The organism is Pantoea sp. SM3640 (assembly GCF_015654165.1).
Classification (GTDB): domain Bacteria; phylum Pseudomonadota; class Gammaproteobacteria; order Enterobacterales; family Enterobacteriaceae; genus Pantoea; species Pantoea vagans.
In genome coordinates this window covers 516923-573580 of record NZ_CP064872.1, presented here as the reverse complement: position 1 = coordinate 573580, position 56658 = coordinate 516923, and the positions used below count along the sequence as shown (strand labels likewise).

Annotated in this window: 56 protein-coding genes (2 of these 56 only partly in view); 23 read left to right on the top strand and 33 right to left on the bottom strand. The window is 55.7% G+C overall.

Annotation, left to right across the window (positions count from 1 at the left end):
* Positions 1-23, top strand: partial view of a 5-formyltetrahydrofolate cyclo-ligase gene (locus IV493_RS02770; RefSeq protein ID WP_095707692.1) — the 3' portion only. It extends 571 nt beyond the left edge of the window; 23 of the gene's 594 nt are visible here — the last part of the coding sequence; the start codon falls outside the window, past its left edge; the stop codon is at positions 21-23.
* 351 nt (positions 24-374) lie between these two features.
* Here IV493_RS02770 and serA read toward each other — a convergent pair whose 3' ends face one another.
* Both serA and rpiA read right to left on the bottom strand, forming a co-directional pair.
* Positions 375-1613, bottom strand: coding sequence for a phosphoglycerate dehydrogenase (gene serA / locus IV493_RS02765; protein WP_095706718.1), 1239 nt, complete (start codon positions 1611-1613; stop codon positions 375-377).
* A 279-nt stretch (positions 1614-1892) separates the two neighbouring features.
* A complete protein-coding gene (rpiA, locus tag IV493_RS02760) occupies positions 1893-2552 on the bottom strand; it encodes a ribose-5-phosphate isomerase RpiA (RefSeq protein ID WP_013358954.1) in 660 nt (219 codons plus the stop codon).
* A gap of 182 nt (positions 2553-2734) precedes the next feature.
* Between rpiA and IV493_RS02755 the strand changes: the two genes are divergently transcribed.
* Positions 2735-3640 (top strand): LysR family transcriptional regulator ArgP, encoded by a 906-nt coding sequence (locus tag IV493_RS02755; protein WP_195857691.1) that lies wholly within the window; start codon positions 2735-2737, stop codon positions 3638-3640.
* Between the two features lie 344 nt (positions 3641-3984).
* Here the strand turns inward: IV493_RS02755 and IV493_RS02750 are convergent, their stop codons facing one another.
* The 7 genes from IV493_RS02750 to tkt form a co-directional block, all read right to left on the bottom strand.
* Positions 3985-4707 (bottom strand): oxidative stress defense protein, encoded by a 723-nt coding sequence (locus tag IV493_RS02750; protein ID WP_033784009.1) that lies wholly within the window; start codon positions 4705-4707, stop codon positions 3985-3987.
* A gap of 144 nt (positions 4708-4851) precedes the next feature.
* Positions 4852-5475 carry an arginine exporter ArgO gene (gene argO, locus IV493_RS02745; RefSeq protein WP_095706716.1) on the bottom strand — a complete coding sequence of 208 codons (624 nt, stop codon included), beginning with the start codon at positions 5473-5475 and terminating at the stop codon, positions 4852-4854.
* A gap of 124 nt (positions 5476-5599) precedes the next feature.
* Complete coding sequence (mscS, locus tag IV493_RS02740) at positions 5600-6481, bottom strand: small-conductance mechanosensitive channel MscS (protein ID WP_095706715.1); 882 nt, start codon at positions 6479-6481, stop codon at positions 5600-5602.
* A gap of 190 nt (positions 6482-6671) precedes the next feature.
* The gene (fbaA, locus tag IV493_RS02735) at positions 6672-7751 is read right to left on the bottom strand and encodes a class II fructose-bisphosphate aldolase (protein ID WP_013358958.1); all 1080 of its coding nucleotides are present in this window, start codon (positions 7749-7751) and stop codon (positions 6672-6674) included.
* 105 nt (positions 7752-7856) lie between these two features.
* Entirely contained in the window at positions 7857-9020 is a 1164-nt protein-coding gene (pgk, locus tag IV493_RS02730; RefSeq protein ID WP_013358959.1) for a phosphoglycerate kinase, read from the bottom strand.
* Between the two features lie 51 nt (positions 9021-9071).
* Positions 9072-10091, bottom strand: a complete 1020-nt coding sequence (gene epd / locus IV493_RS02725; protein ID WP_033733686.1) for an erythrose-4-phosphate dehydrogenase — start codon at positions 10089-10091, stop codon at positions 9072-9074.
* 313 nt (positions 10092-10404) lie between these two features.
* Positions 10405-12399, bottom strand: coding sequence for a transketolase (tkt, locus tag IV493_RS02720; RefSeq protein ID WP_195857690.1), 1995 nt, complete (start codon positions 12397-12399; stop codon positions 10405-10407).
* A gap of 271 nt (positions 12400-12670) precedes the next feature.
* On the opposite strand from tkt, the gene IV493_RS02715 reads away from it, so the two are divergent.
* Entirely contained in the window at positions 12671-13426 is a 756-nt protein-coding gene (locus IV493_RS02715; RefSeq protein ID WP_013358963.1) for a M48 family metallopeptidase, read from the top strand.
* 64 nt (positions 13427-13490) lie between these two features.
* Here IV493_RS02715 and IV493_RS02710 read toward each other — a convergent pair whose 3' ends face one another.
* From IV493_RS02710 to speA, 3 genes are all read right to left on the bottom strand, one after another.
* Entirely contained in the window at positions 13491-13901 is a 411-nt protein-coding gene (locus IV493_RS02710; RefSeq protein ID WP_033733689.1) for a YidB family protein, read from the bottom strand.
* A gap of 194 nt (positions 13902-14095) precedes the next feature.
* On the bottom strand, positions 14096-15016 hold the full coding sequence (gene speB / locus IV493_RS02705; protein WP_013358965.1) for an agmatinase: 921 nt from the start codon (positions 15014-15016) through the stop codon (positions 14096-14098).
* Positions 15017-15186: 170 nt separating this feature from the next.
* Entirely contained in the window at positions 15187-17163 is a 1977-nt protein-coding gene (gene speA, locus IV493_RS02700; protein ID WP_071242808.1) for a biosynthetic arginine decarboxylase, read from the bottom strand.
* A gap of 283 nt (positions 17164-17446) precedes the next feature.
* Between speA and IV493_RS02695 the strand changes: the two genes are divergently transcribed.
* From IV493_RS02695 to IV493_RS02685, 3 genes are all read left to right on the top strand, one after another.
* Complete coding sequence (locus IV493_RS02695) at positions 17447-17749, top strand: hypothetical protein (protein WP_195857689.1); 303 nt, start codon at positions 17447-17449, stop codon at positions 17747-17749.
* Positions 17750-18006: 257 nt separating this feature from the next.
* A complete protein-coding gene (gene metK, locus IV493_RS02690; RefSeq protein ID WP_010248851.1) occupies positions 18007-19158 on the top strand; it encodes a methionine adenosyltransferase in 1152 nt (383 codons plus the stop codon).
* Between the two features lie 533 nt (positions 19159-19691).
* Entirely contained in the window at positions 19692-21089 is a 1398-nt protein-coding gene (locus tag IV493_RS02685; RefSeq protein ID WP_013358968.1) for a sugar porter family MFS transporter, read from the top strand.
* 81 nt (positions 21090-21170) lie between these two features.
* Here the strand turns inward: IV493_RS02685 and IV493_RS02680 are convergent, their stop codons facing one another.
* Together IV493_RS02680 and IV493_RS02675 are read right to left on the bottom strand one after the other, a co-directional pair.
* Positions 21171-22403 carry an O-antigen ligase gene (locus tag IV493_RS02680; RefSeq protein WP_147790031.1) on the bottom strand — a complete coding sequence of 411 codons (1233 nt, stop codon included), beginning with the start codon at positions 22401-22403 and terminating at the stop codon, positions 21171-21173.
* Between the two features lie 25 nt (positions 22404-22428).
* On the bottom strand, positions 22429-23574 hold the full coding sequence (locus IV493_RS02675) for a glycosyltransferase (RefSeq protein WP_195857688.1): 1146 nt from the start codon (positions 23572-23574) through the stop codon (positions 22429-22431).
* A 209-nt stretch (positions 23575-23783) separates the two neighbouring features.
* On the opposite strand from IV493_RS02675, the gene IV493_RS02670 reads away from it, so the two are divergent.
* The 6 genes from IV493_RS02670 to ruvX all read left to right on the top strand — a co-directional run bounded on the left by IV493_RS02670 (position 23784) and on the right by ruvX (position 28001).
* Positions 23784-24296: a SprT family zinc-dependent metalloprotease gene (locus tag IV493_RS02670; protein WP_051926533.1), complete on the top strand. Its 513-nt coding sequence runs from the start codon at positions 23784-23786 to the stop codon at positions 24294-24296.
* A gap of 76 nt (positions 24297-24372) precedes the next feature.
* The gene (gene endA, locus IV493_RS02665) at positions 24373-25077 is read left to right on the top strand and encodes a deoxyribonuclease I (RefSeq protein WP_107320079.1); all 705 of its coding nucleotides are present in this window, start codon (positions 24373-24375) and stop codon (positions 25075-25077) included.
* A gap of 71 nt (positions 25078-25148) precedes the next feature.
* Positions 25149-25880 (top strand): 16S rRNA (uracil(1498)-N(3))-methyltransferase, encoded by a 732-nt coding sequence (gene rsmE / locus IV493_RS02660; RefSeq protein ID WP_013358973.1) that lies wholly within the window; start codon positions 25149-25151, stop codon positions 25878-25880.
* Between the two features lie 106 nt (positions 25881-25986).
* The gene (gene gshB, locus IV493_RS02655) at positions 25987-26931 is read left to right on the top strand and encodes a glutathione synthase (protein ID WP_147790033.1); all 945 of its coding nucleotides are present in this window, start codon (positions 25987-25989) and stop codon (positions 26929-26931) included.
* A gap of 87 nt (positions 26932-27018) precedes the next feature.
* Positions 27019-27582 (top strand): YqgE/AlgH family protein, encoded by a 564-nt coding sequence (locus IV493_RS02650; protein ID WP_013358975.1) that lies wholly within the window; start codon positions 27019-27021, stop codon positions 27580-27582.
* Positions 27582-28001: a Holliday junction resolvase RuvX gene (gene ruvX / locus IV493_RS02645; protein WP_013358976.1), complete on the top strand. Its 420-nt coding sequence runs from the start codon at positions 27582-27584 to the stop codon at positions 27999-28001. Before IV493_RS02650 ends, ruvX begins: the two co-directional genes overlap by 1 nt.
* A 5-nt stretch (positions 28002-28006) precedes the next feature.
* On the opposite strand, the gene IV493_RS02640 is transcribed toward ruvX, so the two are convergent.
* Positions 28007-29002 carry a type IV pilus twitching motility protein PilT gene (locus IV493_RS02640; RefSeq protein WP_013358977.1) on the bottom strand — a complete coding sequence of 332 codons (996 nt, stop codon included), beginning with the start codon at positions 29000-29002 and terminating at the stop codon, positions 28007-28009.
* Positions 29003-29016: 14 nt separating this feature from the next.
* On the opposite strand from IV493_RS02640, the gene IV493_RS02635 reads away from it, so the two are divergent.
* The 4 genes from IV493_RS02635 to hemW are packed head-to-tail and all read left to right on the top strand — an operon-like array spanning position 29017 to position 32038.
* Complete coding sequence (locus IV493_RS02635; protein ID WP_135907720.1) at positions 29017-29724, top strand: YggS family pyridoxal phosphate-dependent enzyme; 708 nt, start codon at positions 29017-29019, stop codon at positions 29722-29724.
* A 12-nt stretch (positions 29725-29736) separates the two neighbouring features.
* The gene (locus tag IV493_RS02630; protein ID WP_013358979.1) at positions 29737-30291 is read left to right on the top strand and encodes a YggT family protein; all 555 of its coding nucleotides are present in this window, start codon (positions 29737-29739) and stop codon (positions 30289-30291) included.
* 21 nt (positions 30292-30312) lie between these two features.
* Positions 30313-30906 carry an XTP/dITP diphosphatase gene (locus tag IV493_RS02625; RefSeq protein ID WP_195857687.1) on the top strand — a complete coding sequence of 198 codons (594 nt, stop codon included), beginning with the start codon at positions 30313-30315 and terminating at the stop codon, positions 30904-30906.
* On the top strand, positions 30899-32038 hold the full coding sequence (gene hemW, locus IV493_RS02620) for a radical SAM family heme chaperone HemW (protein ID WP_061063312.1): 1140 nt from the start codon (positions 30899-30901) through the stop codon (positions 32036-32038). Before IV493_RS02625 ends, hemW begins: the two co-directional genes overlap by 8 nt.
* 49 nt (positions 32039-32087) lie before the next feature.
* On the opposite strand, the gene IV493_RS02615 is transcribed toward hemW, so the two are convergent.
* The 3 genes from IV493_RS02615 to trmB form a co-directional block, all read right to left on the bottom strand.
* A complete protein-coding gene (locus IV493_RS02615) occupies positions 32088-32804 on the bottom strand; it encodes a DUF2884 domain-containing protein (protein WP_013358982.1) in 717 nt (238 codons plus the stop codon).
* A gap of 65 nt (positions 32805-32869) precedes the next feature.
* A complete protein-coding gene (locus tag IV493_RS02610; RefSeq protein WP_003853403.1) occupies positions 32870-33196 on the bottom strand; it encodes a YggL family protein in 327 nt (108 codons plus the stop codon).
* Positions 33196-33915 carry a tRNA (guanosine(46)-N7)-methyltransferase TrmB gene (gene trmB, locus IV493_RS02605; RefSeq protein ID WP_010248887.1) on the bottom strand — a complete coding sequence of 240 codons (720 nt, stop codon included), beginning with the start codon at positions 33913-33915 and terminating at the stop codon, positions 33196-33198. Before trmB ends, IV493_RS02610 begins: the two co-directional genes overlap by 1 nt.
* Positions 33916-34069: 154 nt before the next feature.
* Between trmB and mutY the strand changes: the two genes are divergently transcribed.
* From mutY to IV493_RS02585, 4 genes are all read left to right on the top strand, one after another.
* Positions 34070-35155, top strand: coding sequence for an A/G-specific adenine glycosylase (mutY, locus tag IV493_RS02600; protein WP_033784019.1), 1086 nt, complete (start codon positions 34070-34072; stop codon positions 35153-35155).
* The gene (locus tag IV493_RS02595; RefSeq protein ID WP_003853409.1) at positions 35155-35427 is read left to right on the top strand and encodes an oxidative damage protection protein; all 273 of its coding nucleotides are present in this window, start codon (positions 35155-35157) and stop codon (positions 35425-35427) included. Before mutY ends, IV493_RS02595 begins: the two co-directional genes overlap by 1 nt.
* 54 nt (positions 35428-35481) lie before the next feature.
* Positions 35482-36561, top strand: coding sequence for a membrane-bound lytic murein transglycosylase MltC (mltC, locus tag IV493_RS02590; RefSeq protein ID WP_150014226.1), 1080 nt, complete (start codon positions 35482-35484; stop codon positions 36559-36561).
* Positions 36562-36917: 356 nt separating this feature from the next.
* Positions 36918-37148 carry a hypothetical protein gene (locus IV493_RS02585; RefSeq protein WP_195857686.1) on the top strand — a complete coding sequence of 77 codons (231 nt, stop codon included), beginning with the start codon at positions 36918-36920 and terminating at the stop codon, positions 37146-37148.
* Between the two features lie 586 nt (positions 37149-37734).
* On the opposite strand, the gene IV493_RS02580 is transcribed toward IV493_RS02585, so the two are convergent.
* Entirely contained in the window at positions 37735-39888 is a 2154-nt protein-coding gene (locus tag IV493_RS02580) for an ornithine decarboxylase (protein WP_147790035.1), read from the bottom strand.
* Positions 39889-40451: 563 nt separating this feature from the next.
* Between IV493_RS02580 and IV493_RS02575 the strand changes: the two genes are divergently transcribed.
* Positions 40452-41435 (top strand): MDR family oxidoreductase, encoded by a 984-nt coding sequence (locus IV493_RS02575; protein WP_013358989.1) that lies wholly within the window; start codon positions 40452-40454, stop codon positions 41433-41435.
* Between the two features lie 31 nt (positions 41436-41466).
* Here IV493_RS02575 and IV493_RS02570 read toward each other — a convergent pair whose 3' ends face one another.
* The 6 genes from IV493_RS02570 to IV493_RS02545 all read right to left on the bottom strand — a co-directional run bounded on the left by IV493_RS02570 (position 41467) and on the right by IV493_RS02545 (position 48095).
* Entirely contained in the window at positions 41467-41964 is a 498-nt protein-coding gene (locus tag IV493_RS02570; RefSeq protein ID WP_013358990.1) for a CinA family protein, read from the bottom strand.
* Between the two features lie 93 nt (positions 41965-42057).
* Positions 42058-42837: a heme ABC transporter ATP-binding protein gene (locus IV493_RS02565; protein WP_147790036.1), complete on the bottom strand. Its 780-nt coding sequence runs from the start codon at positions 42835-42837 to the stop codon at positions 42058-42060.
* A complete protein-coding gene (locus IV493_RS02560) occupies positions 42834-43832 on the bottom strand; it encodes an iron ABC transporter permease (protein ID WP_147790037.1) in 999 nt (332 codons plus the stop codon). The genes IV493_RS02565 and IV493_RS02560 overlap by 4 nt, the downstream gene beginning before the upstream one ends.
* Entirely contained in the window at positions 43825-44646 is an 822-nt protein-coding gene (locus tag IV493_RS02555; RefSeq protein ID WP_013358993.1) for a hemin ABC transporter substrate-binding protein, read from the bottom strand. Before IV493_RS02555 ends, IV493_RS02560 begins: the two co-directional genes overlap by 8 nt.
* A complete protein-coding gene (locus tag IV493_RS02550; RefSeq protein ID WP_195857685.1) occupies positions 44643-45674 on the bottom strand; it encodes a hemin-degrading factor in 1032 nt (343 codons plus the stop codon). The genes IV493_RS02555 and IV493_RS02550 overlap by 4 nt, the downstream gene beginning before the upstream one ends.
* Positions 45675-45722: 48 nt before the next feature.
* The gene (locus IV493_RS02545; RefSeq protein WP_195857684.1) at positions 45723-48095 is read right to left on the bottom strand and encodes a TonB-dependent receptor domain-containing protein; all 2373 of its coding nucleotides are present in this window, start codon (positions 48093-48095) and stop codon (positions 45723-45725) included.
* Between the two features lie 239 nt (positions 48096-48334).
* Between IV493_RS02545 and IV493_RS02540 the strand changes: the two genes are divergently transcribed.
* On the top strand, positions 48335-48631 hold the full coding sequence (locus tag IV493_RS02540) for a SelT/SelW/SelH family protein (RefSeq protein WP_013358996.1): 297 nt from the start codon (positions 48335-48337) through the stop codon (positions 48629-48631).
* Here the strand turns inward: IV493_RS02540 and IV493_RS02535 are convergent, their stop codons facing one another.
* The 8 genes from IV493_RS02535 to IV493_RS02500 form a co-directional block, all read right to left on the bottom strand.
* Positions 48632-49171: a PadR family transcriptional regulator gene (locus IV493_RS02535; protein WP_195857683.1), complete on the bottom strand. Its 540-nt coding sequence runs from the start codon at positions 49169-49171 to the stop codon at positions 48632-48634.
* A 71-nt stretch (positions 49172-49242) separates the two neighbouring features.
* Positions 49243-50070, bottom strand: coding sequence for a siderophore-interacting protein (locus IV493_RS02530; RefSeq protein ID WP_370584675.1), 828 nt, complete (start codon positions 50068-50070; stop codon positions 49243-49245).
* 341 nt (positions 50071-50411) lie between these two features.
* Positions 50412-50594 (bottom strand): hypothetical protein, encoded by a 183-nt coding sequence (locus IV493_RS02525; RefSeq protein ID WP_223811653.1) that lies wholly within the window; start codon positions 50592-50594, stop codon positions 50412-50414.
* 230 nt (positions 50595-50824) lie between these two features.
* Entirely contained in the window at positions 50825-51694 is an 870-nt protein-coding gene (locus IV493_RS02520; RefSeq protein WP_195857682.1) for a helix-turn-helix domain-containing protein, read from the bottom strand.
* 330 nt (positions 51695-52024) lie between these two features.
* Positions 52025-52198, bottom strand: coding sequence for a DUF2474 domain-containing protein (locus IV493_RS02515; protein ID WP_071822193.1), 174 nt, complete (start codon positions 52196-52198; stop codon positions 52025-52027).
* 1 nt (position 52199) lies between these two features.
* The gene (cydB, locus tag IV493_RS02510) at positions 52200-53204 is read right to left on the bottom strand and encodes a cytochrome d ubiquinol oxidase subunit II (protein WP_013359001.1); all 1005 of its coding nucleotides are present in this window, start codon (positions 53202-53204) and stop codon (positions 52200-52202) included.
* Position 53205: 1 nt separating this feature from the next.
* A complete protein-coding gene (locus IV493_RS02505) occupies positions 53206-54618 on the bottom strand; it encodes a cytochrome ubiquinol oxidase subunit I (RefSeq protein ID WP_013359002.1) in 1413 nt (470 codons plus the stop codon).
* A 782-nt stretch (positions 54619-55400) separates the two neighbouring features.
* The gene (locus IV493_RS02500) at positions 55401-55781 is read right to left on the bottom strand and encodes a helix-turn-helix domain-containing protein (RefSeq protein WP_013359003.1); all 381 of its coding nucleotides are present in this window, start codon (positions 55779-55781) and stop codon (positions 55401-55403) included.
* Between the two features lie 98 nt (positions 55782-55879).
* Between IV493_RS02500 and IV493_RS02495 the strand changes: the two genes are divergently transcribed.
* Positions 55880-56658: the 5' portion of an SDR family oxidoreductase gene (locus tag IV493_RS02495; protein WP_013359004.1), read on the top strand. 79 nt of this gene lie beyond the right edge of the window; the window shows 779 of its 858 coding nt (coding positions 1-779); its start codon is at positions 55880-55882; its stop codon lies beyond the right edge, outside the window.

Below are 56658 nucleotides of genomic sequence, written 5' to 3'. Positions count from 1 at the left end.
CAAAGCTCTGGCAGTGGGAGTAGAAGAAGCACTGTTAGGGGATTTTCAGACGGCTTAAACCCATATTTGGGCGCATTTGGCAGCAATGAAATAGCTCAACGCGCAGGGAACATGGTCATAAGAGAAAAGCGTCCCGCGCAAGGGACAAAAACGCCGGGAGCGTTTTGAACAGCGCAAAGCGTTGGCACGTTCACGGGCGCACCTCAGGGATGAGGTGCGTAATCGCGCGGGCCGAGCATGCCATGGATGGCGGCTTTTGCGTCTTTCCGATCTGACCGTGTTCTCTTCGCAGTTTCGGTATTACAGCAAATCGGGACAGCCTGTATTAACTACCTGAAGAGACGCGACTAAGCGCCTATTCAGGTTGGTATCACTTAGTAAAGCAGACGCGCGCGGATAGTGCCCGGAATCGCTTTCATCAGCTGCAGCGCGTTCTCTGCCACTTCTGGCTCTGCATCAATGTCGATAACCACATAACCCATAAACGGCGAGGTCTGCAGATACTGCGCGGCGATGTTGATACCCTGCTCTGCGAATATCTGGTTGATGGCCGTCAGCACGCCGGGACGGTTTTCATGGATGTGCAGCAGACGACTGGCGCTGATACCGTGAATCGGCAGTGACACTTCCGGGAAGTTAACCGCTGAGAGAGTCGAGCCGTTATCGGAATATTTCGCCAGCTTACCCGCTACTTCAATTCCGATGTTCTCCTGCGCTTCTTCTGTCGAGCCGCCAATGTGTGGCGTCAGGATCACGTTGTCGAACTCACTCAGTGGAGATATAAACGGCTCGCTGTTGGTGGCAGGCTCGGTCGGGAAGACATCGATGGCTGCGCCACCCACATGCTTGCTGGCCAGGGCTTCACACAACGCCGGAATATCCACGACGGTGCCACGTGAGGCGTTAATCAGCAGCGCACCGGGTTTCATTTGCGCCAGCTGTTCTGCACCGATCATATCCTGTGTAGAGGCGGTTTCCGGCACGTGCAGGCTGACAACGTCGCTCATGTTGAGCAGATCGGCCAGATGGCGTACCTGGGTGGCATTACCCAGCGGCAGCTTGTTTTCAATGTCGTAGAAGAAAACATGCATACCCAGGCTTTCGGCCAGCACGCCCAGCTGCATCCCGATATGACCGTAACCGATAATACCCAGCTTTTTACCACGCGCTTCAAATGAACCTTTGGCAATCTTATTCCAGATACCACGGTGTGCTTTCGCATTCGCTTCGGGGATGCCACGCAGCATCAGCAGCATCTCACCAATGACCAGCTCTGCCACCGAGCGGGTATTCGAGAACGGCGCATTGAATACCGGAATACCCCGGCTCGCAGCCGCCTGCAGATCAACCTGGTTAGTGCCGATACAGAAACAGCCAACGGCAACCAGCTTTTCAGCCGCCGCAAAAATCTCTTCAGTGAGCTGGGAGCGGGAACGGATACCAATGAAGTGCGCATCGCGGATCGATGCTTTTAACGCGTCGGAGTCCAGTGCGCCCTTGTGGAATTCGATGTTGGTGTAGCCTGCAGCCCGCAGATTCTCCAGCGCGCTCTGATGAACACCTTCCACCAGCAGGAACTTAATCTTATCTTTTTCCAGTGATACCTTTGCCATTTCCCGATCCTATTCAGCATTCAATGAGGACTACCATAAGCCAGCCTTCTGTCAAAATATCAAAAAAATCGCGTCCGGCAATACAAACGATTGCCCGGCAGCCAGCACGGCAATGGCTGACAGCAGCACATTGCCGGACAAAATCATGAGGTCAGCGATGAAGAGAGAACGAACCTACTGTCGATGACGGTTATGTGACATAAGTCACCAAATTTCACCGACGTGAGAAAAGATGATTTGCAGGCCGAAATAACCGGCGCCTTTACAGCGCCAGACAGATCATTTTTTGATGGTTTTCACGCCATCAGGACCGCCAATTAATGCGATATCGGCACCGCGCGCGGCAAAAAGACCAACGGTAACGACGCCCGGCAAGGCATTGATGGTTTTTTCGAGCTCAATCGGATCGAGAATGCGCAGATTATGCACATCGAGAATAATGTTGCCATTATCGGTCACCACGTTCTGACGATACTCAGGTAAGCCGCCCATTTTCACCAGCTGACGCGCCACGTAACTGCGCGCCATCGGAATCACTTCGACTGGCAGCGGAAAACGCCCCAGCACATCGACCTCTTTTGAGGCGTCAGCGATGCAGATAAAGGTCTCGGCCACCGCGGCTACGATCTTTTCACGCGTCAGCGCTGCGCCGCCGCCTTTGATCATCTGCATCTGTGGGTTGATCTCATCCGCGCCATCAACGTAAACCGACAGCAGGTCAATCTCGTTCAGATCGAACACCTGAATGCCCAGGCTTTTCAGCTTCTGGGTAGAAGCGTCGGAGCTGGAGACGGCACCTTCGATCTGATGCCTGACCGTGGCCAGCGCATCAATAAAGTGGGCAGCGGTGGATCCGGTGCCTACGCCAACAACGGTGCCCGGCTGCACATAGTCAAGTGCAGCCCAGCCAACGGCTTTTTTCAGTTCATCCTGGGTCATGGTATGTTTAAAACCTGTGCGACAACGAAGTGCGCGTAGTATAAAACAAGGCTTGCTGAAAATGCTCGGCTGTCCGACGTGGATTTAACGCTTTGGAAGCCAGCCCACAAAAAACAAGCGAGCCATCACAGGTGACACTTTTGTGGCATAGTGACGTCCACCCTGAAGGAGAGAGAAGAAGAATGAAACGCCCGGATTATCGAACGCTTCAGGCGCTGGATTCAGTGATCCGCGAACGCGGCTTTGAGCGTGCCGCACAAAAGTTGTGTATCACCCAATCGGCGGTTTCACAGCGTATCAAGCAGCTGGAGAACCTGTTTGGTCAGCCGCTGCTGGTGCGCACCGTGCCGCCGCGTCCGACTGAACAGGGGCAAAAACTGCTGGCGTTACTGCATCAGGTAGAGCTGCTGGAAGAGGAGTGGCTGGGCGATGAGAACAGTGGCACCACGCCGCTGCTGCTGTCGCTGGCGGTCAATGCCGACAGTCTGGCGACCTGGCTGCTGCCTGCGCTGAAAGATGTGCTGGCAGATTCCCCTGTCCGTCTGAATCTGCAGGTCGAAGATGAAACCCGCACTCAGGAGCGTCTGCGTCGGGGTGAAGTAGTCGGTGCTGTGAGTATTCAGCCGCAGCCGCTACCGAGTTGTCTGGTGGATCAGCTCGGTGCTCTCGACTATCTGTTTGTCGCGTCACGCGACTTTGCCGATCGCTTCTTTCCTAACGGCGTCACGCGCTCAGCCCTGCTGAAAGCGCCTGCGGTGGCGTTTGATCATCTTGATGATATGCATCAAGCCTTCCTGCAGCAGAACTTTGATCTTTCACCCGGCAGCGTGCCCTGCCACATCGTGAACTCCTCTGAAGCCTTTGTGCAGATGGCGCGGCAGGGTTCAACCTGCTGTATGATCCCGCATCTTCAGATTGAGCGTGAGCTGGCAAGCGGTGAGTTAATCGATTTGACGCCGGGATTGTGTCAGCGCCGGATGCTCTACTGGCATCGGTTTGCGCCGGAGAGCCGCTTAATGCGTCGGGTGACCGATGCGCTGATTACGCATGGACATCGGGTGCTGCGGCAGGATGACGTGGCAGCCTGAAAACAAAAACGGGGCGAAAGCCCCGTTTTTGTTGCTGACAAATCGGGATAACCAGGAGTCTTACAACAACAGAAAAGTTAAACGCGAAGGGAACAGGGTCAGAAGAGGAAAGCGTCCCGCGGCCTGGGACAAAAACGCCGGGAGCGTTTTTGAACAACGCAACGCGTTGGCCCGGTCACGGGCGCACCTCAGGGATGAGGTGCGTAATTGTGCGGGCCGAGCGGCCAGGGATTGGCCTTAGCGACTTTCCGATCTGACCCTGTTTCCTGTGCAGGCACCGTCTCACAGCGAACCAGGCCAGGTTTTGTCAACAATCTCAAACGGGACATCAGCCCCGTTTCGCATTATGGCGTGTTGGGCTTGAGCTCAAACACCACATCTACCTGATCGTCAAAGTTGATGCTCTGCTGATCGTAGGTTTCCTGCGCCGACGTATCTGCCGCGGCTGCCGCTTTATACATGCGGTTCATTGGCATCGGCTGATAGTTGGCAACCTGATAACGAATGCTGTAGATGGATCCCAGCTTCGCGTTGAAGCCTTCAGCCAGCTGTGAGGCCTGCTGAGTCGCGTTCTTAATCGCGGCTTTACGCGCCTGCTCTTTGTAGCTTTCCGGGTTTGCCACGCCTAACTCAACGCTGCGTACCTCATTCAGACCAGACTTCAGCGCCCCGTCCAGCAGATCGTTCAGCTTGTCCAGTTGACGCAGGGTGACCTGCACCTGACGCACCGCGCGATAGCCTTTCAGTACCGATTTACCCTCTTTGGTGTAATCGTACTCAGGCTGTGTGCTCAGGTTAGCTGCATCGATATCTTTCTTCTCAATGCCGTTTTTCTGCAGAAAATCGAAATATTGCGCAACCCGGCTATCCGCCTGCTTTTTCGCATCTGCAGCATCTTTCGACGACACGTTCACCACGATTGAGAGCGTCGCGATATCGGGACGGGCATCGACCGTTGCCTTGCCTGAGGTCACCACGTGCGGTCCGTTCGGTAACTCATCAGCGTGTACGCCAGGCAATGCCCCGGCGCTCATAATTGCGGCCAGAGCCAATGCTTTCAGTTTCATGAAAGTCCTCCTTGAAAAGGTCACTATGACGGCTTCCAACCGGCGAAGCCCAAAAGCGCATCGGTATGCGCCATGCTTTGAGTGGTCATTATGGCAAAAGTTCGCCTGCGGTGCGGCAATTACCGGCGCGGATCGCAGCCGGGATCAAAAACCGGCAATGCCCTGGCGCGCCAGCTGCAGGGCGATAAACCACATCACCGCGCCCACCAACAGGTTAATAATGCGCTGGGCTTTCGCGGTACGCAGGCGCGGTGAGAGCCACGCGGCCAGCAGGGCCAGGCCAAAGAACCAGAGGATCGACGCACTGATGGTGCCCAGCGCGAACCACTGACGCGCCGTGGTAGTCGGCAACTGACCGCCAAGACTGCCCAGCACCACAAAGGTGTCGAGGTAGACGTGCGGATTGAGCCAGGTTACCGCCAGCAGCGTCGCAATGATGCGTCCCCTGCTCTGCTTTAACGGCGCACCATCCGTCAGATCGGCCTCACCGCGAAAAGCACTGCGCAACGCGCCCCAGCCATACCACAGCAGAAAAGCCACGCCCGCCCAGGTGATGACCATCAGCAGCAGCGGAGACTGGCTCAACAAGGCGCTGCCGCCAAAGATGCCGCCGCATATCAGCAGAATATCGCTCAGCGAGCAGAGTGCCGCCGTCATCAGATGGTACTGACGTTTTACACCCTGATTCATCACAAATGCGTTTTGCGGCCCCAGCGGCAGTATCAGCGCGGCGCCGAGGGCAAGCCCCTGAAAGTAGAGAGATATCACAGCAGTACGTCCTCACATGGTCAGATGCGAAGAAGTATAAAGAGAGGAAATGATTAGCGGAAATTGAAAGAATTAATCTGCGATTAGCAAAATTAATGGGCGACGGGCGCCGCCCATTGACTGATTATTGCGACTGAAGCTGGGTTTCGACGGCTTCAGGCACGGATTTCTGATGCAGATGCACATCCATCTGCGGATAAGGAATACCAATTCCTTTACCATCCAGCGCACGTTTGAAGTTCTTCAGCAGATCCCAGTAAACGTCCTGCAGGTCTCCGCTGTTGCTCCAGCAGCGCACCACAAAGTTCATGGAGGAAGCGGCCAGTTCGTTAAGACCGATCTGAATACCCTTCTCTTTCAATACACGGCTGTCGGCTTCAACGACCTGCTGCAGTAAGGCAATGACTTCATCCACATCCGCTTCATAAGCGACGCCAATGATAAATTCATTGCGACGAACCGGCTCACGCGAGAAGTTAACGATGTTTCCGCTGATGATTTTACCGTTTGGCACCACCACAATTTTGCCATCCCCGGTCCGGAGCGTGGTGGAGAAAATCTGCACATGCAGTACGGTTCCCATCACACCGCCCAAATCAACAAACTCGCCTGTACGGAACGGACGGAAGGTGACCAGCAGGACGCCTGCGGCCAGGTTTGAGAGCGATCCCTGTAAGGCCAGACCAACTGCCAGACCAGCAGCACCCAGTACAGCAATCACCGAGGCAGTCTGTACTCCAATGCGTCCCAGGGCTGCGATAATGGTAAACGCGATAACGCCATAGCGCACCAGCGCGGAGAGGAAGTCTGCCACGGTCGCGTCGATATGACGGGCGCGCAGCAGGCGATTTACGGCATTAGAGATGATACGGGCGATGACCATCCCGATAATGATGATGGCGATAGCGGCAACGATATTCACGGCATAGCTGATGATCAGCGCCTGATTGCGAATCAGCCAGTTACCTGCGTTATTTAAGCCGTCGACGACGTGTAAATCTTCCATTAATAAGCCCTGTTGTTAGATTCCCACCGGGAATGAAAAAACTGCCAGATGACATCCGACACCCTGCCATCAAGGGTAATCAATTATCCCCTTAAGCGCCAAACCGTCGGGCTTTAAAGCGCGTTTTTACGAAAATTTTGCATAAAAAAAGGCCCTTTCGGGCCTTTTTTGTACGATAACTGAATGTCAGTTACAGCACGTCGACAGCGTTAAGCTCTTTGAAAGCCTGCTCCAGACGCACGACCATAGAGGCCTGGGCAGAACGCAGCCAGACACGTGGGTCGTAGTATTTTTTGTTTGGCTTGTCGTCGCCTTCCGGGTTGCCCAGCTGCGACTGCAGATAGCCTTCGTTCTTTTTGTAGTACTGCAGGATGCCGTCCCAGGTTGCCCACTGGGTATCGGTATCGATGTTCATCTTGATCACGCCGTAGCTGATAGACTCTTCGATTTCTGCAGCTGAAGAACCTGAACCGCCGTGGAAAACGAAGTCCAGCGCGTTGTGCGGCAGGCCATGTTTTTCACACACATATTTCTGCGAATCGCGCAGAATGGTCGGGGTCAGTTTCACGTTACCTGGCTTGTAAACGCCGTGTACGTTACCGAATGAAGCCGCAATGGTGAAGCGCGGGCTAATCGCATGCAGTTTTTCATACGCGTAGTTCACATCTTCCGGCTGAGTGTAGAGTGCAGAAGCGTCCATGTGGCTGTTATCCACGCCATCTTCTTCACCACCGGTGCAGCCCAGTTCGATTTCCAGCGTCATGTCGAGTTTCGCCATACGCGCCAGGTATTTGCTGCTGATCTCGATGTTCTCTTCCAGAGACTCTTCTGACAGGTCGATCATGTGAGAAGAGAACAGTGGTTTACCGTTTTTCTGGAAATACTCTTCACCCGCGTCCAGCAGACCGTCGATCCATGGCAGCAGTTTCTTGGCACAGTGGTCGGTGTGCAGGATAACCGGCACGCCATACTGCTCAGCCATCAGGTGAACATGGTGTGCACCCGCGATAGCGCCGAAAATGGCCGCGCCCTGTGGTTTATCAGTCTTGAAGCCTTTACCCGCGATAAATGCAGCACCGCCGTTAGAGAACTGGATGATGATTGGCGCTTTAACTTTCGCAGCGGCTTCCAGTGCGGCATTGATAGAGTCGGTGCCGACGCAGTTTACGGCTGGCAGTGCGAATTTGTTCTCTTTCGCAACTTTGAAGATCTTCTGTACGTCATCACCAGTGACAACGCCGGGTTTTACGAAATCAAAAATTTTAGACATGATTGTGTCCTGTTTCGTGACCGTTGTTCCCGCTCGGGAACATCGATTTAAACGCCCAGACGGGCAAGACTTCAGGCGATGCCGCCAGGCATCGCCCCCAAAGGATTACTGCTTCGCACGCTCTTCCAGCATAGCAACTGCAGGCAGTTTTTTGCCTTCAACGAATTCAAGGAACGCGCCGCCGCCGGTAGAGATGTAGGAAATTTTGTCTTCAATGCCGAACAGGTCGATAGCCGCTAAGGTATCGCCACCGCCAGCAACAGAGAAGGCATCGCTGTCTGCAATGGCGTTCGCCACGATCTCGGTGCCTTTACGGAAGTTAGGGAACTCAAACACGCCCACCGGGCCGTTCCACAGGATGGTTTTAGCATCCTTCAGGATAGCCGCCATCGCCTGTGCGGTTTCGTCACCAAAGTCCATAATCTCTTCGTTATCCGCCACTTCCGAAACCTTTTTCACGGTCGCTGGCGCAGTTTCAGAGAATTCTGTGCCGACGCGTGAGTCAGTCGGAACCGGGATACCGTGCTGATCGCGCAGGCCTTTGGCCGCTTCAACGAAGTCTGGTTCATAGAGTGATTTACCGACATTGTTGTCGATAGCCACGAAGGTGTTAGCAATACCGCCGCCCACAATCACGGTGTCCGCGATTTTGACCAGAGACTGCAGCACGTCAAATTTGGTAGAGACTTTAGAACCGCCAACAACAGCCACCAGCGGACGTTCCGGGTTACTCATAACTTTACCCAGCGCTTCCAGTTCTGCAGAAAGCAGCGGACCGGCACAGGCGATAGGAGCAAATTTGCCGACGCCGTGGGTAGACGCCTGCGCACGGTGCGCAGTACCAAAGGCGTCCATCACAAATACGTCGCACAGCGCAGCATATTTTTTAGACAGTGCTTCGTCGTCTTTCTTTTCGCCTTTGTTGAAGCGAACGTTTTCCAGCACCACCAGTTCGCCAGCGCCGACTTCAACGCCATCGAGGTAATCTTTTGCCAGGGTCACATTGGTGCCGCTCAGCTTCTCTTTCAGGTAGTTAACTACCGGCAGCAGCGAGAACTCTTCGTTGTACTCACCTTCGGTCGGACGACCCAGGTGGGAGGTAACCATTACTTTCGCGCCCTGTTTCAACGCCGCTTCAATGGTTGGCAGAGAAGCACGGATACGTGCATCAGACGTCACTTTACCTTCTTTAACTGGTACGTTCAGATCGGCACGGATCAGAACGCGTTTGCCAGCCAGATCCAGATCGGTCATCTTAATTACAGACATGGTGAACCCTCTCGTTGATTCTCATAAGTTTTGCCAGACGCAAACCGCGTCTTACCTGAAACCGCTTGCGGCCATCGCTAACGTCGTGTCGAGCATTCGGTTAGCAAAGCCCCATTCGTTGTCACACCAGACCAGGGTCTTGATAAGGTGTTGACCGCTGACCCGCGTTTGTGTTCCATCCACAATGGCACTGTGCGGATCATGGTTAAAATCTACTGAGACTAACGGTAATTCCGTATAGTCAACTATACCACGAAATGCCCCTTCTGCCGCGCTCCGCAACAGGGTGTTAACATCACACGCTGTCACCGCGTTATGCACAGAAACGCTGAGATCAATGGCCGTCACGTTAATCGTCGGGACGCGAACGGCTATCGCCTCAAAGCGATCGTTGAATTTCGGAAAAATACGGGTAATGCCAGCCGCCAGACGCGTATCTACCGGGATGATCGACTGACTGGCTGCACGTGTGCGGCGCAGATCGCTGTGATAGGCGTCGATCACCTGCTGATCGTGCATCGCCGAGTGGATCGTAGTGACAGTGCCGGATTCGATTCCAAACGCATCATCCAGCAGCTTAATCACCGGAATAATGCAGTTCGTCGTACAGGAGGCGTTGGAGACGATGCGGTCACTGGCGGTCAGTGCCTGCTGGTTAACGCCATACACCACCGTGGCGTCGAGATCGTTGCCGCCGGGATGAGAGAACAGCACTTTTTTAGCACCAGCCTGCAGGTGCGCTTCGCCATCAGCCCGCGAGCCATAGACGCCGGTACAGTCCAGCACCACATCCACGTCGAGTTCACGCCAGGGCAAATCGGCAATGTCTGCACGGTGCAGAATACGCAGGGTATCACCCCCCACCCACATCACATCGCGCTCCTGACGGACGTCGAAAGCAAAACGGCCATGGCTGGTATCGTATTTCAGCAGATGCGCCATACCGGTGGCTTCTGCCAGCTCGTTAATGGCGACCACGGTGATCTCTGCACGCCGGCCCGTTTCATAGAGCGCGCGCAGGACGTTGCGTCCAATCCGGCCAAAACCATTTATCGCTACCCGTACCGTCATTTCTCTCCTGCCACGTCAGACTGAAAAAAACGTGCCGTTAGCCTGAGCGTTTCACTGCATTTTGTACAGGAGATTCTTACCCGGCATTGTCCGAAATCAGGGCGGTGTGCACAGCGACTGAAACGGTTCAGCCACAATAATAGAAGGAAGGAATAACAGGAATGACTGTGATCAATCTGACTGCTTAAATTTGGATCTGCGTCACAAATTCGGGCCATAGTCAGTTATTACTGGAGGAATAATAAATAAAGGGACGAAAATTTCGCCCCTCTTGTTTCACTGCCAGACGGGAACAGACCCGCCTGGCCGGTTTTTACGCCAGCAGCGTCTTCGCTTTAGCGACCACGTTGTCGACGGTGAAGCCAAACAGTTCAAACAGCTGATCCGCAGGTGCAGATTCGCCGAAGCTGGTCATACCCACGATAGCGCCGTTCAGACCGGTGTATTTGAACCAGTAATCCGCGATGCCCGCTTCGATAGCGACGCGCGCGCTGACGGCTTTAGGCAGTACGGATTCGCGGTACTCATCGCTCTGCTTGTCGAAAGCATCCGTTGAGGGCATAGAGACCACGCGCACTTTACGGCCTTCGCTGGTGAGTTTGTCCCATGCACCGACAGCCAGCTCAACTTCTGAACCGGTAGCGATCAGGATCAGCTCAGGGGTGCCGTCGCAATCTTTCAGTACATAACCGCCACGTGCCACGTTAGCCAGCTGTGCAGCGTCACGTTCCTGCTGCGCCAGGTTCTGACGAGAGAAGATCAGTGCTGTCGGGCCATCCTGACGTTCGATGGCATATTTCCACGCCACGGCAGATTCAACCTGGTCACAGGGACGCCACAGGCTCATGTTTGGTGTGGTACGCAGACTCGCCATCTGCTCAACCGGCTGGTGCGTCGGACCATCTTCGCCCAGACCGATAGAATCGTGGGTGTAGACCATGATCTGACGGATCTTCATCAGTGCCGCCATACGCGCTGCATTACGCGCATATTCAACGAACATCAGGAAGGTGGCGGTGTACGGCAGGAAGCCGCCATGCAGCGCCAGGCCATTAGCGATAGCGGTCATACCGAACTCGCGCACGCCGTAATGGATGTAGTTACCCGCTGCATCTTCGTTGATTGGCTTAGAGCCAGACCAGATAGTCAGGTTGCTCGGTGCCAGGTCGGCTGAGCCGCCAAGGTATTCCGGCAGGATTTTACCGAAAGCTTCGATAGCGTTCTGTGAGGCTTTACGGCTGGCGATCTTCGCCGGGTTCGCCTGCAGCTGTTCAACGAACTTCTGCGACTCTTCCTGCCAGTTAGCGGGCAGTTCGTTGCTAACGCGACGTTTGAACTCGGCAGCCAGTTCAGGATGTGCCTGCGCATACGCAGCGAATTTCTCATCCCATGCAGACTCTTTTGCCTGGCCCGCTTCTTTCGCGTCCCACTCTGCATAGATGTCAGAAGGAATAACGAATGGCGCGTGGTTCCAGCCCAGCTGTTTGCGGGTCAGTGCCACTTCATCATCACCCAGCGGTGCGCCGTGTGAATCATGCGTACCCGCTTTGTTCGGTGAACCAAAGCCGATAACGGTTTTGCACATCAGCAGTGAAGGCTTGTCGCTGACGCTTTTCGCTTCGTCGATCGCTTTCGCAATCGCGTCCGCATCGTGACCATCAACGCCGCGCACCACGTGCCAGCCGTACGCTTCAAAGCGCTTCGCGGTGTCATCGGTGAACCAGCCATCAATGTGACCGTCGATAGAGATGCCGTTGTCATCGTAGAACGCAACCAGTTTGCCCAGCTTCAGCGTACCCGCCAGTGAGCAGACTTCGTGCGAAATACCTTCCATCATGCAGCCATCACCCATGAAGACATAGGTGTTGTGGTCTACGATGTCATGACCCGGACGGTTGAACTGTGCGGCCAGCGTGCGTTCCGCAATGGCGAAGCCGACTGCGTTCGCGATGCCCTGCCCCAGCGGACCGGTGGTGGTTTCAACGCCCACGGTGTAGCCATATTCAGGGTGACCTGGAGTTTTTGAGTGCAGCTGGCGGAAGTTTTCCAGCTCGCTCAGTGGCAGATCGTAGCCGGTCAGGTGCAGCAGGCTATAGATCAGCATGGAGCCGTGACCATTAGACAGAACGAAACGGTCGCGGTCGGCCCACAGCGGGTTGGTTGGGTTGTGGTTCAGGTAGCCGCGCCAGAGTACTTCAGCGATGTCCGCCATGCCCATTGGGGCACCCGGATGTCCCGATTTCGCTTTCTGTACTGCATCCATACTTAACGCACGAATGGCGTTGGCAAGCTCTTTACGAGAGGGCATTTTCTACTCCAGGTCGGATTAATGCTTCGCGCCTTAACTTATTGTTATTAATGAGTTAGTGGGCAAAACAAGGAAAAAGTTGCCCATCAATGTACATGAAAATCGGGGCAAAAGTACATGCTGTAAAACGCTAAATGTAACCGCTTCGTATGGCTTTTCCGGCCAACTCTGCTAGCAAAGTGCAGACTGGCACGCTATAACCAAATCGTTTATTCACCTGACTGAGTTTCAGGTGTTTGTTTTTCTTACCTTGTTATGAATGGGATAGAGCATGAAAATCCAGAAAACGGTGTTAGCGCTTGGGCTGGCAACGCTGCTCAGCGGCTGTCAGGGTTTAGACAATAATGGACTGATGCAGTCGGGCGCGCAGGCGTTTCAGGCGTACACCCTGAGCGACGATCAGGTTAAGCAGCTGAGCGATAAATCCTGTGAGCAGATGGACAAAGATAATCAGGTTGCGCCTGCGAACAGTGAGTATCAGCAGCGTCTGAACAAGATTGCGGCCGCGCTGGGCGACAACATCAACGGCGTCCCGGCTAACTACAAGGTCTATCAGACCAAAGATGTTAACGCCTGGGCGATGGCCAACGGCTGTATCCGCGTTTATAGCGGCCTGATGGATATGATGACTGACAATGAAGTGGAAGGCGTGCTGGGTCATGAGATGGGGCACGTGGCGTTAGGTCATACGCGCAAGGCGATGCAACTGGCGTATGCCACGACCGCAGCCCGCACGGCAGCAGCCTCAGTGGGCGGCGTGATCGGTTCACTGTCGCAGTCGCAACTGGGTGAGATGGGGGAAAAACTGGTCAATGCGCAGTTCTCCCAGACACAGGAATCACAGGCGGATGACTACTCCTACGATTTGATGAAGAAGCGCAACATCAACCCGGAAGGCCTGGTCACCAGCTTTGAGAAACTGGCGAAACTGGAACAGGGACGTCAGAGCTCGATGTTTGACTCGCACCCGGCTTCTGAAGCGCGCGCCGAGCACATCCGCGAACGTATTGCTGCTGACGCGAAGTAATACGGACGGCAGGCGCGTGCATTGTGCATGCGCCTGCAGAGCGTGTCAGGTCAGTATCTGTGGCCTAACGTTTGAATATCTGATCCACCATCGAACCTAAATCGAGTTTGTTCTCGTGCAGTGAGGCTTCATCCATATGCCCCTGCGGTGACATCTTATCAATCAGCTGCGGCAGGATAACTGCCAGCGTGCCCGCTGCGCCTTTCACGTCGGTTCCCAGCTTATCCGCCAGTGACTGCAGTTCCGCCTCACCAAACGCCGAGTGGATGTCGCTGTGTTCTACAGGCTGATTCGTCCCGGTGCCGATCCACGAACCAAACACCTCACCCAGCCCGCCCTGCTGGAATTTTTGCAGCAGCACTTCGATGCCGCCCTGCTCCTGTACCCAGTGCCAGACCGCCTGCAGCTGCCCAGGCAGATGCCCGTCGCTTTGGTTGCCCTGCAGCGCTCCCGCCAGTTCATCCAGAAAGCCCATAATTGCCTCCACGTTGAGAATTGATATCAGTCAGTTTAGTTGCTGATGCGTGGTTACGCCTGAGGCGCGTGCGGTGTCAAAAGCGGGAGAAAAATCCGGAGGGGAAAAAGCGGATGGTGACCGTTACTGACACTGCGCCGCTTCAGGTGGCAGCGCAAAGCCTGCCGGGTTGGCCCGGCAGGCTCAGAATGGGATTAGCCCTTGTTCACGGCCTGAACATGCAGCATATCCAGTGCCAGCGTCGCCGCCGCCAGTGCTGTCAGATCGGCGTGATCGTAACCCGGTGCCACTTCCACCAGATCCATGCCGACAATGTTCATGCCCTGCAGGCCACGAATCAGCTTGGTCGCTTTATCGGTGGTCAGGCCGCCAATGACCGGTGTGCCGGTGCCAGGCGCATGGGCCGGATCCAGGCAGTCGATGTCGAAGGTCAGGTAAACCGGCAGATCGCCGACGGTGCGTTTTACTTCGGCGAGGATATCGTCAACGCTGCGGTCATTAACCTGCGCCGCATCCAGCACGTTGAAGCCCAGGCTCCTGTCGAACTCGGTACGGATACCGATCTGCACGGAGTGCTGTGGATCGATCAGACCCTCTTTCGGCGCGGTAAAGAACATGGTGCCGTGGTCAAAGGTCGGGCCGTTGGAGTAGGTATCGGTATGGGCATCGAAATGCACCAGCGCCATCTTGCCGAAATGTTTCGCATGGGCGCGCAGCAGAGGCAGCGTAACGTAGTGGTCACCGCCAAAGGTCATCATGCGCTTGCCATTGGCCAGCAGTTTTTCCGCATGGGCCTGTAACTTGTCAGAGAGGTCCTGCGAGTCGCCGAAGGCGTAAACCAGATCGCCACAGTCGACGACGTTCAGGCGCTGACGCAGGTCGAAATCCCACGGCCAGCGGCAGCCTTCCCAGGCCAGATTAGTTGAGATCTGACGGATTGCGCCCGGACCCAGGCGGCTGCCCGGACGACCGGAAGTGGCGGCATCAAACGGCACGCCGGTGATAACCCACTCGGCGTCGCTGTCGTAAGGCTGGAAATTCAGCGGAAAACGCATGAAGCCAAAGGCGTTAGAAACCAGGGAGTTGTCGTACTGATTGCCAAGCGTGTTATACATAATTGCTCTCTCTATGTGCGTAAGTCGGGCGAGGCCCGCATGCCATTAAGGTTGAGATGAAAAAAATCCCCTCCGCGTCGTTAGGCCCGACGAGGAAGGGATTGAGTGGTTCAGATTATCGACATAGTTAACGGCAACTGCAATATGCGATTGCGGGCTGCCAGGGCCGATTACTCATCTTCTAAATAGGTGTATCCGTAAAGGCCGCTCTCAAACTCTTCCAGGAACTGCGCGCGCAGTTCGTCGTCGAGATCGGACGCCTGCACCTGATTGCGGAACAGCGCCATCAGCTCGTTAGGATCAAGCTGCACATAACGCAGCATGTCAGCCACGGTGTCACCTTCATCCGAAAGCTGCACTTCGACTTCGCCATTTTCGCGTGCGTAGACATCCACCGCCTCGGTGTCACCGAACAGGTTGTGCATGTTGCCCAGGATTTCCTGATACGCCCCGACCATAAAGAAGCCCAGCATCGGCGGGTTATCAACGTCATATTGCGGCATCGGCATAGTAGTCGCGATACCGTCGCCATCCACGTAGTGATCTATGGTGCCATCTGAGTCACAGGTGATGTCGAGCAGTACGGCGCGGCGCTCCGGCTTCTTGTTCAGCCCTTCCAGCGGCAGGACCGGGAACAGCTGATCGATACCCCACGCATCCGGCATCGACTGGAACAGCGAGAAGTTAACGTAGATCTTATCCGCCATCCGCTCCTGCAGTTCGTCGATGATCGGACGGTGCGCACGGTTGCTGGGATCCAGATGCTGCTGAATGTAGTGGCAGATGCTCAGATAGAGCTGCTCAGCCCATGAACGCTGTTTGAGATCGTAAGTGCCGGACGCGTAGCCGGTGTGGATATCAGACAGATCCATCTGGCTGTCATGCAGCCATTCACGCAGCGAACGACGGGTGTCCGGCTCGTGCATCTCCTGCCAGGTTTCCCACATGCTGAGGATCGGGCGCGGCGCATCCGCATCCGGCGTTTCGGGTTCGCTGAACTCGTTACGCTCCACACCGATGATGTTGGAGACCAGCACCGTGTGGTGCGCGGTCACGGCACGACCGGACTCGGTGATCACCGTCGGATGGTCCAGACCGTGCTCATCACAGGCCGCACCAATCGCCCAGATCACATTGTTGGCGTACTCATTCAGGCCATAGTTGACCGAGCAGTCCGACTGCGAGCGTGTGCCTTCATAATCGACACCGAGACCGCCGCCCACGTCGAAACATTTGATATTAACGCCCAGCTTCGCCAGTTCGACGTAGAAGCGCGCCGACTCACGCACACCGGTGGCGATATCGCGGATATTGGACATCTGCGAACCCAGATGGAAGTGCAGCAGCTGCAGGCTGTCGATGCGACCCGCTTCACGCATGATCTCAACCAGCTTCAGCACCTGGGTCGCGGACAGACCAAACTTCGACTTTTCGCCGCCGCTCGACTGCCATTTACCGGAGCCCTGTGAAGCCAGACGCGCACGGATACCGAGACGCGGCACCACATTCAGACGCTCTGCTTCTTCCAGCACCAGTCGCACTTCCGTCATCTTCTCCAGCACCAGATAGACCTTGTGGCCCATCTTCTCGCCGATCAGCGCCAGACGAATATATTCGCGGTCTTTATAGCCGTTACAGACGATCACCGAGCGGGTCTGTCCGGCGTGCGCCAGCACCGCCATCAGCTCTGCTTTGGAACCCGCTTCCAGTCCCAGCGGTTCCCCAGAGTGAATCAGCGATTCGATGACGCGTTTGTGCTGGTTAACTTTGATCGGGTAGACCAGGAAGTAGTCGCCTTTGTAACCGTAAGATTCACGCGCACGCTTAAAGGCAGCATTAATCGAACGCAGACGATGCTGCAGGATCTGCGGGAAGCAGAACAAGGCGGGCAGACGCTGGCCCTGTGCTTCGCGCTCTTTCACCAGGCGGGCTAAATCTACGCGCACATCCGGACGGTCCGGATCGGGGCAGACACTGATGTGGCCCAGTTCGTTAACGTCGTAATAGTTGTTGCCCCACCAGGCGATGTTGTACGTACGCAACATTTTGCTCGCATCCTGATCGTTCATTGCAACCTCCTGCATGGAGCGGAGTGTACCCTGTTCGCCAGCTGACGAACCTTTGATATTCTTCATGTCGTCAGACATCGCGAACCTCAATTTTCCGTTGAAAGATAGAACTGTTAACCGGCTTTATGGCCGCTAATCTGAAAACCTGTTGCCACATTAAATGCACTGTCCTGTTCACCTGACATTGCCGTCAGCGCGATTTACGCATGAGAGTTAAGTGTAAAACACCCTGGCCATCTCCGTTGAAACAGAGAACATTTAACCGATCACTATTGACCATGGATAATCTGCGTCGTTCCGCTGCGCGGGCGCAGAGAAGAGACAAAACCGATCGAGCAGAGATAAAGATTAGCCGGCGCCTATGTCGGTAAAATTACCGCATCGGACGTCGTGTCGGCAGAAAAGAGAAACAGATGGGAAGCAGGAGAGAGCCAGCGCCACGCCGCAGCGCAGAGAACCGGAAAAAGAAAAAGCGTGGTTCATTACTTGTATCACCTCCGCATATGCCAGGGGCACATGGAAAACAACCTGGGTGAAAGCCAGATCAGAGTCCGACAGGCGCGACGCAGAGAGTGGCGTCATTCTTGCTGCTGCTCTCGAAGCAGCGGCGTTTTATACCGTTTACGGCCCTAAAATGCAAAAAGATTATCCGGGAATTGCGTGAAGTGTCAGCAAATTATGTCGATAACGATAACAGGTTAAATGCTGAAACAGAAAAAGGGCTGGTAATTGGTTTACCCTCTATCCTAAAATAGCCGTCCAGATGGTTTTCCATCTAAACAGGTTACTATCCAGGCGGTGTTGGCCTGCTGTGCTGACACAACCTCACTGCTCGCGGCTTTGCCTGAAGGGGCGTCAGGTCAGACAACCTCACTGGCGCTATGCAGTCGTACTCAAACCATATTTAAGGTAAAGAACAGAATGGCTAAACACCTTTTTACGTCCGAGTCCGTATCAGAAGGACATCCCGATAAAATCGCCGACCAGATCTCCGATGCTGTGCTGGATGCGATCCTTGAACAGGATCCGAAAGCGCGCGTGGCCTGCGAAACTTACGTTAAAACCGGTATGGTGCTGGTTGGCGGTGAAATCACTACCAGCGCCTGGGTCGATATCGAAGAGATCACCCGCAAGACCGTACGTGAAATCGGCTATGTTCATTCCGATATGGGCTTTGATGCCAACTCCTGTGCGGTATTAAGCGCGATTGGTAAACAGTCTCAGGATATCAATCAGGGCGTTGACCGTACCGATCCGCTGGAACAGGGCGCGGGCGATCAGGGCCTGATGTTCGGCTACGCCACTAACGAAACAGACGTGCTGATGCCTGCGCCGGTGACCTATGCGCACCGTCTGGTGCAGCGTCAGGCTGAAGTGCGTAAAAACGGCACCCTGCCGTGGCTGCGTCCGGATGCCAAGAGCCAGGTCACTTTCCAGTATGACGATGGCAAAATCGTCGGCATTGATGCCGTCGTGCTCTCTACCCAGCACGCGGAATCCATCAGCCAGAAAGATCTGCAGGAAGCGGTGATGGAAGAGATCATCAAGCCGGTTCTGCCAGCAGAATGGCTGAGCGCCTCAACCAAATATCACATCAACCCAACCGGTCGCTTTGTGATCGGCGGCCCGATGGGCGATTGCGGTCTGACCGGTCGTAAAATCATCGTGGATACTTACGGCGGCATGGCGCGTCACGGTGGCGGTGCGTTCTCGGGTAAAGATCCGTCAAAAGTTGACCGCTCTGCAGCCTATGCAGCGCGTTACGTGGCGAAAAACATCGTGGCGGCCGGTCTGGCTGACCGTTGTGAAATCCAGGTTTCCTACGCAATCGGCGTGGCTGAACCGACCTCCATCATGGTGGAAACCTTCGGCACTGAGAAAATCTCTACTGAACAGCTGACGCTGCTGGTACGCGAGTTCTTCGACCTGCGTCCATACGGTCTGATTCAGATGCTGGATCTGCTGCACCCAATCTATAAAGAGACCGCGGCTTACGGTCACTTTGGTCGCGAACATTTCCCTTGGGAAAAAACCGACAAAGCGGCCCTGCTGCGTGAAGCCGCTGGCCTGTAAGGTCAGCAGCTGCTGATGAAAACCCTGCCCCTGCGGCGGGGTTTTTTATCGCCTTTTCAGCCCCATTGCTGACCAGAGAATGCTTTCTCACGCATGCAGGCTGAACGCTTTATCCGCGCAGTTACTGGTGACCGTCAGATGTTATAAAAACCAATCTGCCCGGCATCTCTTTCACTCTGCAGCAAATTTTCCATTCTCAGCTACACTTCCTTTCGCTTTTTCTGACGACAAAATGTTAACGATTACAAATTGAAATGCTTTGTTTTTCCGACATTTAGGAATTAACGCACGTAGTTATTATGCTGAAAATGCGTTATTTTCAGCGTCGTCTGATAGCCACTAAATAGAGCATTGTCAGAAACTTAATGAGTGCTATACCTCACTGGTTAATTAATCTTTCCGGGAAAAATATGCTGAATTTCAGGGTTTCAGCGTGTGTAAGCGATTACACTGATGTGATCAGACTCACTTTTTTCCCGCAAAAGGTTTTTTAACATTGATAAAAACAATGATGGATAAACCTGGAGGCTCCCATGCCTGGCAATACACACAAAAGCAGAACTTCAAATAAGGCGATGACCTTATTTGTCTGCTTTCTGGCGGCCCTTGCGGGACTGCTGTTCGGTCTGGATATCGGCGTTATCGCCGGTGCCCTGCCGTTTATCGCAAAGGACTTTAACGTTACTCCCCACCAGCAGGAGTGGATCGTCAGTTCCATGATGTTTGGTGCGGCGGTCGGTGCTATCGGCAGCGGCTGGATGTCATCCCGCCTGGGCCGTAAAAAAAGCCTGATGGCCGGTGCGATTCTGTTCGTTATCGGTTCACTCTGGTCAGCGATGTCGCCAAACCCGGAAATGCTGATCAGCGCCCGCGTTCTGCTGGGCCTGGCCGTCGGTATTGCCTCTTATACCGCCCCGCTTTATCTTTCTGAGATCGCTCCGGAAAAAATTCGCGGCAGTATGATTTCGCTTTACCAGTTGATGATCACCATCGGTATTCTGGGTGCTTACCTTACCGATACCGCCTTCAGCTTTACCGGCAACTGGCGCTGGATGCTGGGCATCATCACCATTCCGGCCCTGTTGTTGCTGATCGGTGTTTTCTTCCTGCCAAACAGCCCACGCTGGCTGGCGGCGCGAGGCAACTTCCGCGATGCGCAACGCGTACTGGATCGTCTGCGTGACACCAGTGAGCAGGCAAAACGTGAGCTGGAAGAGATTCGTGAAAGCCTGAAGGTCAAGCAGTCTGGCTGGGGTCTGTTCACCAGCAGCAGCCACTTCCGTCGTGCGGTCTATCTGGGCATCCTGTTGCAGGTCATGCAGCAGTTTACCGGTATGAACGTCATCATGTACTACGCACCAAAAATCTTTGAAATCGCGGGCTTCACCAACACCACCCAGCAGATGTGGGGCACGGTGATTGTGGGTCTGGTCAACGTACTGGCGACCTTCATTGCTATTGGTCTGGTGGATCGCTGGGGCCGTAAACCTACCCTGATTCTGGGCTTTATGGTGATGGCAGCTGGTATGGGCGTGCTGGGTACGATGCTGCACTTCGGCATTCACTCCGCGGGCGCACAGTACTTCGCGGTCGGTATGCTGCTGATGTTTATCGTTGGTTTTGCGATGTCAGCCGGTCCGTTGATCTGGGTGCTCTGTTCCGAAATTCAGCCGCTGAAAGGCCGCGATTTCGGTATCACGGTTTCCACGACCACCAACTGGATCGCCAACATGATCGTGGGTGCGACCTTCCTGACGATGCTGAATACGCTGGGCAACGCGAACACCTTCTGGGTCTACGCACTGCTTAACCTGTTCTTCATTCTGTTGACCGTGATGCTGATTCCTGAGACCAAAAACGTCTCGCTGGAACACATCGAACGTAACCTGATGGCAGGTAAGAAACTGCGCGACATCGGTTCACGTGACTAATATTACCCGATAAAAAATACGGTAAAAAAAACGGCGGGGTTTCTCTGGAAACCCCGCCGTTTTTATTTGTTCAATGCATGATTAAAGCGTGCTAACCCGCCCTGCCGGCAATGGCTGCCGTATGCAGCAGAGCGCCAGCGCCATAATGAAAATAGTGGCTGTCTGATTATACGGCAGTACCGAATCGGTCAGTCCGCAGATAAACAGTGCCAGCATTGGCAGCGCCACGCCGCGCAGATCGCACTTCTTAAGCCAGCCGCCAGGCACCGCCAGATAGAGCAGCGCCAGCGACAGCGCGCCCAGCCAGCCCTGCAGCGTCGTCACTTCCAGAAACTCGTTGTGCATGTTGTACTTAACGTTTGTGTAGCCTTCACCATTAAGCGGATAGTGCGCCATGATGAACTCCCGCGCCTCCGTGGTGCGTGCATCCGGCGTGGCAAAACCGCCATGATGCTCAATAAAGTTGACCGCCCCGCCCCAGATAGCCACGCGTGCGCCCAGCGAGGTCGAGCTGTTTGACCCATAATTCTCAATATCCTGCATCCCTTCTACCCAGCGGTTACTGGTCATCAGGATCAGCACCGCCAGCACGCCCACCAGTAATGCGCTGATTCGCCAGTTGGTCAGCAGCGACAGCCGGTAGGTCTGCAACAGGAACAGCAGCCCCACGGCAATCAGTGCAATCAGCGTTACGCGGGTGCCGCACAGGTAGAGCAAGGCAAAGGTCACAGCCAGCACAGTGATATCGGCAATCTTCCAGTATGCGTGCGTCTCGTAACGGCTCAGCCACAGCCAGGTGCAGTAGATAAACAGAATCATGTAGGAGGACATCGAGGCCGCTTCGGTGGTGAGCTTGATGCGGATATTCTCTGTATAGAGATGCTCATGAATACCAAAGCCCAGCGTAATCAGCAGACCGACCAGAATTAACACTTTTCCAATGCGCAGCGTGGTTGCAGAGACCCGGTTGCCATAAATCGCCAGACTGAGCAGCACAAAGGCTCCCAGCAACAGCCGCTTCGCCCCCAGCAGATAGTTGGCGATATTGGTGATGGCATCGTTTGAGGGTGCGGTTTCAAGCCCCTTTGTGTGTATCGCCCAGAACAGACGGATCAGAGCGAAGAGAATCAGCACAGCAAACAGGACGACATAAAAACCGTTCTCTTTAAACGCCACTCGCCTGCGCACCAGGCCATACAACACAGATGCGACGGAGAGATAAGAGACCAGATAAAATATTTTTTGCGGCAGGCCGGAAACAAACATATTCAGTGACAGCGCCAGACAGAGCGCAATAACTGAAGCATTAACCATTAACGTTAATCCATTACGACTGCTTTTATTCGTCATGCTTAACCTCAGTCAGACGGTTAAACGCACTCATCAGATGCTTCATATAATTTTCCTCATAAAAACCGGTGATGCTCGCTTTAATAACCTGATGATCGGGAAAGTGGAAATCCCGGCTCATGGCGTTGAGAATAGCGGCCAGCGCCATGCTGTCATTAGTAGGGTAGAGCTGACCATTGAGACCGTTCTGAATAATCTCTGACGGGCCGCTGATGCAGTCGGATGAGACGCAGTAGACACCCCGTGACATCGCCTCCAGCAGGATCAGCGGAAAGCCTTCAAAGTTCGAGGTCATGATCAGACAGGTGACCTGTCTGATATGGCGGATGACGTACTCCCAGGCGTTCTCCTGCCAGCCATGCCAGGTAATACGATCCTGAATGCCAAGTTGCGTCACGTAGTGCTGACACTGCGTCAGGTCTTCTCCGTCACCTACAATGTCCAGCGTCCACGGCGCATCCAGATGCTTCAACGCATCAAACAGATCTTTAAGCTGTTTCTGCCGCTGAAAATGGACGCGACCGATATAGAGAAACTTCAGCCCCTGCGGCCTGCCGATAACCACGTCATTACGCCGGATCGGGTTATAGATGACGTCAACGTCAGTAGCGGGTGCGCCCAGCTCCACCAGCTGCTCTTTGATCTGCTTACTGATGGCAAAATGGTGATCGGCCCGCAGCAGATAGTGGGGACGGTAGCGCTCCCGCGGTGGCAGGTGCATCCAGCTCGACAACACTATTTTGCGTCCTGAGAGCGTAATGGCCCGACGCGTCATCAGACAGGGAATGGTGTTGAGGGTCAGAACATGGTCGGGCTGATAGCGACGAAAGAAGGCGGCCATTCTCAGCGTGTGAATAAGATTTTTTATTTTCTTATTACGCAGCGTGCAGACGCTCTCTGATAAAACGGCGTTGGCGGTCCAGGCACGGGAGAGGCTCTCCTCTCCGCTGTTGATAATAAACAGCCCTGCTTCCGTTCCGGGTTCCTTATTCAGGGCGGTAATCAGCTGGCAGGTCACATTCTCCATACCGCCGCGGCCAGCCATGAGATCGGTAACCAGCACAATACGCTGTTTCCTGATGTTATTATTTTTCATTGCGTTGTCCGTACACTGTGCCTTCCGATTCTGATCCATTCACTCTGCAGTGAACATTATCAACAGGATATTCTAAAAAAGACCGTAACAATATTTAATCCAGAATTTTAACTAATCGCAGGGCTACGCCGGGCCACACGAACACTGTGGATCGTATGGTTCGAAACTGGCGGATGAGTATAGTCGCTGCGCTGTCGTTTTCGCGGGTAACGTTGAGTTCCTGGGCGACGGCGATTATTCTGAGCGCCATGAAAACACCTCGTCTCCCCATTGCCCTGCAGCAGGCCGTGATGCGCTCACTGCGCCAGTCGCTTGAGCGTGCAAATCAGGCCCTGAAAACCCATTATCCGGAACCGAAGCTGCTCTACCAGCAACGCGGTACGGCAGCGGGCACCGCCTGGCTGACATCCTGGGAGATCCGCATCAATCCGGTGCTGCTGCTGGAAAACCAGCAGGCATTTATCGATGAAGTGGTGCCGCACGAGCTGGCGCATCTGCTGGTGTGGAAACAGTTTGGCCGCGTCGCACCGCACGGCAAAGAGTGGAAGTGGATGATGGAGCAGGTGCTGGGGGTGCCGGCACGCCGCACCCATCAGTTTGAGATCGCCTCCGTGCGCAGTAACACCTTTGCTTACCGCTGCCAGTGCCAGCAGCATCAGCTGACGGTTCGCCGCCACAATCGTATTCTGCGCAAAGAAAGTGAATATCGCTGCGTGCACTGCGGCAGCCTGCTGGTCGCAGGCGAGTTTGTCGCTTCCTGAGAACAATCCCCATTCCGCCCTATTCCACATTCTGTTAACCTGCCGCCCTTTTTCGTACCAGGAAGAAATCCGGAATATGTCTCGCATACTAAGTCTGGCGGTTGCGCTGCTGTTTGCACCTGCCGCTGACGCTCTTAATCTGAATAACTATCATCAAAATAACTTCCAGCAGGCCAAAACCTTTGCGGCGGCGATTAACGCCGATGCACCGGGTTCGTTCTACTGTGGCTGTAAGATTCAGTGGCAGGGCAAAAAGGGCATTCCCGATCTCAACAGCTGTGGCTATCAGGTGCGCAAGAACGCCAATCGCGCCGGGCGCATTGAGTGGGAACATGTGATGCCGGCCTGGGAGTTTGGTCATCAGCGCCAGTGCTGGCAGGACGGTGGCCGCAAAAACTGCAGCAAGGATCCCGAGTATCGCCGCATCGAAACTGATTTGCATAACCTTCAGCCCGCAGTGGGTGAAGTGAATGGCGACCGTGGTAACTTCGCCTACAGTCAATGGAACGGCAGCGAGAAGCAGTACGGTCAGTGTGAGATGAAGATCGATTTCAAACTTAAACAGGCGGAGCCACCCGCGCGGGCGCGCGGTGCCATTGCCCGCACCTATTTCTATATGCGCGACCAGTACCATCTGCGCATTTCGCGCCAGCAGACGCAGCTGTTTACCGCCTGGGACAAGCTCTATCCTGTCACAAAATGGGAGTGCGAACGCGACCAGCGCATTGCAAAGGTTCAGGGCAATCACAATCCATATGTGCAGCAGGCTTGCCAGCGCTAAAATCCCTGCCCTACACTAGCTTTTTTTCCCCATGACGCCGCCGCAGCGCGGCGTCCGGTTTCAGGAACCTTATGCGCATACCTCGCATCTATCACGCCGGGCCATTAGAGATCGGCAGTGAAATTACCCTGGATGAAGATGCATCCAATCATGTGGGCCGGGTACTCCGGATGACGGCAGGCCAGCGTCTGGAACTCTTTGATGGCACTAATCTGACTTTTGCAGCAGAGATCACGCATGTTGATAAAAAGCGTGTAAAAGTATCGGTCACAGAGAGCCAGCCGGACGATCGCGAGTCACCTTTGCATCTGCATTTAGGTCAGGTGATGTCGCGCGGTGAAAAAATGGAATTCACTATCCAGAAATCGATCGAACTGGGCGTGAATGTCATTACACCCTTGTTTTCCGAGCGCTGTGGCGTAAAGCTTGATGCTGAACGTCTGGCGAAGAAGATCCAGCAGTGGCAGAAAATTGCTATTGCCGCCTGCGAGCAGTGTGGCCGTAATCGCGTGCCGGAGATTCGTGAAGCGATGACGCTGGAAGCCTGGTGTGCAGAAGCTGACAGCGGTCTGAAGCTCAACCTGCATCCGCGCGCCAGCCACAGCATCAACACGCTGCCACAGCCTGTTGAGCGGGTACGCCTGCTGATTGGCCCTGAAGGCGGTTTGTCTGCGGACGAGATTGCGATGACGGCACAGCACGATTTTACTGACATTCTGCTTGGCCCACGTGTTTTGCGTACTGAAACCACCGCGCTGACGGCCATTACGGCACTTCAGGTGAGGTTTGGCGACCTGGGTTAAGCGATACTTTCAGCGGAAAGAGCGCAGGCATGATGTCCTGAGCGATCGGCCCACTGCAGACCGAACCAGACGAGGCGGTAAATACCGCCTCACCGAGGAGATAATAATGATTAAACTTGGCATCGTGATGGACCCTATTTCGTCCATCAATATTAAAAAAGACTCCAGCTTCGCTATGCTGCTGGAGGCACAGCGCCGTGGTTACGAAATTCACTACATGGAGATGCACGATCTCTCTATGCGCGGTGGCGTGGCCTCTGCCCGCACCCGCCTGCTGACCGTCGAGCAGAACCCTGAAAACTGGTATCAGTTCGGCAGCGAGCAGGTGATCCCGCTGGCTGACCTGAACGTGGTGCTGATGCGCAAAGATCCGCCATTCGACACCGAGTTCATCTATGCGACCTACATTCTGGAGCGCGCAGAAGAGCTGGGTACGCTGATCGTGAACAAACCGCAGAGCCTGCGTGACTGTAACGAAAAGCTCTATACCGCCTGGTTTGCCGAGTTCACGCCTGACACCCTGGTGACCCGCAGCAAAGCGCAGCTGCGTGCCTTCTGGCAGGAGCATGGCGACATCATCATGAAGCCGCTGGATGGCATGGGTGGCGCGTCGATTTTCCGCGTGAAGAAAGACGATCCTAACTTTGGTGTGATTACCGAAACCCTGACCGAGCATGAGAGCCGTTTCTGCATGGCGCAGAACTACATTGCGGCGATCAAAGAAGGTGACAAACGCGTGCTGGTTGTGGATGGCGAACCGGTGCCTTACTGCCTGGCACGTATCCCGCAGGGCGGTGAAACGCGTGGCAACCTCGCCGCCGGTGGTCGTGGTGAAGCGCGTCCGCTGAGCGAAAGCGACTGGGAAATTGCGCGCCGTGTTGGCCCGACACTGAAAGCAAAAGGACTGATTTTTGTCGGTCTCGACATCATCGGTGATAAACTGACTGAAGTTAACGTGACCAGCCCAACCTGCATTCGTGAAATTGAGGCTGCGTTCCCGATCTCCATCACCGGCATGTTGATGGATGCCATTGAGAAGCGCCTGGGCTGAGCAAGAAGCCGGGGCGTGGCTCCGTGATCAACCCAATACCGGTGCGGCCGTCGCGTGCCGGTTATTTTTTTGGTACATCGTGTGAGAATGAATTTACAACATCACTTTTTGATTGCCATGCCTTCATTGCAGGATCCTTTCTTCAAGCGTTCCGTGGTCTATCTCTGCGAACATAACGAAGAGGGCGCAATGGGACTGATCATCAATAAACCCATGGAAAACCTGACGGTTGAAGGCATTCTGAAGAAGCTGAAAATCTCTGCCGACGATCGCGACCCGGCCATCAGGCTGGATAAACCGGTGTTTACCGGCGGCCCGCTGGCAGAGGATCGTGGCTTTATCCTGCACTCAGCACAACGCACCTTTACCTCCAGCATCCGTGTCTCAGATAACACCATTATCACCACATCCCGTGACGTGCTGGAGTCGATCGGCACCGCGTCTCAGCCCACTAATGTGCTGGTCGCGCTGGGCTATTGCGCCTGGGAAAAAGATCAGCTGGAAAATGAGCTGATGGAAAATGCCTGGCTGACCACGCCAGCTAACAGCAATATCCTGTTCCAGACGCCGATTTCAGAGCGCTGGCGCGAAGCGGCGCGCAGTATTGGCGTCGATATTCACAACATGGCCAGCGACGCGGGACACGCCTGATGTCAACTCAGACTCTGTTAGGTTTCGACTTCGGCACCAAAAGTATTGGTGTCGCTGTAGGTCAGGAACTCACGGGCAGCGCCCGTCCGCTGACCGCGATTAAAGCGCAGGATGGCATCCCGGATTGGCAGGTGATTGAAAAGCTGCTGAAAGAGTGGCAGCCCGATTTCGTGGTCGTCGGCCTGCCGCTGAATATGGATGGCACCGAGCAGCCGCTGACCGATCGCGCGCGTAAATTTGCCAACCGCCTGCACGGTCGCTTTGGCATCCGGGTAGAGCTGCAGGATGAACGACTCAGTACGGTAGAAGCACGTGCTGGCCTGTTTGAGCGCGGCGGCTATCGCGCGCTCAACAAAGGGTCGGTCGATTCACAGTCCGCGGCCATCATTTTGCAGGACTGGTTCGAAAACCATTACTGATCTGCTTACTCAATCAGACCGGCGGCCTGACGCGCCAGCCGGCTCTGCTCAAACGTCTGCATACCGGCCTGCGCGCCGGTCTGCAGCAGCGCAGGGATTTGGTGCATCTTACCTTCCCGAATCAGATTAGTGATGCCGGGCGTGGCGATCAGAACTTCAAACAGTCCGATGCGCGATCCGGCAATTGAAGGCACCAGCCGCTGCGCAATCACTGCTTTCAGGCTGCCCGCCAGCTGCGTACGCACCAGCTGTTTCTCCTCCGCCGGAAAGACATCCACCAGCCGGTCCACCGCCTGCGCCGCGCCGCGGGTGTGCAGCGTCGCCAGTACCAGATGACCAGTCTCCGCCGCCGTCAGCGCCTGACGGATGGTGTCGCTGTCGCGCAGTTCGCCCAGCAGGATGACGTCGGGATCTTCACGCAGCGCCGCCTTTATCCCCAGTGAGAACGAATCGCAGTGCAGGCCAATTTCGCGCTGCTGAATCAGCGACTGCTGGCTGTGATGGATAAATTCAATCGGGTCTTCCAGCGTAATGATGTGGCGCGCCTGCTGGCGGTTCAGCGCATCGACCAGCGCCGCCAGCGTGGTCGATTTACCGCTGCCGGTCGCACCGGTCACCAGAATCAGGCCATCCTGCTGCTCGAGCAGCGTCGGCACAACGGCGGGCAGTTGCAGGCTCTCCAGCGTCGGGCACGCGGTGGCAATGATACGCAGCGCCAGTGACAGGCCGTTGCGCTGCATAAACAGATTTGCACGCAGACGCTGGCCGCAGGTCAGGCTCAGGGCGAAATCGAGCTGCCCTGCATGCTCCAGCTGCTGACGCTGCGGGTCACTGAGCCAGCGGGTCATAAACTCTGCCATCCAGGCGGCAGAAAGTCTGGCCTGCTGCGGAATCACCTCCAGCCTTCCCTGCCGCCGCCAGTAGGGCAAATGTCCGCTGCAAAGGTGCAGATCGGCGGCATTATGCTTTACACTAAGCCCCACCATTTCATCCAGATTCATAATTTCTCCTGACTATGACTTCAATCCAGCAGAACCTACAGCAAGTGCGACAGCGAATCGCCGCCGCTGCCGCGCGTTGCGGCCGCGCTCCGGAAGAAATTACCCTGCTTGCAGTCAGCAAAACCAAACCTGCGAGCGCGGTCGAAGAAGCCTTTGCCGCTGGCCAGATTGCCTTCGGTGAAAATTACGTCCAGGAAGGGGTTGAAAAGGTTCAGGCACTGGCCGCACATCCTGAACTGGCGTGGCACTTCATCGGCCCGTTGCAGTCCAACAAAAGCCGTCTGGTGGCAGAGCATTTCGCCTGGTGTCACACCATCGACCGCCAGCGCATTGCGCAGCGGCTCAACGATCAGCGGCCCGCCTCGCTGCCACCACTGAATGTGTTAATTCAGGTAAATATCAGTGACGAGAACAGCAAATCTGGCATCATGCTGGAGGCCGTTTCCGGGCTGGCGGAGCAGATCGCTGCCCTGCCGCAACTGCGGCTGCGGGGATTGATGGCGATTCCGGCAGCGGAGAGTGATTACCAGCGGCAGCTGGCGGTGTGTCAGCAGATGGCGGAAGCCTTCCGGCAGTTGCAACAGCACTATTCTGGTATAGATACGCTTTCGCTGGGAATGAGCGATGACATGGAGGCGGCAATCGCCGCAGGCAGTACGATGGTGCGTATCGGCACCGCCATTTTTGGCGCACGAGATTATGCGCACAACTCACAACAATAACAGAGGAACTTCATGTTAACACTGACGTTTTTAGTAAAAACGCTGATCGATCTCTACGTCATGGTGCTGTTGTTACGCATCTGGATGCAGTGGTCCCGCTGCGATTTTTACAATCCAGTGGCGCAGTTTGTCGTAAAAGTGACACAGCCGATTGTTAAGCCACTGCGCCGCATACTGCCGGCTCTGGGGCCGATTGATACCGCCTCGCTGCTGCTGGCCTTTGTGCTGACCACGCTGAAATACCCGATTTTACTGCTGATTCAGGTAGGCGTGTTCTCGGTCGATCCGACGAATCTCCTGGTCGGTCTGCTATCGCTGGTGAAATCCGCCGGCTATCTGGTCTTCTGGGTCATCATCGTTCGCTCTCTGATGAGCTGGATCAGCCAGGGCCGTGGCCCGGTCGATTATCTGCTGGTGCAGTTGACCGAGCCGATGATGGCACCTATTCGCCGTATTCTGCCTGCGATGGGCGGCATCGATTTCTCAGCGATGATCGTCATCCTGGTGCTGTATGCCCTGAACTTTCTCGGCATGGACCTGTTCCCGGGTCTCTGGTATCTGCTGTAAATGAATCAAACTGGAACTGTTATGCAAAAAGTTGTGCTCGCAACCGGCAATCCCGGCAAAGTGCGTGAACTGGCGGAGTTACTCTCCGCCTTTGGTCTGGATATCGTCGCGCAGACTGACCTTGGGGTTGAATCGGCAGAAGAGACTGGCCTGACCTTTATTGAGAACGCGATTCTCAAGGCGCGTCACGCGGCACAGATCACCGGATTACCGGCCATCGCCGATGACTCCGGTCTGGCCGTGGATGCGCTGGGCGGCGCGCCTGGCATCTACTCGGCGCGCTACGCCGGTGAAGAGGCCAGCGATCAGCAGAACCTGGAGAAACTGCTGCAGGCGCTGGAAAACGTGCCTGACGGTCAGCGCCAGGCGCAGTTCCACTGCGTGCTGGTCTATCTGCGTCATGCGGAAGACCCGACGCCGCTGGTGTTCCACGGCAGCTGGCAGGGCGAGATTGCCCGCTCCGCCTCTGGCGCCGATGGCTTTGGTTATGACCCGATTTTCTTTGTCCCGGCGCTGGGTAAAACCGCGGCCGGGCTGAGCAAAGCGGAAAAAGGTGCAGTTTCTCACCGGGGTAAAGCATTGACGCTGTTGCTGGAAGCGATGCGTAATGCCTAATCTGCCGCCGTTAAGTCTCTACATCCACATTCCGTGGTGCGTACAGAAGTGTCCCTACTGTGATTTTAACTCCCACGCGCTGAAAGATGAGGTGCCGCACGTTGAATACGTGCAGCACCTGCTGCGCGATCTGGAGATCGACCTGCCGCTGATCAATGGCCGGGAAGTGCGCACGATTTTCATTGGCGGCGGTACGCCCAGCCTGCTGAGCAGCAGTGCGATGCAGATGCTGATGGATGGCGTGCGGGCGCGTCTGACGCTCGCCCCTGATGCGGAAGTGACCATGGAAGCCAATCCTGGCACCGTGGAAGCTGACCGGTTCAGCGCTTATCAGCGTGCCGGTATCAACCGTATTTCGATTGGTGTACAGAGTTTCAGTCCGCAAAAGCTGCAGCGTCTGGGCCGTATTCATGGTCCGGAAGAGGCCGTCCGCGCCGCCGAACTGGCAGAGTCGCTGTCGCTGCGCAGCTTTAACCTCGACCTGATGCATGGCCTGCCCGATCAGTCGCTGGAAGAGGCGCTCGACGATTTACGTCAGGCGATTGCGCTGAATCCGCCGCATCTCTCCTGGTATCAGCTCACCATCGAACCCAACACCCTGTTTGGCTCACGCCCGCCGGTGCTGCCGGATGATGATGCATTGTGGGATATTTTCGAGCAGGGCGATCGGCTGCTGCAGGCGGCCGGTTATCAGCAGTATGAGACCTCCGCCTACGCGAAGCCGGGATATCGCTGTGAACACAACCTCAACTACTGGCGCTTTGGCGACTATCTGGGGATTGGCTGTGGCGCACACGGCAAACTGACCCAGCCGGATGGCCGCATTGTCCGCACGGTGAAAACCCGTCATCCGCGTGGCTTCATGCAGGGTAACTACCGCGAAAAACAGTATGAGGTTGCCGATAGCGACAAGCCGTTTGAATATTTCATGAACCGCTTTCGCCTGCTGGAGGCCGCGCCGCGCGACGAGTTCAGCCGCTACACCGGTTTGTCAGAGCAGGTGATCCGTCCACAGATGGATGCCGCGATTGCCGCCGGTTACGTGACGGAAACCGCTGAGCAGTGGCAGATTACGGAGAAAGGGAAGCTGTTCCTGAATTCGCTGCTGGAGCTGTTCTTAGCGGAAGAGTGAGTGCGGAAGAGTAAAAAAGCGCCTCAGCCCGTCAGGCTGAGGCGTTAACTTATTTTTTCAGTGCGCCGGTAAGCTGTTTACGCTGATCTTCCAGCGAAATCACGCGATTACACACTTCGTGTCCGAAGTTCTGGAAATCCTGCTCCTGCTTGCTCCACTCAGCCTGAATCGACTGTTGCAGACCGCCCAGATTGCCCATAATCGCCTGCAGCGGATTACTGCCGCCACTGCCTTGCTTACTGCCCATCTCATTCAGACTGTCCTGCATCACGCCGCCCAGCGTTGACTGCACCAGCCTTTCGCCTTCGGCGCGCACCTGATCGATCGCCTGATGGTGGAACGTCAGACCGTCTTCACGGTGTTCAATGATGCGGTTCATCTGCTGTTTCAGCTGGCCATTCAGCGTGGTCAGGCGATTACGCACGTTGCTGTCGGTGCCCAGTTTTTCAACGATGACCCGATCCAGTGCCGCACGTCCTTTCTCCAGACGGGAGGTCGCTCCGCTGTCGATCCACGGCAGATCGCGCCGCAGCGCGTTCTGATAGTCGATCGCTTTCTGACGTTCAGCGATATCCAGCGAAACTTTCTGGCCATTGAACTGCACGTCGCCCTGCGGCGAGATTTCCATATTGCCGTTAGCACCGACCACCTGCACGCTCTGCGGTTTAATCACCACATCGTCCTGCGGCTTAACGCTGCATTCGTAGGCTGCCTGAGCCTGAGTTGCTGCCACCAGCAGCACAGCAAGAAGCGCTTTACGCATCATATCTACTCCCTAAGATCGGGTCTGAAACCCTCCGATCGGGCCGCAGCCCGACACTGTGTGACGACTTAGTCCCACCAGACGTCAAAGAGTTCCGTCATCTGCACATCCTGCAGCTTGCGGTCTTCCAGCCATTTGCGGACCAGCGCACGATGCTCATCGGTGCATTTGCCGGTTTTCTGCAGGCAAACCAGACCTTCCCACACCAGGTAGCCGCTGCCATCAAAGGCCAGGCCGTTAGGATCGATCGCTTCATTGATGAACTGGTTCAGCGTCTCATCAATTTCGCTTTCGCTGGTGCCTTCCGGGAAACGCCAGGCAACGGAGAAGCCCAGTTCCTGAAACTCGTCGATGTGCAGTTTTTTACGTAAACGGCGGCTGCGTTGTGTGGCCATTATTTCACCCTCTCAAACATTAAATCCCATACGCCATGGCCTAAACGCTGCCCGCGCTGCTCAAACTTTGTCAGTGGACGCGTCTCAGGACGCGGCACGTAATTCTGTTGCTCTGACTGATTGCGGTAGCCATCGATGCTGTTCATCACTTCCAGCATATGCTCCGCGTAGGCTTCCCAGTCGGTCGCCATGTGGAAAACGCCGCCCAGCTTCAGTTTACGCATCACCAGTTCGGCGAACGGCACCTGGACGATACGGCGTTTATTGTGACGTGCTTTATGCCACGGGTCGGGGAAGAAGAGCTGAACCATGCGCAGCGAGTTATCCGGAATCATTTTCTCCAGCACTTCCACCGCGTCATGGCACATGACCCGCAGGTTCTGCACGTCGGCTTCTTTGGCGGCGGCCAGACAGGCACCCACGCCCGGCGCATGCACTTCAATACCCAGGAAGTTCTGATGTGGCGTGTTCTGCGCCATGGTCACCAGCGATGCGCCCATGCCAAAGCCAATCTCCAGCGTGACCGGGGCTTCGCGGCCAAACAGCGCGGGCAGATCGACAGGCTCAGGCTGATATTCCACCCCCATGACCGGCCACAGGGTATCCAGCGCCTGCTGCTGGCCTTTGGTTAAGCGACCCTGGCGGCGCACAAAGCTGCGGATCCGGCGCAATGGCCGCCCGTTCTCATCAAATTCTGGGGTGATGACGTCATTAATCATGTAAAAGCCTGCTGGTTAGCCTGTTCCGGGAAACGGGCATTATGCAAAGTTCATAAGCAGAAGCAAGCCTTTGCAATCTTCCGGTTTACACCCAGGTGCGCATGTGCTGGAATTCCTGCCTGAGTGTAGAGTAAACACGGAAAATTTCCTTCTTATGATGCAAGCGCCGCAGTTCGCGCAACAGGTGCTGGACTGGTATCAGCGCTTTGGTCGCAAAACCCTGCCGTGGCAGCTGGAGAAAACGCCTTATAAGGTGTGGCTCTCCGAAGTGATGCTACAGCAAACCCAGGTTGCCACGGTTATTCCCTATTTTGAACGCTTCATGGCGCGCTTCCCCACGGTCACCGATCTCGCTGCGGCACCGCTGGATGAGGTGCTGCATCTCTGGACCGGCCTCGGCTACTACGCCCGTGCGCGTAATCTGCACAAAGCGGCAAAACAGATTGTCGAGGTTCACCGGGGCGAATTCCCGCGTAATTTCGATGATGTTTCTGCCCTGCCCGGCGTCGGCCGCTCTACAGCGGGCGCAATCCTGTCGCTGTCTTTGGGTCAGCATTTCCCGATTCTGGATGGCAACGTTAAGCGCGTACTGGCCCGCTGCTATGCCGTCAGCGGCTGGCCGGGTAAAAAAGAGGTCGAAAAGCGGCTGTGGCAGATCAGCGAAGAGGTCACACCCGCCGAGGGCGTCAGCCAGTTTAATCAGGCGATGATGGATCTGGGTGCGATTGTCTGTACCCGCTCTAAGCCGAAGTGTGAAATCTGTCCGCTGAACAGCGGGTGTGAGGCGTACGCCAGCAGCAGCTGGGCGAGCTATCCCGGCAAAAAGCCTAAGCAGGTGCTGCCAGAGCGCAGCGGCTGGTTCCTGATGATGCAGGATGGCGATGATGTCTGGCTGGAGCAGCGCCCGCCTGTGGGATTGTGGGGCGGTCTGTTCTGCTTCCCGCAGTTCACCACCGAAGCGGCGCTGAATGACTGGCTGGCGGCGCGTGGCATCCATGCAAAACCGCAACAGCTTACCGCGTTTCGTCACACCTTCAGTCATTTCCATCTCGATATCGTGCCAATGTGGCTGTCGTGGCCTTCTGCCGGGGCGGCGATGGATGAAGCAGGCGGTCTCTGGTATAACTTAGCGCTGCCACCATCTGTGGGATTAGCTGCACCCGTTGAGCGCCTGTTACACGAGCTGCGCCATCCCCGACAACTGGCTTTGGACAGTTGTGAGATTAATGAGGAAGAGTAATGAGCCGCACCATTTTTTGTACTTTTTTACAGCGCGACGCGGAAGGTCAGGATTTTCAACTCTATCCGGGCGACCTGGGTAAGCGTATTTACAACGACATCTCCAAAGAAGCCTGGCAGAAGTGGATGGCGAAACAGACCATGTTGATCAATGAGAAGAAGCTCAACATGATGAATCCCGAAGATCGTAAGGTGCTGGAGAAGGAGATGATCAATTTCCTGTTCGAAGGCAAAGACGTTCATATCGAAGGCTATACACCGCCAGAAGCGTAAACATTCCGGGCCTCATCGCTGAGGCCGGTTATCCAGGTCAGGCTTGCATTTCCAATGAATAAAAAATTAATCGCCCTGCTGGTGATAGCACCACTTTTGGTTTCCTGTTCCGGGTCAAAGAATCAGCAATCCCACGAGGAGTGGGTTAAAGACACCAACGGCTTTGATATTCTGATGGGCCAGTTTGCTCACAATATTGAGAATATCTGGGGTATCAATGAGGTCCTGATCGCCGGACCGAAAGATTACGTCAAATATAGCGACAACTATTACACCCGCAGCCACATCAACTTTGAAAGCGGTAAGCTGACCATCGAGACCATTTCTGGCACCGATCCAATGGCCAGTCTGCGTCAGGCTATCGTGACCACGCTGTTGATTGGCGAAGATCCGGGCAATGTCGATCTCTATTCTGACGCCAACGACATCGAGATCAGTAAAGAGCCGCTGCTCTATGGTCAGGTGCTGGATAACACCGGTCAGCCGATTCGCTGGCAGGGTCGCGCGGAAGCCTTTGCTGACTATCTGATTCAGAATAAATTAATGCGCCGCACCTCGGGTCTGCATGTGATTTACAGCATTTCGATTCCGATGGTGCCGAACCACCTGGATAAGCGTGCGCACAAATACCTGCCGATGGTGCGTAAAGCCGCCGAGCAGTATGGTGTCGACGCTTCTTTAATCCTTGCGATTATGCAGACCGAGTCGAGCTTCAACCCCTACGCCGTGAGCCATTCTGATGCGCTGGGTCTGATGCAGGTGGTGCAGCATACCGCCGGTGTTGACGTGTTCCGCATGAAAGGTAAATGGGGCAAGCCGAGCCGCAGCTATCTGCTGGATCCGGAGAACAATATCGATGCCGGTACAGCTTATCTGTCGCTGTTGCAGCGCAGCTATCTGGGCGGCATTCAGGATCCGCTGTCACGCCGCTATGCGGTGATCACCGCCTATAACGGTGGTGCAGGCAGCGTATTGCGCGTCTTCTCCAGCGATAAAGATCGGGCGTTCTCGATGATTAACGGCATGTCACCCAGCAAGGTCTATTCGACCCTGGCGAACCAGCATCCGTCGGCAGAGTCGCGGCGTTATCTGTATAAGGTGAGTACGGCTCAGAAGAGTTATCGGGGATTCTGATCGGAGCCGCTGAAGCGGGGGGTTGTTCGCTGCGCGAATGGGGCTTGAGGTTCGCTTTGCAGCGGGCTGACGCTGAAAGTGTTCGCTGCGCGAACGGGGCACGCTTCGCAGCGGGCTTGCTATGAAAAGGTTTCGCTTGCAGCAGGGTGGCACTGAGAAGGGTTTCGTTCGCCTGATCAGTTGGGCAGTTTCAGACACGCCTCTGCAGGCGACCGACAAGGGGCGCCAGTCGCCGCGCCCCTTGACCCCCGGCTCCGGCCTGCTTCACCGCCCCTTCGCGGTTCCTTCGCTTCTTCAGGATTTCTTACGGACCGGCAGGACGCGCCATCCCTGGCGCGAACCCGCCTCTTCGCGACATGCCTGTCGCTCGTCCTGAAATCCCTCATCCGCTCAGCGGTTCAGATGGCCTCCCTGACCCCCTGCTGTTATTTCTTGTTCTTGTGTTGGGTATTTTATCGCTTTACGTTTCCGGGATTGGCTTTGGCTTTGGCTTTGGCTTTGGCTTTGGCTTTGGCTTTGGCTTTGGCTTTGGCTTTGGCTTTTCAGGTCAGCAGACAATACAGCACCAGAGAAAACAAAAGAGATAACAGGCGGGGAATTACCAGAGGCATCCGAAGCGCTGAGGAACAACCGGAGGCCAGGATGAGCCGACAGGACGTCGGCGAAAGGACGGTTCGCGCCAGGGATGGCGCGTCCGGACGGTCCGTCGGCCGCAGGGCGTGACGAAGGCACCCCGCAAAGCGGGGCGCGCAGGCTGCCGGACGCCGGGATTGTTAAGGGGCGGGCGTACGCCCCTTAACGCGTCCGCCTGCACCGGCACCCTGAAACTCCCGACCGCCTGGCGGGCGTAACCTTCTCAGAGCCCGCCCGCTGAAAAGCATGCCCATCTCGCCAGACGAACGAAACCCCTCTCATAGCCCGTTCGCGCAGCGAACAAAAAGGCCTGGCGGGCTGCTACCCGCCGGGATTGTTAAGGGGCGGGCGTCCACCCCTTGACGCGTCCGCCTGCACCGGCAGCCTGAAACTCCCGACCGCCTGGCGGGCGTAACCTTCTCAGTGCCAGCCCGCTGCAAAGCATGCCCACCTCGTGAGACGAACGAAACTCTCTCAGCGCCCTTTCGCGCAGCGAACTAAAGGCCTGGCGGGCCGCTACCCGCCTCTGCCCCGCTCAGATCAGCGCCCCACCATCATATTGGCCACCAGATACTTACGTCCCTGCTCATCCTCTTCGGTGTAAACGCCCTGCAGCTCCGGCGAGAAGCCCGGCAGCAGATTAAGCCCCTCCTCCAGCGCCAGGAAGTAACGCTGCACCGCGCCGCCCCAGACTTCGCCTGGCACGACGCACAGCACGCCCGGTGGATAAGGTAACGCGCCTTCCGCAGCGACACGGCCTGCGGCCTCGGCGATCGGAACCAGCTCCACTTCGCCGCGAATATAAGCCTGATGTGCATCCTGCGGATTTACGCTGACCGGCGGGAACTCGGCGGCGCGGAACATCAGCCGCTGCAGATCCTTCACGTTATGACTGACGTAAAGGTCATGCATCTCCTGACAAAGGCGACGCAGGGTATACCCGGCATAACGTTCGGCGTTTTTGCGGTAAATCGTCGGCAGCACTTCGGCCAGCGGCGCATCCTCTTTGATGTGCTGCTCAAACTGCGCCAGCATCGCCACCAGATTCGCCATCTTCTCCGGGCTCTCAGCCGGGGTCAGCAAAAACAGGATCGAGTTGAGATCGCACTTCTCCGGCACGATGCCGTTCTCACGCAGGTAGTTCGCCAGAATGGTCGCCGGGATCCCGAAATCACTGTATTCCCCGCTTGCCGCATCGATCCCTGCCGTGGTCAGCAGCAGCTTGCAGGGATCGACCCGATACTGATCGCGCGCGTAACCGGCGAAACCGTGCCACTTCGCCTGCGGTTCAAAGCTGAAGTAGCGCAGATCGCGGGCGATCGTCTCAACTGGCGCATCCTGCCAGCGCTGTCCATCAACAATTTCCGGCACAAACGGCAGGATCATTTCACAGCGATCGAGGATCGCTTTACGCGCCTCAATGCCCAGCATGACGCACTCATCCCACATGCGACGCCCTGCTTCGCCCTGATGCATTCTGGCGTTGATATCCAGTGCGGCAAACAGCGGATAAAACGGGCTGGTAGAAGCATGCAGCATAAAGGCGTTATTCAGACGCTTGTGCGGGCAGAAGCGCCGCTGTCCGCGAATGTGATTATCTTTTTTGTGGATCTGCGAAGTCTGCGAAAAACCGGCCAGCTGCTTATGCACAGACTGGGTGACAAAAATGCCGGGATCGTTTTCATTCAGATCCAGGGTCAGCGGCGAACAGCCTTCCATCAGCGGAATGAACTGCTCATAGCCGAGCCACGCGGAATCAAACAGGATGTAATCACACAGATGACCGATGCGATCCACCACCTGGCGGGCGTTGTAGACCGTGCCATCGTAGGTGCCGAGCTGGATAATCGCCAGACGGAAAGGCCTCGCCTCTTCTGCGCGCTGAGGGGCGACGACCGCGATCTGCTCACGCAGATAAGCCTCATCAAAGCAGTGCGCGTCAATGCCACCAATAAAGCCGAACGGGTTACGTGCTGCTTCAAGATAGACCGGGGTCGCGCCCGCCTGAATCAGCGCGCCATGATGGTTCGACTTGTGATTGTTACGGTCAAACAGCACCAGATCGCCGCGGGTCAGCAGCGCATTGGTCACCACTTTATTGGCGCTTGAGGTGCCGTTGAGCACAAAGTAGGTTTTATCGGCGTTAAACACCTTTGCCGCATACTTCTGCGCATCTTTAGCCGAGCCTTCGTGGATCAGCAGATCGCCCAGTTTGACGTCGGCATTGCACATGTCAGAGCGGAAAACATTCTCGCCATAGAAGTCATAAAACTGTTTGCCTGCCGGATGCTTTTTGAAGAACGCGCCGCCCTGATGTCCGGGACAGGCAAAGGTGCTGTTCTGCATATCGACATAGCGGGTCAGCGTTTCGAAAAAAGGTGGCAGCAGCGCCGCTTCATACGCCTGCGCAGCTGCTTCCAGCGCAAGCCACTCCTGTGGCTCGCCATTCAGCTCACCGCTGACGCCGGGCAGGTGCATCACCTCTTCTTCAAACGCATTCGCGACAAATACCGGCAGATTAAAGCCGGTGTGACGCAGCAGCGCCAGCACGCCGCTGCGGGTATCTGCCAGCGAGACGACGACCGCCGCCACATCCGTAAAATCAGTGTTATCCAGCGTTACTACGTCACGCGCGGTGTTCAGGGTCAGGCTGGGCGCGACAGCGGCGCTGGCAGCAATTTTCAGTGGAGTCATAACAGGATCCCTAACGTCAGGGAGGAGGTGCCAGAAGCACAAGTATGGGGACAGCGCCCCGGCGAATAATTAAGCGTCAGAAGGCATAGTGCAGTGTGGCGAGCAGATCCACAGCCGCTGCCTGGCTGGCCTCACCGCATGGCGAATAACGGAGAGTGTGGAAAAGAGGAAAACCCGGTGAGCGCCGGAAAAAGCGAACGGTAATCCGGGCTGGTGCGCGGTGAACCGGACATGGCGACGTCCTCTGTAGTGAACAAGCAGGGTCAAAAAGTGGCGGTCATAATGTCATCTTTTTTATGCACGAACAACCCGACCCAGGCAATTATTCAGTCACATAATAAAAAGATAACAACATGATTTTTATAGTCTATTTATCATAAAAAATTCATAATACGACTAATTATATGAATTATATGCAGATTTATGCACATAATTCGCTAGCGCTGTCAGCGCACTTTTCCCTGCCTGTTGCCTCCATAAACCGAAGAGGCGGCCATTGCCCTACCGCATTGCCACTCGCGGGCGTAAACTTACCCTCTCTTTCCCACTCTGCCGGAGGCTACATGTTTAAGGCACTGGTCATTGAAAATGACGAACAAGGTTACCGTTCCCTGCTGAAAGATCTCCCCGAATCCCAACTGCCCGACTATGATGTCACGCTCGACGTCAGCTACTCATCCCTGAACTATAAAGATGCCCTGGCTATCTGCAATAAAGGCCCGATTGTGCGCCAGTTTCCGATGGTGCCAGGTATCGATTTTGTCGGCCGCGTGACGGCCAGCCGTCATCCCGACTGGAAAGAGGATGATGTGGCGCTGCTGACGGGCTGGGGCGCAGGCGAAAAACAGTGGGGCGGCCTGGCGCAGAAAGCCAGCGTCAGCGGCGACTGGCTGGTGCGCGTGCCCGCTTCTCTTAGCCCGCTGCAGACCATGGCCATCGGCACAGCAGGGCTGACCGCAATGCTCTGCGTCATGGCGCTGGAAAAACAGGGCATCACGCCCGAACATGGCCCCGTGCTGGTGACCGGTGCCAGTGGCGGCGTCGGCAGCTATAGTGTCAGCCTGCTGGCGCGTCTGGGTTATCAGGTGATCGCCTCCAGCGGTCGCGCCAGTGACCATGCGTATCTTATCGATACGCTGGGCGCGGCATCGGTGATTGATCGCGAAGAGCTTTCCCATCCCGGTAAGCCGCTGGCAAAAGAGCGCTGGGCCGCCGCGATAGACAGCGTCGGCAGTCACACTCTGGCGAACGTGCTGGCCGGTATTCAGCGTGATGGGGTGGTGGCTGCCTGCGGTATGGCGCAGGGACTCGACCTGCCCGCCAGCGTCGCGCCTTTTATTTTGCGTGGCATCACGCTGGCGGGTGTCGACAGCGTGATGTGTCCGAAGCCGCTTCGTCAGCAGGCGTGGCAACGACTCGGTGAGCTGCTGGATAGCGATCGGCTCAGCAAACTGAGCCGGGTGATCCCGCTGAGTGAAGCCAGAGAAGGTGCTCAGGCATTGCTGGATGGCAGCGTACAGGGTCGTCTGATTGTCGACTGCCGCTAACCCGCTTTTATAAGGCGCGTACCGCGCGCCTTTATCGACTGGCTCGCTGCAGCCGTTTGATCAACCCTTCCAGCGCGAACTGCGTGCCCTGCTCCATCACGGATTTCGGATCGCCGCTGAACTGATGGCACTCCGCCTCGTCCCTGCCGTCCGGCAATACCCAGCCAAACCAGATAGTGCCCGCTGGCGTGCCATCTTCGCCACCATCGGGTCCGGCATAGCCGGTAATCGATAACCCTACCGGTTCGCCTGAACGGGCGCAGGCTCCCTGTACCATTTCACGCGCCGTCTGCTCGCTCACCGCCGTGTGCTGTTTCAGCGTGTCAGGATGCACGCCCAGCAGGCGAATTTTGGCATTTTCGCTGTAGGTCACAAAGCCGCTGGTGTAGAAGTCGCCGCTGCTTTCCACCGCGGCCAGCGTCATGCTGATCAGCCCCGCGGTACAGGATTCGGCAGTCGTCAGATGAAGTCCGGAGGAGAGTAAAATGTTACCCAGTTGCTCAGCGGTTTGATCTAATGATTTTGCCATTATGGTCTCCTGAGTATTATGTCCTGAACACCAGGTATAGCGCAAAATCAGTGATTAAAAGCACGCAAGGCAATGTTTTTAAAGCGAAACGGTCTAAACCCGCAGCTGGATATGTGGCTTCCCACTCTCTGCATGTGACACCACCTGCAAATCAGCCTGATACCAGCGCGTCAGCGTCTTTTCAGTCATCACCGTCTGCGGCGATCCCTGAGCCACCAGTCTGCCCGCGTGCAGCAGCAGTATGCGATCGGCCCATAATGACGCCAGATTAAGGTCATGTAACACGGTGCAGACGGTGAGATCACCCGTGCGCGTCAGCTGACGTAATAAACGCAGAGTCTGCTGCTGCCAGAAGAGATCCAGCGCCGAGGTCGGCTCATCCAGAAACAGCCAGCCGCGCGGTCTTCCATCCTGCCAGAGCTGCGCCAGCACCCGCGCCAGCTGCACCCGTTGCTGTTCACCGCCGGAGAGCTGGCGGTAATCGCGATACGCCAGCGAATCACAGCCGGTGAGTTGCATGACTTCAGCCACAATCTGCGACGTCTGCTTCTCAGGCCACGGCGCACGGCCCATCGCCACTACCGATTGCGCCGACTGGGTAAAAGTCAGGTTGTTCTGCTGCCGCATCACGGCCCGGCGTCGCGCCAGCTGCTCACGCGGCCATGCGGACAACACACGATCGCCCAGACGGCACTCGCCCCGGTCGGGCGCTAAAAATCCGTTCAGCAGCCGCAATAGTGTTGATTTACCTGCGCCGTTAGGCCCGATGAGCGCCACCCGCTCTCCACCTGACAGCGTAACGTCAAGATTATCGATAACGGTTTTGCCGTCGCGCGCCAGACAGAGTCCCGTCGCCTCTAACATCTCCATCATTCAAATCCTCGCTGCTGACGCAGGATCAGCCAGAGAAACCAGGGGCCACCAATCAGGCTGGTCAGCAGCCCGACCGGCATTTCTGCCGGAACCACAAGTGTGCGCGCCAGCGTATCGGCCAGCAGCAGCAGAATCGCGCCTGCCAGCGCTGAACCGGGCAGCAGCCAGCGATGATCGCTGCCAAGACAAAAGCGCATCACATGCGGCACCACTAATCCCACGAAGCCGATCACGCCACTGACCGAGACCGCCGTACCGACCAGCAGCGCACTAAGGATCAGCAGCTCATGCTGGGTACGCTTCACATCAATTCCCATGTAGTGCGCATCCTCTTCACCTGCCTGCAGCAGGTTGAGATGGCGGGCACGGCTCTGTAACAGCAGCAACGCAGGCAGAATCAGCAGCAGGCAGATCAGCAGCGCAGGCCACTGCGCCTGGCTGAGGCTGCCCATCCCCCACAGTGACAGCTGACGCAGCTGCTGGTCATCGCTCAGCCACGACAACACGCCGACCGCCGCACCGCAGAGCGCATTAATCGCAATGCCGACCAGCAACAGCCGGGAGAGATTGCCCTCTGCCAGCCGACTGAAACTGAAGATCAGCAGCGTAACCAGCAGGCTGCCGATGAAGGCGGCAATCATCGGTAGCCACAGTGCCAGCTGGGGTGGCAACGCCAGTGGAATAACGATTGCCAGCGCGACCGCCAGCCCCGCGCCGCTGCTGATACCCAGCAGGCCAGGATCGGCCAGCGGGTTACGGAAAACACCCTGCATCACCGCGCCAGATACCGCCAGCGCCATACCGATCGCCACCGCCAGCAGCACGCGTGGCAGGCGGATATTCAGCCAGATCTGCCAGATGAGATCGCTGAGCGGTGCCTGCCATAGCGCCCGCACCGACAGCGACATCGCCCCCAGATTCGCCGCCACTACCATCGCCACCAGCAGGAAAATCAGCATCAGCGTCAGACCCCGCAGCGCATTGCCATTAATCATGGTTCAGCGATTCCGCAGCCTGCCGCAATTTCATTATTGCCTGCGGCGTATCAAGGCCAAATCCCAGCAGCGCCTGGGTATCAATGATCAGCAGACGATGCTGCTGTCCGGCTGGCGTCAGCGCCAGGCCGGGTAACTGCCACAGTTGCGCTTCACCACCCAGGGTTTTCAGGCCATCCTCGCCGATCATCACCAGATCTGGCGCGGCGGCGATCACGCCTTCCTGCGACAGCGCCTGATAGTGCGGCACTGAACCCATGGCATTCTCCAGCCCGGCGCTGCGAATAGCGCCGTCGGCTGCGGTCTGATTTCCGGCCGCCATCGTTTTCATGCCGCTGTTTGCCATGATGTAGAGCACCTTCACCGGCAGCGATTGCTGCGGCAACTGGCGAATCTGCTGCGTTATTTGCTGCACCAGGGCCTGAGCTTCGCTTTCACGCTGCAGCGCCTGACCCACCGTGATAATTTTCTGCGGGATCGCCTGCAGACTGTTGTCGCCGCTGACCGTCACTACCCTGACGCCCGCGCGGGCAATCTGTTGTAGTACCAGCGACGGCTTTGCCTGCGCGCTGGCGAGCACCAGCGTCGGCTTCAGCGCCAGGATACCTTCGGCATTCAGCTGGCGCATATAGCCCACATCCGGCAGCCGGGCAGCCTGCGCCGGACGCAGGCTGGTGCTGTCGCGCGCTACCAGCTGTGACTGAGCATCCAGTGCGTAGATAATCCGGGTGACGTCACCCCCAATCGACACCACCCGCTCCGCGGCCAGTGAGGGCAGCGTCAGCAGCAGCCACAACAGACTCAGGTGTTTCATGCCGCCGCTCCTGGCATGCGAAGTGCGTTCACCTGCTCACGCCAGCAGGCCTGTTCTGGCGTGCCTTCCGTACGCTGTCCATAGAGCTGGGCGATCTGCGTGCCGTCGGCGGCGAACAGTTCCAGGCTGGTCACAAAGCCATCGCCGGTGGGTTTGCGTGTAACCCAGCTTTCGCTGATCTGGTCCGCCATCAGGTGCAGCGTGAAGCGGGGATTGAAGATGTTGAGCCAGTTATCCATAGGTACCAGCTTCTCTACTTTGCCGGTGAAAATCTGGGTACAGCCACGGTTGCCGACAAAAATCATAATTTCGTTGCCCGCCTGCTGTGCCATCTCCAGGACACGCTCAAGTGCATCGTTGCCGGTCTGCCAGGCGAGATCCTCACCCACTGCGCGGAACGCCTGCGGCCGTGAGACCTTATGGCGCTTCAGCAGGGCAAAAAACTGATGAACATCGGTCATGGCGCGCCATTCACGGTCAATCGTGGTGGCATCAATAGTCTCTGTCTGAGTAGCAGCGGTAACCGGCTCAACCACCAGCGGCGTCGCAGCGGCGTCAGTGAAGTCGGCGATCAGCGCGTGCCATGCCGCCGTGTTGGTCTGCTCCGTGACGTAAACTTTCAGCACCGCATCGCCGTGACGATCGAAGACCTGAATGCTGTGACGTACGCCCTTCGCGGTTGTCTCCTGCAGGGCAAAGGCGCTGAACCACTGTCCGACAAACAGACGCAGGTCGAGCGCCCGGGGATTCAGCACCAGGCCGCCATGTGCGCCGATCTGCACATTCTGATATTCGCCCAGATGCTCATGCACCGCATAAGCGTTACGGGTAATGTTTTTGGTCTCGCCGACCGCGCCCAGCGCCTTCAGCAGCGCCGGGAAATCGTGTTTCAGCGCCACGGCATCAACGCCGATACGCGCTTCACACAGTTCCGCTTCGCTGATACCGATCAGCGTGGCCAGATCGCGGGCATATTTCTTCGGATGTTCACTCTTCAGGGCGAGATAGTGCTGATAAATCGGGTTCATGGTTCGCTTCTCTTAGTCATGCCCTGCATCAGCGCAGGGCGGCGGTGATTAAAAATCGACATTAACACCTAACTGGAAAGTACGACCCGGCATTATGGCCAGTGCCTGGTCGTTGCGATCCTGTTGGGTGGCGCTGGTCAGCTGACGGCTGCTGAGGTAATCCCGGTATTTACGGTCGGTTATGTTGTAAAGCCCGCCGCTTAACCTGACGTTGTGCGTGACGCGCCAGTAGGCCGTCATATCCACCAGGCCATAACCCGGCACCCGCATGTAATCGGTGCTGGAGTCAGTCAGGCTGTTGCCGGTGTTGGTAAAGCTGTTGCGATTTGTGGCGCTGGCTTTCTTACCTTTAACAAACGTGGCGGTGACGGCAGCACCATAGCCGCGCGCCTCATCATCCCAGGCGAGTCCGACAATTGCTTTCATCGGCGCAACGCTCTCCAGGTCGACGTAGCGGTCTCCCAGGTAGCTCGACTTCGCCGCACCCTGGGTGTACCCAAACGCCAGATTAGCGCTCAGCCCCTCGACCTCGCTGAACCAGCTGCCGAAGTTCACCTTGCTGCTGATTTCAGCCCCATAGATATAGGCTTTGTCGCGGTTCTCCGCCTGATAGGTGGTATAGATGTTGCTGGGTACATTGACGAACTTACCCGGATTGGCCGCCCGGCTGTAGCGGGTAAAGGCAATGAAGTTTTTGTAGTCGTTATAGAACGCGGCAGCGTTAAGCGTCACGCCCTCTGCAACCTGCCCTTTTATACCCCATTCGTAGTTGTTGCTGGTTTCGGTTTTCAGATCGGCATTGCCAATCAGCGCATACTGCGCGGGACCGGCATAGCTGGAGCCAAGGTTCCATGAGCCATAGAGCTGAGAGTCGTTAGGGAACTGCGCGCCACGGGTATATTGCAGATAAGTCATCAATGCCGGGGTCAGATCGTACTGGAAGGCGATCGACGGCAACACCTGAGTGTCGCTGTTTGGCGAACCGTAGAGCGCGGAGACTTCGCTGGCGTCGAGCACACTGCTGTTTGTCGTCAGTGTCGCCACATCGCGTGGGCGGGTGTTCTGATACGCCACACGCACGCCCGGCACGATAGCCGCACGGTGTCCGTCAGCATCGAAGCTGATGGTATCCTGCAGATAACCGCCAACCGTATAACTGCGGCTGTTAGCCTGCGGTTGCATGATCACGCTGGTGGCGCTCGCCGCAGGCGACTGACGGAAAGGCCGTTCGGTATCCACCAGACGCGCATTCAGCCCGGCACTCAGTTCATGTCGCCCGATGCTTTTAAGCGCGCGGGTGTCAAAACCGTAGCTGTCGCTGTTGTAGTCGGAGTAGACGGTTTGCCAGGTGGTGGCACCTGACGGCATAAAGGTGTTGTCATGTGCCTGGGTCTGCTGCCAGTAAACGCGGGTTGTCAGACTGTCGATCAGGTCATTATAAGGCGTGTACTCATCCACCAGGCTGATGCCCCAGCGTCGTGTATCGCTCTGCTGCTGCGCCGTTCCCCAGACCGTATTGCCGGACGTGCTCCAGCTGTCGTAATGGCTGTGGTGCGTTTTGTGATAGTAATCGAAAGTCGCGCTGAGCTTGTGAAGATCATTGGGCTGCCAGATGCCCGAGGTCATAAAGGCATCGGAATGCCAGTTGGCTGGATAGGCATCAACCGTGTCGCTGTTGTTGCGGGTCTGTTGGCCGTCACGACGACTGTAAACAAAGATTCCCTGCAGCGTATCATCGCCTGCTGCTGCCGTAACGCCGTTGTGCCAGCTGCGGCTGGCGGAGTCGTAGTCGCTTTGATAACCGAAATAGTTGCCTTTACCGGGATGCAGATAGTCATCCGGGGATTTATTGCGGAACGAGACATTGCCGCCAATCGAGTTATTCGGCTGATCCACTGCCGTGGCACCCTTCTCAATTCCGATATGACCAAACATATAGGGATCGATGTAATCGCGGCCAATCCCAAAGCTGTCGAGACCGGCTCGTCCCACATAGCTGCGGCCGGTGGCCTGCGGTAATGGAATGCCATCCACATCGAGACCCACGCGGTTGCTCTCTAAACCACGAATGTTGTAGCCGGTGTAACCGGCCCGGTCAAAGCCGCTCTTACCGGCTGAGGAGCCGCCACTGGTGCCGGTGGCACTGATCAGCGGTTCATAACGCATGATCGATCCAAAATCAGTAGCGCCACGTTGCTGCAGATCGCTGGCAGAGAGCGTGGTTTTACTGCCCGCCGTTTGTTTAATTTCCGGTGCATTCACCGTCATTACCGGTTCAGCACTGCTGCCATAGCGGTCGGAAAGGGTCAGCGTGGCAGGTTCACTGCCCGCAGCATAGGTGCAGGTGGTATTGATAAAGGTGGCGAGCAACGCCAGCTCAGACAGACGCGGTTGCGTCAATCTCCGAAAACGTGGTGACATAGGCGCGAATTACCTGATTAATTGTTAGTATTCGCTCACTTGCTTGCTGGAACATAAAAAACGGCTCTGCATAAAAGCCGTAAAAAGTCAGAACATCATGCGGGTGTAATCATTATCGCCGCGAATTTAATGCAACTGATAATCATTATCAATCCTATTTACATTAAGACATAAACCACAGCGCACAAATTGTTAACCCGAATGCATCTGCATTTATCAATACGTAAAGGAAGAGAGTTATGGCGCAAAAACCTGTGGTTGTTATTCACTACTGTTTGCAATGCAACTGGCTGATGCGGTCAGCGTGGATGGCACAGGAACTGTTGCATACCTTCGCCGAGGATCTGGCAGAGGTCACGCTGAAACCCGGCACCGGCGGTATTTTTGAGATTACGCTGGATGGTCATCTGCTGTGGGAACGTAAGCGGGACGGTGGTTTCCCGGATGCGACTACCCTGAAACAGCGCGTGCGCGACATCTGTTTCCCGGATCGTACCCTGGGCCACATCGACAAGAATAAGAGTGAAATCAGCTGATTAACTGTGGGTGATTTTATCAGCCGCGTAGTGCAGCGCCTTAATCAGCGTCTGCAGCGCGGCTTCTGAAATATCTTCCTGCGCCAGTCGTTGATTCAGAGCCATCTTCAGCCCGTGAATCGCCTGCTCCACAGCAGGAATGCTGCGGTTATTGACTACGATCGCCAGCGTAGAGAGCCGCGTAATCAGGCTGGCTACGGTTTCGCGATTATCCGCCAGCTGCGCCTCGCCAGCCGCCGTCAGACGGTAGGCTTTACGCGCTGCCTGCGCATCCACGACCTGAATCGCCTCCATCTCTTCCAGCAGCGTCAGGTTGGGATAGATGATCCCCGGGCTGGGCGAATACTCTCCCTTTGACAACTCCTCAACAGACTTGATCAGCTCATAGCCGTGCGCCGCATTCTGCGCCAGGAAATGGAGCATCAGCAGGCGAATCTCACTCGCTTCCAGCATCTTTTCACGTCGTTTACGTCGTCCGCTGCAGCCGCCTGCGCGCGAAGTCTGTTCGTCAGATGAAGTGGACGTCGGATGCTGTTTCATGACCTGCCCTGCTGAAAAAAAGGAGAGTGATGGTAGTCCGCCATCTGGCAAAACTCAATTGCCAGCGCGGCTTACTTCTGATGCCAGTAGGCCACCGCCCGTACGAAGTCGCTGTCGAGACCACGCTGCGAGGTAAAGTAGTCAGACAGCGCTTTGACAAACTCACCTTCGCCGGTCAGCCAGATAAAGTAATCCTCCGTCGGAATAGCGATCTGATCCAGCCGGGTAATCAGCTGGCTGAACTGCGCTTTTTGCATCTGACCGCTGCCCAGCCAGTTTGTCGTTACGTCTGCCGTATCCGCTAAATAGTCGCGACCGGTCGCTTCATCGGTAAAGGCATAGAGATGCAGCGCCTGGGCGCGGGCATCACGCTGACGGCGGGCAAAAGCGGGCAGCCCGGTTTCGTCGCAGACGTAAAGCTGAAATGCGTAATCGGTCGGCACCACCAGCGAGCCGCGTGGCCCACCAACAATCAGTTTATCGCCCACCTGCGCCTGCGCGGCCCAGTCACTGGCCACGCCCTGCTGATGAATATAGAAGTCGAGGGTCAGTGAAGATTCACCATCGAATTCCAGCGGCGTGTAATCACGCGCCTGCGGACGTAAACCTTCCGGCCAGACAATGCCTGCGTCGGTAATCTGTGGCAGAGCCAGTGTTTCGCCTTCAGCAGCAGGGAAAAACACCTTGATGTGGTCATCAAAGCCTGGCGACGTAAAGCCTGCCAGATCGCTGCCGCTGAACCGGATGCGCCAGAATTTCCCGGCAATCCTGGTTTTACTGGCGACCTGAATATGGCGAAAACGCAGTTCATTGCGGACCCGCTGCGGCGTGCGCTTATCGGCTGTTGTAGTCAAAATCTCTCTCCTGAAACAGGGCTTATGCCCGATAGTCAGGGGCATACCCGCCATGATTAAACAACAATGGAATAACAATCATTCTCATCTGAAGCGACAAGATTAGCTATGATATATCTTCGGCACAAGAACGAAAAATGCGATTCTGCAACTTAAGATATATTTTAAGCAGTGTCCTAAACGAGGAGATATGAACGGGAAGCGGTATAAATGAGAAACATCAGAGATGCAGCATGCAGGTAAAGACTGTTTCAGATGCAGGTGAATGGGCCTCAGAGAGGAAGCCGCAGGTGCAGAGTATGAGCAGGTAAATCAGGCAGAAGCTGTCCGGCTCCTGACGAGCCGGGCATCATCTCGCGCCGCCGGTTCTGGCAGCGCATCAACACTTACAGCGTGTCGTTGAATCCAGAAAGGGAGGCATTGCTGCTGGTGTGATCCGGCAGTTCACCATCACCCAGAATTTCATGCTGGGTAACCTGAGAGTGCGGATGCAGTCCGGCAGGCGGTGAGAAAGGCTCAGCCTGCTGCGCCATCGCCATTGCAGGCAATGCCAGGATCAGGGAAATCATTAAGCGTCGCATAGTTGTCTTCGATTGTCGTTTTGGCCAGAAAAGGCCTGAAATGCAGATGAATGTTCCAGCCCTGCCACAGAAGTACGATGATTCAGATATGGCAGGGTTTCGGGGGAGGATTTTACGCCAGAATGGCAACTTATTTTATAAAATCGTGCGGTTTGTCACGGTTTATCGCACGAAAGATGCATTGGCAGGAGCAGAAGCGATCGCCCCTGCCCTGCCAGCTACGCCTGCATCACCGGAATAGAAAAAACGCCGCTGAGCCAGTCGGGCTTACAGTGCGCAAAATCAAGACGCAACAGGTCTTTGCCCGGACGGCGCGACACGCCCAGCATGGGCAAATGCTGATAGTAAATATCCTCGATAAAGCGCGTCAGCTGCTCCGGCCTGCCGCTCCAGCGGATCGACGCATAGAGGCCGCACACCTCGCTCCAGCTGGCAGTATTGTCACCCAGCAGCCCGGCATGTTGTGGTGCCAGCGCCTGAAACAGGCTGATATTCTGCTGGTCAGCAGAGCTATGGCCGGGACCATACTGAAAGCCTAACCAGCCGTGCGTCGCATGGCTGCCCGCCAGCGCGACCAGATGCCGTGCCTGCTCTGCCACCCGGTGATCGTGGTCGGCAATATACTCACCAAACCTGCACTCCCACTCCAGTGTCTCTCCGCACAGATACAGTTCTTCCTCACGTTCCACCAGCATCGCACGCTCTGCCAGCGATCGCACCAGAATGCGGCCATGGAAGTTTTTAACCGGCAAGTGAGGAATACGGCGAAACGCGCCAGGCGTCAGTGAAAAGTGGCCTTTGAACACCCGCGTGAAGTTTTGCTGGTTATCAAAGCCAAAACGTACGGCGATATCGATCAGCGTCATGCGTGTCAGACGCAGCGCCATGGCCGCCATCGTCAGACGCCGTTTGCGGGTATATGCCGCCAGCGTCTGTCCGGTCATCTCCTTGAACATGCGCTGCATGTGCCATTTGGAATAACCTGATTTCAGGGTGATTTGATCGATATTGAGATCGTCGGTGAGGTTGGCTTCTATCCACTCGACCAGATCGTTAATGTGCTGTTTTTTAATAGCCTGACTGAGCATGATGGCGATTTACGACGCGGGTTAGGACTGGAATTTTCGTTACAAAAGAATAACAAAAATTGCGAATCGGTGTAAGGAAAGGGTAAGGCGCACGCGCCTGTTCGGGGCGATTCCGCATTAATTGCTTAGGTTACTAACTAAAAAAGGCTGACTGACGTCAGCCTCAGACAACTCAGAATGTAAAGCGATGGGAGCATACGCCAGGAGCAAAGCATCGCGGGCCATGGATGGCCCGCGCTGAGCATGCCAGGGATGGTGTTTTTGCGTCTTTGCGGAGGGCGTATGCTCCCTGAGCTTGCTCGTTATCAATACTCGCAGTCGTCACGACAATTAATGACTACGCATTCCCGCCGCAGTCATCATCATACGGAACAGCGAGGCGACAACGCCCAGCGCCAGCACGCTGGCGGCGTAGATAAACACCAGCCACATCACACGCTTCCACCACGGTGCTTTTGTCTCTGCGGTGTGATTGTGGTCTTTCATGCTGCTGAGGCTTTTCATATCAATGATATCCTGCGTCTGCTTTGATTTTTCCACGGAACACGTAGTAGCTCCAGAAGGTATAGCCCAGGATCATCGGGATAATCAGCAGGCTACCCACCAGCATAAAGGCCTGACTCTGCGGAGGTGCCGCAGCGGCCCAGATGGTCACGGATGGCGGAATAATATTTGGCCAGATACTGATGCCCAGTCCGGAGAAGCCGAGGAAGATCAGCGCCAGCGTCAGCAGGAACGGTGAATAGTGCGCCTCGCGTTTGATGGCGCGAATAATGCCCCACGAACAGAGCAGCACCAGCACCGGAACCGGCAGGAACAGGAACAAATTTGGCGTGCTGAACCAGCGATGAGAGATGTCGGCATGCGCAAACGGCGTCCACAGGCTGACGATGCCAATAATCACCAACAGCGCAATCACCAGCGGCGTCGCCAGCGCAGACATCTTACGATGCAGTTCATTCTCGGTCTTCATGATGAGCCAGGTACAGCCCAGCAGCGCATAGGCCACCACCAGACCCACGCCGCAGAACAGCGGGAACGGTGCCAGCCAGTCCATTGCGGAACCGGCAAAGCGGCGTCCCTCAACCGGAATACCATCCAGCAATGCACCGACCGCCACACCCTGACTGAAAGTGGCGATGATCGAACCGGCAATAAACGATTTGTCCCAGAATGCACGATGGCCTTCCACCGCTTTAAAGCGGAACTCGAAGGCAACGCCGCGGAAAATCAGACCGATCAGCATGGCGGTCAGCGGAATAGACAGTGCATCAGCGATGACTGCATAGGCTAGCGGGAATGCACCGAACAGGCCTGCGCCCCCCAGCACCAGCCAGGTCTCATTACCATCCCAGACCGGCGCGACGGTATTCACCATCATGTCGCGCTCGCCAGCATCTTTGTTGAACGGGAACAGCAGACCAATGCCCAGGTCGAAACCATCCATCACGATATACATCAGGGTTGCGAAGACGATAATCACAAACCAGATAACGGAAAAATCGATCATCTTAGTGGTCTCCATCCTTAAAGGTGGCAGCGGAAAGTGGACGCGCTGGCGTTTTCTTCTGACCCGGTCCACCCTCTTCGGTGATATGACCTTCGCCGACAACCGGTCCCTGCTTAATCAGACGCATCATATAGTGATACCCCACGCCAAACACCGAGCTGTAGACCAGAATAAAGGCAAGCAGGCTGATGCTCATGTGCATATCGCCATGTGCCGAGACCGCATCAATGGTGCGCTGCACGCCATAAACCACCCACGGCTGGCGACCGATTTCAGTGGTAAACCAGCCTGCCAGAATCGCAATCAGACCCGATGGACCCATCAACAGTGCAAACCACAGGAACGGACGCGACTCATAAAGACGCCCTTTGAAACGCAGCCACAGGCTGACCACGCCCAGTGTGATCATCAGCAGGCCCAGCGCCACCATCACGCGGAAGGACCAGAAAATTACCGTTGAATTAGGTCGATCCTCTTTCGGGAACGACTTCAGCGCCGGAACCTGCTTGTCCAGACTGTGCGTCAGAATCAGACTGCCGAGATAAGGCACTTCCAGCGCATATTTGGTGCGCTCCTGCTCCATGTCGGGAATACCAAACAGGATCAGCGGTGTGGCTTCACCCGGCGGGTTTTCCCAGTGACCTTCAATCGCCGCGATCTTGGCAGGCTGATGCTCCAGTGTGTTCAGACCGTGAGCATCACCAATCATCGCCTGAATCGGCGCGACGATCAGCGCCATCCATAACGCCATGGAGAACATCCTGCGGATGGCAGGATTATTGTTGCCCTTCAGCAGATGCCAGGCCGCCGATGAACCGACAAAGAAGGCACTCGCCAGGAACGCTGCCACCGACATATGGAACAGCCGGTAAGGGAAAGAGGGGTTAAAGACGATTTTGAACCAGTCCTGCGGAACCACGATGCCATTCTGAATGATGTAGCCCTGCGGCGTATGCATCCAGCTGTTAGAGGCCAGGATCCAGAAGGTCGAAATCAGTGTACCCAGGGCGACCATGCAGGTGGCAAAGAAGTGCAGACCCGGACCTACGCGATTCCAGCCAAACAGCATCACGCCCAGGAAGCCCGCTTCCAGGAAGAACGCCGTCAGCACTTCATAGGTCAGCAGCGGACCAGTGATACTGCCGGCAAACTCTGAGAAGCCGCTCCAGTTCGTGCCGAACTGATAAGCCATCACCAGCCCTGACACCACACCCATACCGAAGTTAACGGCAAAGATTTTGGACCAGAAATGGTAGAGATCGCGATAGGTTTGATCGCGGGTTTTGAGCCACATACCTTCGAGTACGGCCAGGAAGCTGGCGAGACCGATGGTGATGGCGGGAAAGATAATATGGAAGGAAACAGTAAATGCGAACTGAATCCTGGCCAGATGAAAGGCATCTAATCCGAACATTGCTTACCTCTTTGCCACATAGAACACCATGTATTTACTTATTATTAACAACTTAAGCCTGATGCGCTGACTTCTCTGCGCTTATTGAAATTCCTGCCGCAAATTTAGAACTATTCGCGACGAGGAAACAGAAACAGTGGGGTTAATGAAAACTATAACAGTCTTTGTTGATTTTGATCATTGTTTTTAACGGGAATTACTTATTTAAAAATAAGGCTTAAAGGTTAATCAGAGCGTATTTATGTGTCGTTAATGTTACGGTATTTGTCACTTTAAAAATTCACATCGGCAAAGCAAATCCTGACTAAAAAAAGCCCTCAACCGGCTGTTTTCAGACGTTATTTTGTTATAAACCCTGATTTCAGAAAGGTCAAATTTGAGAGCAAATAAATTAAATAATCTTATTTTTTAACGAGTTAAATCAGTAAATGAGTACCACCACCGATTTGTTTATTTTTTTGCATTACCCTTGCTAATTCAGACCTGCACCCAGGCAAAAAATAGCCAGAGCGGCGCCTTTAAGCGCCACGGGAGATGTTAATAAAATGGGTCAAAAAGCTGGACTGAATTAACAGCGCATCCGAAGCAGTCGGTTATTCCGGGCCAGAGCCTGATGAAATGATTTAATAACCAGCAAAGAGGCGAAAAAACCGCTTGGGTTATTTTCGCTGCCGTTACGTTATTCCGGTTTCAGTGAGAGAAATGGGAGAGAAGAACAGATCAGAAATCTCCTGCCAGCATCCCCACACCTTCACGACGGGATGGCTGACAGGCGGGGGATTTTACTCAGCTGCAGATTTTTCACGCTGTGCCAGAATCCGGCTCAGGTTCAGCTCCAGCCAGTCCGCCAGCCCCACCACCTGTTCACTGACTTCGCGGCCAAGCGGGGTCAGACGATACTCCACGTGCGGCGGTACGACATCGTAAGCGATGCGCTGCACGAAGCCATCTTCTTCCAGGTAGCGCAGATTCTGCGCCAGCATCCGTTCACTGACGCCACCGACCGCCCGGCGCAACGCACTGAAGCGCAGCGTCTGGCCCTGCAGGGCCAGCAGAATCAGTACGCTCCAGCGGCTGGTCACCCGTTTCAGTACGTCGCGCGACGGACAATTAACGTTAAGCAGTTCACCACGACTAAATTTTTCACTCAATTTTTCAGACATTTAACCTGCGTACCTCAAACTAACAATTCTGTAAGTACTTACTAAAAATTAGTTTATACCCTAGTCTGGATTTTACCAACAGCCACAGGAGTCATCCCATGATTGCAGTTACAGGTGCCACCGGCCAGCTGGGCCGAATCGTTATCGATGCATTACTGAAAAAAGTTCCGGCGGCAGAAATTGTTGCCGCTGTGCGTACGCCCGCCAAAGCGGCCGATCTTGCTGCGCTGGGCGTGATTGTCCGCCAGGCCGATTATGGCCAGCCAGAGACGCTGGAGGCCGCTTTTGCAGGCGTGGATAAGCTGCTGCTGATCTCGGGCAGTGAAGTGGGCCAGCGTGAGGCGCAGCATAAAGCTGTCATCGACGCTGCAAAGGCTGCAGGCGTGGGCTTTATCGCCTACACCAGTCTGCTGCATGCGGATACCTCACCGCTAGGTTTAGGTGTTGAACATCGCGCGACTGAAGCGCTGCTGAAAGCCGCAGGCATCCCGTTCGCCCTGCTTCGCAACGGCTGGTACACCGAGAACTATGCCGCCAGCATTCCTCCGGCGCTGGCACATCATGCGTTTATCGGCGCGGCAGGTGAAGGCCGCATCGCGTCGGCTGCCCGACAGGATTATGCTGAAGCGGCGGCTGAAGTAATGACTCGTGACGATCAGGCGGGCAAAGTCTATGAGCTGTCCGGCGACGACAGCTATACGCTGGCGCAATTTGCTGCGGAGATTGCCGCACAGAGTGGTGAGAAGGTCGATTACGTCAATCTGTCTCAGGCTGACTTTGCCGCCGCGCTGAAAGGCGCTGGCCTGCCAGAGGGTCTGGCGGAGATGCTGGCGGATTCTGATGCCGGTGCAGAAAAAGGTGGCCTGTTTGATGATTC

What these genes read in the sequence shown, in the direction of transcription:
- IV493_RS02545 (WP_195857684.1), bottom strand. Translation starts at nt 48,095, where the DNA reads ATGTCACCACGTTTTCGGAGATTGACGCAACCGCGTCTGTCTGAGCTG.
- IV493_RS02710 (WP_033733689.1), bottom strand. Translation starts at nt 13,901, where the DNA reads ATGGGCTTTCTGGATGAACTGGCGGGAGCGCTGCAGGGCAACCAAAGC.
- IV493_RS02555 (WP_013358993.1), bottom strand. Translation starts at nt 44,646, where the DNA reads ATGAAACACCTGAGTCTGTTGTGGCTGCTGCTGACGCTGCCCTCACTG.
- IV493_RS02625 (WP_195857687.1), top strand. Translation starts at nt 30,313, where the DNA reads ATGCAAAAAGTTGTGCTCGCAACCGGCAATCCCGGCAAAGTGCGTGAA.
- IV493_RS02615 (WP_013358982.1), bottom strand. Translation starts at nt 32,804, where the DNA reads ATGATGCGTAAAGCGCTTCTTGCTGTGCTGCTGGTGGCAGCAACTCAG.
- IV493_RS02650 (WP_013358975.1), top strand. Translation starts at nt 27,019, where the DNA reads ATGAATTTACAACATCACTTTTTGATTGCCATGCCTTCATTGCAGGAT.
- IV493_RS02530 (WP_370584675.1), bottom strand. Translation starts at nt 50,070, where the DNA reads ATGCCCCTGACTATCGGGCATAAGCCCTGTTTCAGGAGAGAGATTTTG.
- IV493_RS02595 (WP_003853409.1), top strand. Translation starts at nt 35,155, where the DNA reads ATGAGCCGCACCATTTTTTGTACTTTTTTACAGCGCGACGCGGAAGGT.
- endA (WP_107320079.1), top strand. Translation starts at nt 24,373, where the DNA reads ATGTCTCGCATACTAAGTCTGGCGGTTGCGCTGCTGTTTGCACCTGCC.
- IV493_RS02675 (WP_195857688.1), bottom strand. Translation starts at nt 23,574, where the DNA reads ATGGATCAGAATCGGAAGGCACAGTGTACGGACAACGCAATGAAAAAT.
- IV493_RS02685 (WP_013358968.1), top strand. Translation starts at nt 19,692, where the DNA reads ATGCCTGGCAATACACACAAAAGCAGAACTTCAAATAAGGCGATGACC.
- IV493_RS02525 (WP_223811653.1), bottom strand. Translation starts at nt 50,594, where the DNA reads ATGATTTCCCTGATCCTGGCATTGCCTGCAATGGCGATGGCGCAGCAG.
- IV493_RS02505 (WP_013359002.1), bottom strand. Translation starts at nt 54,618, where the DNA reads ATGTTCGGATTAGATGCCTTTCATCTGGCCAGGATTCAGTTCGCATTT.
- gshB (WP_147790033.1), top strand. Translation starts at nt 25,987, where the DNA reads ATGATTAAACTTGGCATCGTGATGGACCCTATTTCGTCCATCAATATT.
- IV493_RS02670 (WP_051926533.1), top strand. Translation starts at nt 23,784, where the DNA reads ATGAAAACACCTCGTCTCCCCATTGCCCTGCAGCAGGCCGTGATGCGC.
- IV493_RS02535 (WP_195857683.1), bottom strand. Translation starts at nt 49,171, where the DNA reads ATGAAACAGCATCCGACGTCCACTTCATCTGACGAACAGACTTCGCGC.
- mltC (WP_150014226.1), top strand. Translation starts at nt 35,482, where the DNA reads ATGAATAAAAAATTAATCGCCCTGCTGGTGATAGCACCACTTTTGGTT.
- IV493_RS02570 (WP_013358990.1), bottom strand. Translation starts at nt 41,964, where the DNA reads ATGGCAAAATCATTAGATCAAACCGCTGAGCAACTGGGTAACATTTTA.
- IV493_RS02750 (WP_033784009.1), bottom strand. Translation starts at nt 4,707, where the DNA reads ATGAAACTGAAAGCATTGGCTCTGGCCGCAATTATGAGCGCCGGGGCA.
- IV493_RS02560 (WP_147790037.1), bottom strand. Translation starts at nt 43,832, where the DNA reads ATGATTAATGGCAATGCGCTGCGGGGTCTGACGCTGATGCTGATTTTC.
- IV493_RS02630 (WP_013358979.1), top strand. Translation starts at nt 29,737, where the DNA reads ATGTTAACACTGACGTTTTTAGTAAAAACGCTGATCGATCTCTACGTC.
- trmB (WP_010248887.1), bottom strand. Translation starts at nt 33,915, where the DNA reads ATGATTAATGACGTCATCACCCCAGAATTTGATGAGAACGGGCGGCCA.
- tkt (WP_195857690.1), bottom strand. Translation starts at nt 12,399, where the DNA reads ATGCCCTCTCGTAAAGAGCTTGCCAACGCCATTCGTGCGTTAAGTATG.
- IV493_RS02695 (WP_195857689.1), top strand. Translation starts at nt 17,447, where the DNA reads ATGTCGGTAAAATTACCGCATCGGACGTCGTGTCGGCAGAAAAGAGAA.
- IV493_RS02550 (WP_195857685.1), bottom strand. Translation starts at nt 45,674, where the DNA reads ATGAACCCGATTTATCAGCACTATCTCGCCCTGAAGAGTGAACATCCG.
- mutY (WP_033784019.1), top strand. Translation starts at nt 34,070, where the DNA reads ATGATGCAAGCGCCGCAGTTCGCGCAACAGGTGCTGGACTGGTATCAG.
- IV493_RS02520 (WP_195857682.1), bottom strand. Translation starts at nt 51,694, where the DNA reads ATGCTCAGTCAGGCTATTAAAAAACAGCACATTAACGATCTGGTCGAG.
- IV493_RS02680 (WP_147790031.1), bottom strand. Translation starts at nt 22,403, where the DNA reads ATGGTTAATGCTTCAGTTATTGCGCTCTGTCTGGCGCTGTCACTGAAT.
- IV493_RS02610 (WP_003853403.1), bottom strand. Translation starts at nt 33,196, where the DNA reads ATGGCCACACAACGCAGCCGCCGTTTACGTAAAAAACTGCACATCGAC.
- hemW (WP_061063312.1), top strand. Translation starts at nt 30,899, where the DNA reads ATGCCTAATCTGCCGCCGTTAAGTCTCTACATCCACATTCCGTGGTGC.
- IV493_RS02715 (WP_013358963.1), top strand. Translation starts at nt 12,671, where the DNA reads ATGAAAATCCAGAAAACGGTGTTAGCGCTTGGGCTGGCAACGCTGCTC.
- rpiA (WP_013358954.1), bottom strand. Translation starts at nt 2,552, where the DNA reads ATGACCCAGGATGAACTGAAAAAAGCCGTTGGCTGGGCTGCACTTGAC.
- IV493_RS02640 (WP_013358977.1), bottom strand. Translation starts at nt 29,002, where the DNA reads ATGAATCTGGATGAAATGGTGGGGCTTAGTGTAAAGCATAATGCCGCC.
- speA (WP_071242808.1), bottom strand. Translation starts at nt 17,163, where the DNA reads ATGTCTGACGACATGAAGAATATCAAAGGTTCGTCAGCTGGCGAACAG.
- IV493_RS02540 (WP_013358996.1), top strand. Translation starts at nt 48,335, where the DNA reads ATGGCGCAAAAACCTGTGGTTGTTATTCACTACTGTTTGCAATGCAAC.
- ruvX (WP_013358976.1), top strand. Translation starts at nt 27,582, where the DNA reads ATGTCAACTCAGACTCTGTTAGGTTTCGACTTCGGCACCAAAAGTATT.
- pgk (WP_013358959.1), bottom strand. Translation starts at nt 9,020, where the DNA reads ATGTCTGTAATTAAGATGACCGATCTGGATCTGGCTGGCAAACGCGTT.
- fbaA (WP_013358958.1), bottom strand. Translation starts at nt 7,751, where the DNA reads ATGTCTAAAATTTTTGATTTCGTAAAACCCGGCGTTGTCACTGGTGAT.
- mscS (WP_095706715.1), bottom strand. Translation starts at nt 6,481, where the DNA reads ATGGAAGATTTACACGTCGTCGACGGCTTAAATAACGCAGGTAACTGG.
- metK (WP_010248851.1), top strand. Translation starts at nt 18,007, where the DNA reads ATGGCTAAACACCTTTTTACGTCCGAGTCCGTATCAGAAGGACATCCC.
- IV493_RS02515 (WP_071822193.1), bottom strand. Translation starts at nt 52,198, where the DNA reads ATGAAAAGCCTCAGCAGCATGAAAGACCACAATCACACCGCAGAGACA.
- cydB (WP_013359001.1), bottom strand. Translation starts at nt 53,204, where the DNA reads ATGATCGATTTTTCCGTTATCTGGTTTGTGATTATCGTCTTCGCAACC.
- rsmE (WP_013358973.1), top strand. Translation starts at nt 25,149, where the DNA reads ATGCGCATACCTCGCATCTATCACGCCGGGCCATTAGAGATCGGCAGT.
- IV493_RS02755 (WP_195857691.1), top strand. Translation starts at nt 2,735, where the DNA reads ATGAAACGCCCGGATTATCGAACGCTTCAGGCGCTGGATTCAGTGATC.
- IV493_RS02585 (WP_195857686.1), top strand. Translation starts at nt 36,918, where the DNA reads ATGCCTGTCGCTCGTCCTGAAATCCCTCATCCGCTCAGCGGTTCAGAT.
- IV493_RS02575 (WP_013358989.1), top strand. Translation starts at nt 40,452, where the DNA reads ATGTTTAAGGCACTGGTCATTGAAAATGACGAACAAGGTTACCGTTCC.
- IV493_RS02500 (WP_013359003.1), bottom strand. Translation starts at nt 55,781, where the DNA reads ATGTCTGAAAAATTGAGTGAAAAATTTAGTCGTGGTGAACTGCTTAAC.
- IV493_RS02580 (WP_147790035.1), bottom strand. Translation starts at nt 39,888, where the DNA reads ATGACTCCACTGAAAATTGCTGCCAGCGCCGCTGTCGCGCCCAGCCTG.
- serA (WP_095706718.1), bottom strand. Translation starts at nt 1,613, where the DNA reads ATGGCAAAGGTATCACTGGAAAAAGATAAGATTAAGTTCCTGCTGGTG.
- IV493_RS02635 (WP_135907720.1), top strand. Translation starts at nt 29,017, where the DNA reads ATGACTTCAATCCAGCAGAACCTACAGCAAGTGCGACAGCGAATCGCC.
- IV493_RS02565 (WP_147790036.1), bottom strand. Translation starts at nt 42,837, where the DNA reads ATGATGGAGATGTTAGAGGCGACGGGACTCTGTCTGGCGCGCGACGGC.
- epd (WP_033733686.1), bottom strand. Translation starts at nt 10,091, where the DNA reads ATGACGGTACGGGTAGCGATAAATGGTTTTGGCCGGATTGGACGCAAC.
- speB (WP_013358965.1), bottom strand. Translation starts at nt 15,016, where the DNA reads ATGTATAACACGCTTGGCAATCAGTACGACAACTCCCTGGTTTCTAAC.